At 72.6% G+C, this 57671-nt stretch carries 50 protein-coding genes (2 of these 50 cut by a window edge); 29 read left to right on the forward strand and 21 right to left on the reverse strand.

Annotated elements, in window-relative coordinates; all coding sequences use genetic code 11:
- The 4 genes from ITX44_RS03425 to ITX44_RS03440 all read left to right on the forward strand — a co-directional run.
- On the forward strand, positions 1-23 hold the 3' end of the coding sequence (locus ITX44_RS03425; RefSeq protein ID WP_205355484.1) for an ABC transporter substrate-binding protein. It extends 964 nt beyond the left edge of the window; the window shows 23 of its 987 coding nt (coding positions 965-987); its start codon lies beyond the left edge, outside the window; it ends in the stop codon at positions 21-23.
- A 118-nt stretch (positions 24-141) separates the two neighbouring features.
- Positions 142-1047, forward strand: a complete 906-nt coding sequence (locus tag ITX44_RS03430) for an amino acid ABC transporter permease (RefSeq protein ID WP_372440835.1) — start codon at positions 142-144, stop codon at positions 1045-1047.
- Complete coding sequence (locus ITX44_RS03435) at positions 1047-1832, forward strand: amino acid ABC transporter ATP-binding protein (protein ID WP_307795072.1); 786 nt, start codon at positions 1047-1049, stop codon at positions 1830-1832. The genes ITX44_RS03430 and ITX44_RS03435 overlap by 1 nt, the downstream gene beginning before the upstream one ends.
- 218 nt (positions 1833-2050) lie before the next feature.
- On the forward strand, positions 2051-2677 hold the full coding sequence (locus ITX44_RS03440; RefSeq protein ID WP_205355486.1) for a CGNR zinc finger domain-containing protein: 627 nt from the start codon (positions 2051-2053) through the stop codon (positions 2675-2677).
- Here ITX44_RS03440 and sodX read toward each other — a convergent pair.
- Complete coding sequence (gene sodX / locus ITX44_RS03445; protein WP_205355487.1) at positions 2581-3006, reverse strand: nickel-type superoxide dismutase maturation protease; 426 nt, start codon at positions 3004-3006, stop codon at positions 2581-2583. The genes ITX44_RS03440 and sodX overlap by 97 nt on opposite strands.
- A gap of 141 nt (positions 3007-3147) precedes the next feature.
- On the opposite strand from sodX, the gene sodN reads away from it, so the two are divergent.
- Positions 3148-3543 (forward strand): superoxide dismutase, Ni, encoded by a 396-nt coding sequence (gene sodN / locus ITX44_RS03450; RefSeq protein WP_205355844.1) that lies wholly within the window; start codon positions 3148-3150, stop codon positions 3541-3543.
- A 115-nt stretch (positions 3544-3658) separates the two neighbouring features.
- Positions 3659-4621: a zinc-binding dehydrogenase gene (locus ITX44_RS03455; RefSeq protein ID WP_205355488.1), complete on the forward strand. Its 963-nt coding sequence runs from the start codon at positions 3659-3661 to the stop codon at positions 4619-4621.
- Between the two features lie 6 nt (positions 4622-4627).
- Here the strand turns inward: ITX44_RS03455 and ITX44_RS03460 are convergent, their stop codons facing one another.
- The 5 genes from ITX44_RS03460 to ITX44_RS03480 all read right to left on the reverse strand — a co-directional run bounded on the left by ITX44_RS03460 (position 4628) and on the right by ITX44_RS03480 (position 8960).
- Positions 4628-5671, reverse strand: a complete 1044-nt coding sequence (locus tag ITX44_RS03460) for a CU044_5270 family protein (protein ID WP_205355489.1) — start codon at positions 5669-5671, stop codon at positions 4628-4630.
- Positions 5664-6284 (reverse strand): RNA polymerase sigma factor, encoded by a 621-nt coding sequence (locus tag ITX44_RS03465; RefSeq protein WP_307795073.1) that lies wholly within the window; start codon positions 6282-6284, stop codon positions 5664-5666. Before ITX44_RS03465 ends, ITX44_RS03460 begins: the two co-directional genes overlap by 8 nt.
- 395 nt (positions 6285-6679) lie before the next feature.
- Positions 6680-7660 carry a PadR family transcriptional regulator gene (locus tag ITX44_RS03470; protein ID WP_205355490.1) on the reverse strand — a complete coding sequence of 327 codons (981 nt, stop codon included), beginning with the start codon at positions 7658-7660 and terminating at the stop codon, positions 6680-6682.
- 1 nt (position 7661) lies between these two features.
- Positions 7662-8564 carry a DUF4097 family beta strand repeat-containing protein gene (locus ITX44_RS03475; protein WP_205355846.1) on the reverse strand — a complete coding sequence of 301 codons (903 nt, stop codon included), beginning with the start codon at positions 8562-8564 and terminating at the stop codon, positions 7662-7664.
- Positions 8565-8738: 174 nt separating this feature from the next.
- Positions 8739-8960, reverse strand: a complete 222-nt coding sequence (locus tag ITX44_RS03480; RefSeq protein ID WP_205355491.1) for a DUF6104 family protein — start codon at positions 8958-8960, stop codon at positions 8739-8741.
- Between the two features lie 232 nt (positions 8961-9192).
- Between ITX44_RS03480 and ITX44_RS42040 the strand changes: the two genes are divergently transcribed.
- The 4 genes from ITX44_RS42040 (at position 9193) to ITX44_RS40740 (ending at position 16123) form a co-directional block, all read left to right on the forward strand.
- Positions 9193-11196, forward strand: coding sequence for a VMAP-C domain-containing protein (locus tag ITX44_RS42040; protein ID WP_205355492.1), 2004 nt, complete (start codon positions 9193-9195; stop codon positions 11194-11196).
- A gap of 82 nt (positions 11197-11278) precedes the next feature.
- Positions 11279-12310, forward strand: coding sequence for a MoxR family ATPase (locus tag ITX44_RS03490; RefSeq protein WP_205355493.1), 1032 nt, complete (start codon positions 11279-11281; stop codon positions 12308-12310).
- Positions 12311-12316: 6 nt separating this feature from the next.
- On the forward strand, positions 12317-15691 hold the full coding sequence (locus tag ITX44_RS03495) for an SAV_2336 N-terminal domain-related protein (RefSeq protein WP_236060004.1): 3375 nt from the start codon (positions 12317-12319) through the stop codon (positions 15689-15691).
- A 24-nt stretch (positions 15692-15715) separates the two neighbouring features.
- Entirely contained in the window at positions 15716-16123 is a 408-nt protein-coding gene (locus ITX44_RS40740; RefSeq protein ID WP_236060005.1) for an FxSxx-COOH-like cyclophane-containing RiPP peptide, read from the forward strand.
- Positions 16124-16174: 51 nt separating this feature from the next.
- On the opposite strand, the gene ITX44_RS03505 is transcribed toward ITX44_RS40740, so the two are convergent.
- Entirely contained in the window at positions 16175-17665 is a 1491-nt protein-coding gene (locus ITX44_RS03505) for an FAD-binding protein (protein WP_307795074.1), read from the reverse strand.
- A gap of 201 nt (positions 17666-17866) precedes the next feature.
- Here ITX44_RS03505 and ITX44_RS03510 point away from each other — a divergent pair, with 201 nt between their 5' ends.
- The 3 genes from ITX44_RS03510 to ITX44_RS03520 all read left to right on the forward strand — a co-directional run bounded on the left by ITX44_RS03510 (position 17867) and on the right by ITX44_RS03520 (position 19950).
- Positions 17867-18208: a DUF5713 family protein gene (locus tag ITX44_RS03510; protein WP_205355494.1), complete on the forward strand. Its 342-nt coding sequence runs from the start codon at positions 17867-17869 to the stop codon at positions 18206-18208.
- Positions 18209-18287: 79 nt separating this feature from the next.
- The gene (locus ITX44_RS03515; RefSeq protein WP_205355495.1) at positions 18288-18632 is read left to right on the forward strand and encodes a hypothetical protein; all 345 of its coding nucleotides are present in this window, start codon (positions 18288-18290) and stop codon (positions 18630-18632) included.
- 127 nt (positions 18633-18759) lie between these two features.
- A complete protein-coding gene (locus ITX44_RS03520) occupies positions 18760-19950 on the forward strand; it encodes a helix-turn-helix domain-containing protein (RefSeq protein WP_236060006.1) in 1191 nt (396 codons plus the stop codon).
- A 40-nt stretch (positions 19951-19990) separates the two neighbouring features.
- Here ITX44_RS03520 and ITX44_RS03525 read toward each other — a convergent pair whose 3' ends face one another.
- The gene (locus ITX44_RS03525; RefSeq protein ID WP_205355497.1) at positions 19991-21232 is read right to left on the reverse strand and encodes an NsdA family TPR-like regulatory protein; all 1242 of its coding nucleotides are present in this window, start codon (positions 21230-21232) and stop codon (positions 19991-19993) included.
- Positions 21233-21438: 206 nt separating this feature from the next.
- On the opposite strand from ITX44_RS03525, the gene ITX44_RS03530 reads away from it, so the two are divergent.
- The 5 genes from ITX44_RS03530 to fxsT all read left to right on the forward strand — a co-directional run bounded on the left by ITX44_RS03530 (position 21439) and on the right by fxsT (position 29050).
- Positions 21439-21885, forward strand: coding sequence for an ATP-binding protein (locus tag ITX44_RS03530; protein ID WP_307795075.1), 447 nt, complete (start codon positions 21439-21441; stop codon positions 21883-21885).
- A complete protein-coding gene (locus ITX44_RS40745) occupies positions 21882-22637 on the forward strand; it encodes a helix-turn-helix domain-containing protein (protein ID WP_236060007.1) in 756 nt (251 codons plus the stop codon). Before ITX44_RS03530 ends, ITX44_RS40745 begins: the two co-directional genes overlap by 4 nt.
- 438 nt (positions 22638-23075) lie before the next feature.
- Entirely contained in the window at positions 23076-24290 is a 1215-nt protein-coding gene (locus ITX44_RS03540; RefSeq protein WP_307795107.1) for an FxsB family cyclophane-forming radical SAM/SPASM peptide maturase, read from the forward strand.
- A 2-nt stretch (positions 24291-24292) separates the two neighbouring features.
- A complete protein-coding gene (locus tag ITX44_RS03545; protein ID WP_205355498.1) occupies positions 24293-25732 on the forward strand; it encodes an aKG-HExxH-type peptide beta-hydroxylase in 1440 nt (479 codons plus the stop codon).
- A gap of 294 nt (positions 25733-26026) precedes the next feature.
- Complete coding sequence (gene fxsT, locus ITX44_RS03550) at positions 26027-29050, forward strand: FxSxx-COOH system tetratricopeptide repeat protein (RefSeq protein WP_205355499.1); 3024 nt, start codon at positions 26027-26029, stop codon at positions 29048-29050.
- 155 nt (positions 29051-29205) lie between these two features.
- Here fxsT and ITX44_RS03555 read toward each other — a convergent pair whose 3' ends face one another.
- From ITX44_RS03555 to ITX44_RS03570, 4 genes are all read right to left on the reverse strand, one after another.
- A complete protein-coding gene (locus ITX44_RS03555; protein ID WP_205355500.1) occupies positions 29206-33129 on the reverse strand; it encodes a multifunctional oxoglutarate decarboxylase/oxoglutarate dehydrogenase thiamine pyrophosphate-binding subunit/dihydrolipoyllysine-residue succinyltransferase subunit in 3924 nt (1307 codons plus the stop codon).
- Between the two features lie 158 nt (positions 33130-33287).
- A complete protein-coding gene (locus ITX44_RS03560) occupies positions 33288-34364 on the reverse strand; it encodes a HAMP domain-containing sensor histidine kinase (RefSeq protein ID WP_205355501.1) in 1077 nt (358 codons plus the stop codon).
- A complete protein-coding gene (locus tag ITX44_RS03565; RefSeq protein ID WP_205355502.1) occupies positions 34361-35074 on the reverse strand; it encodes a response regulator transcription factor in 714 nt (237 codons plus the stop codon). The genes ITX44_RS03560 and ITX44_RS03565 overlap by 4 nt, the downstream gene beginning before the upstream one ends.
- Positions 35075-35144: 70 nt before the next feature.
- Complete coding sequence (locus ITX44_RS03570) at positions 35145-35822, reverse strand: spermidine synthase family protein (RefSeq protein ID WP_205355853.1); 678 nt, start codon at positions 35820-35822, stop codon at positions 35145-35147.
- A 310-nt stretch (positions 35823-36132) separates the two neighbouring features.
- Here ITX44_RS03570 and lon point away from each other — a divergent pair, with 310 nt between their 5' ends.
- On the forward strand, positions 36133-38550 hold the full coding sequence (gene lon / locus ITX44_RS03575; protein ID WP_205355503.1) for an endopeptidase La: 2418 nt from the start codon (positions 36133-36135) through the stop codon (positions 38548-38550).
- Positions 38551-38806: 256 nt separating this feature from the next.
- Here lon and ITX44_RS03580 read toward each other — a convergent pair whose 3' ends face one another.
- Positions 38807-39676, reverse strand: a complete 870-nt coding sequence (locus ITX44_RS03580; protein WP_205355504.1) for a lysozyme — start codon at positions 39674-39676, stop codon at positions 38807-38809.
- A gap of 294 nt (positions 39677-39970) precedes the next feature.
- Here ITX44_RS03580 and ITX44_RS03585 point away from each other — a divergent pair, with 294 nt between their 5' ends.
- Complete coding sequence (locus tag ITX44_RS03585) at positions 39971-40438, forward strand: MarR family winged helix-turn-helix transcriptional regulator (protein ID WP_205355854.1); 468 nt, start codon at positions 39971-39973, stop codon at positions 40436-40438.
- A 346-nt stretch (positions 40439-40784) separates the two neighbouring features.
- Here the strand turns inward: ITX44_RS03585 and ITX44_RS03590 are convergent, their stop codons facing one another.
- Positions 40785-41555 (reverse strand): beta/alpha barrel domain-containing protein, encoded by a 771-nt coding sequence (locus ITX44_RS03590; RefSeq protein ID WP_205355505.1) that lies wholly within the window; start codon positions 41553-41555, stop codon positions 40785-40787.
- 363 nt (positions 41556-41918) lie between these two features.
- Between ITX44_RS03590 and ITX44_RS03595 the strand changes: the two genes are divergently transcribed.
- From ITX44_RS03595 to ITX44_RS03615, 5 genes are read left to right on the forward strand one after another with little or no spacing between them, the layout of a single operon-like run.
- The gene (locus tag ITX44_RS03595; RefSeq protein WP_236060009.1) at positions 41919-44744 is read left to right on the forward strand and encodes a sensor histidine kinase; all 2826 of its coding nucleotides are present in this window, start codon (positions 41919-41921) and stop codon (positions 44742-44744) included.
- Complete coding sequence (locus ITX44_RS03600; RefSeq protein ID WP_205355506.1) at positions 44741-45238, forward strand: roadblock/LC7 domain-containing protein; 498 nt, start codon at positions 44741-44743, stop codon at positions 45236-45238. Before ITX44_RS03595 ends, ITX44_RS03600 begins: the two co-directional genes overlap by 4 nt.
- Positions 45238-45654: a DUF742 domain-containing protein gene (locus tag ITX44_RS03605; RefSeq protein WP_205355507.1), complete on the forward strand. Its 417-nt coding sequence runs from the start codon at positions 45238-45240 to the stop codon at positions 45652-45654. Before ITX44_RS03600 ends, ITX44_RS03605 begins: the two co-directional genes overlap by 1 nt.
- Positions 45635-46243 carry a GTP-binding protein gene (locus ITX44_RS03610; RefSeq protein ID WP_205355508.1) on the forward strand — a complete coding sequence of 203 codons (609 nt, stop codon included), beginning with the start codon at positions 45635-45637 and terminating at the stop codon, positions 46241-46243. Before ITX44_RS03605 ends, ITX44_RS03610 begins: the two co-directional genes overlap by 20 nt.
- A gap of 31 nt (positions 46244-46274) precedes the next feature.
- Positions 46275-47513, forward strand: coding sequence for a styrene monooxygenase/indole monooxygenase family protein (locus ITX44_RS03615; RefSeq protein ID WP_205355509.1), 1239 nt, complete (start codon positions 46275-46277; stop codon positions 47511-47513).
- 206 nt (positions 47514-47719) lie between these two features.
- On the opposite strand, the gene ITX44_RS03620 is transcribed toward ITX44_RS03615, so the two are convergent.
- The 5 genes from ITX44_RS03620 to ITX44_RS03640 all read right to left on the reverse strand — a co-directional run bounded on the left by ITX44_RS03620 (position 47720) and on the right by ITX44_RS03640 (position 53168).
- The gene (locus ITX44_RS03620) at positions 47720-49168 is read right to left on the reverse strand and encodes a C40 family peptidase (RefSeq protein WP_236060010.1); all 1449 of its coding nucleotides are present in this window, start codon (positions 49166-49168) and stop codon (positions 47720-47722) included.
- 212 nt (positions 49169-49380) lie between these two features.
- Positions 49381-51039 (reverse strand): chitinase, encoded by a 1659-nt coding sequence (locus ITX44_RS03625; RefSeq protein ID WP_205355510.1) that lies wholly within the window; start codon positions 51037-51039, stop codon positions 49381-49383.
- A gap of 149 nt (positions 51040-51188) precedes the next feature.
- On the reverse strand, positions 51189-51446 hold the full coding sequence (locus ITX44_RS03630) for a DUF8847 domain-containing protein (RefSeq protein ID WP_205355511.1): 258 nt from the start codon (positions 51444-51446) through the stop codon (positions 51189-51191).
- A gap of 7 nt (positions 51447-51453) precedes the next feature.
- Positions 51454-52191, reverse strand: a complete 738-nt coding sequence (locus ITX44_RS03635) for a TetR/AcrR family transcriptional regulator (RefSeq protein ID WP_205355512.1) — start codon at positions 52189-52191, stop codon at positions 51454-51456.
- Between the two features lie 83 nt (positions 52192-52274).
- A complete protein-coding gene (locus ITX44_RS03640; protein WP_205355856.1) occupies positions 52275-53168 on the reverse strand; it encodes an AurF N-oxygenase family protein in 894 nt (297 codons plus the stop codon).
- A gap of 265 nt (positions 53169-53433) precedes the next feature.
- Between ITX44_RS03640 and ITX44_RS03645 the strand changes: the two genes are divergently transcribed.
- From ITX44_RS03645 to ITX44_RS03660, 4 genes are all read left to right on the forward strand, one after another.
- Positions 53434-54282, forward strand: coding sequence for a polysaccharide deacetylase family protein (locus ITX44_RS03645; protein ID WP_205355513.1), 849 nt, complete (start codon positions 53434-53436; stop codon positions 54280-54282).
- A 118-nt stretch (positions 54283-54400) separates the two neighbouring features.
- Positions 54401-55054: a pentapeptide repeat-containing protein gene (locus ITX44_RS03650; protein WP_307795076.1), complete on the forward strand. Its 654-nt coding sequence runs from the start codon at positions 54401-54403 to the stop codon at positions 55052-55054.
- Between the two features lie 71 nt (positions 55055-55125).
- On the forward strand, positions 55126-55617 hold the full coding sequence (locus ITX44_RS03655; RefSeq protein ID WP_205355514.1) for a glutathione peroxidase: 492 nt from the start codon (positions 55126-55128) through the stop codon (positions 55615-55617).
- 109 nt (positions 55618-55726) lie between these two features.
- Entirely contained in the window at positions 55727-56509 is a 783-nt protein-coding gene (locus ITX44_RS03660; protein ID WP_205355515.1) for a hypothetical protein, read from the forward strand.
- Between the two features lie 435 nt (positions 56510-56944).
- Here the strand turns inward: ITX44_RS03660 and ITX44_RS03665 are convergent, their stop codons facing one another.
- Both ITX44_RS03665 and ITX44_RS42535 read right to left on the reverse strand, forming a co-directional pair.
- Positions 56945-57322, reverse strand: coding sequence for a hypothetical protein (locus tag ITX44_RS03665; protein ID WP_205355516.1), 378 nt, complete (start codon positions 57320-57322; stop codon positions 56945-56947).
- 138 nt (positions 57323-57460) lie between these two features.
- Positions 57461-57671, reverse strand: the 3' portion of a protein-coding gene (locus tag ITX44_RS42535; RefSeq protein WP_205355517.1) for a helix-turn-helix transcriptional regulator. The gene runs 794 nt beyond the window's last position; only the last 211 of its 1005 coding nucleotides appear in the window; its start codon lies beyond the right edge, outside the window; its stop codon occupies positions 57461-57463.

Consider the following 57671-nt stretch of genomic DNA (forward strand, 5'->3'; position numbering starts at 1 on the left):
TCAAGATCAACGGCGGCTCGTGACGTGACGGAGAACTTCGAGAAGGAGCCGGTCGACACTCCCGCGACCGGCTCCCCGGAAGCGGAAGTCCCGGCGACCCCGGCGACTGCGGACACTGCGCCGACCTCGGCCGCCCCCGCGGTGGCCGCGGCGCCGGCCGCCGCCCCGTACGAACCCATCCGCGCCATTCCGGTACGCCACTACGGCCGCTGGATCAGCGCGGTGATCGTGGTGGCGCTGCTGGCCGCGCTGGCCTACGGCTTCTCCCAGGGCGACATCATCTGGGGCACGGTCGGCGACAAGCTGTTCGACAAGACCATCGTGCAGGGCGCCTGGCACACCATTCTCATCTCGGTGTGCGCCATGCTGATGGGCGTGGTGCTGGGCCTCGTGCTGGCCGTCATGCGGCTGTCGAACAACCCGGTGACCAGCTCGGTGGCCTGGCTCTACATCTGGTTCTTCCGCGGCACCCCGGTGTACGTGCAGCTGCTGATGTGGTTCAACCTCTCGTTGATCTTCCCCGTGATCAACCTGATGCCGCTGTACAAGAACAACACCGTCGCGATCATGACCCCCTTCGTGGCCGCCCTGCTGGGCCTCGGCCTCAACGAGGGCGCGTACATGGCGGAGATCGTCCGGGCCGGCATCCAGTCGGTCGACCTCGGCCAGACCGAGGCGGCGCACGCGCTGGGCATGACGGGCTCGCGGACCATGCGCCGGATCGTGATGCCGCAGGCCATGCGGCTGATCGTCCCGCCGACCGGCAATGAGTTCATCAACATGCTGAAGACCTCCTCGCTGGTGTCGGTGGTGCAGTACACCGAACTGCTGCGCGCCGCGTCGAACATCGGCAGCGACACGACGGCCATCATGGAGATGTACTTCGTCGCCTGCATCTGGTACCTCGCGATCACCAGCGTGTTCAGCGTCGGCCAGTACTACATGGAGCGCTACTACGCCCGCGGCTCGCAGCGGTCGCTGCCGCCCACCCCGTGGCAGAAGGTCCGGGCGAACCTGACCACCGTGCGCCGACCGAAGGTGGCCTGATGAGCGCGACGAACGCGAAGAGCGCGCAGCCGATGGTGAAGGCCGAGGCCGTCCACAAGTCGTTCGGGCTCGCGCACATCCTCAAGGGCATCGACCTGGAGGTGGCCCCGCGCGAGGTGTTCTGCCTGATCGGCCCGTCCGGCTCGGGCAAGTCCACCTTCCTGCGCTGCATCAACCACCTGGAGAAGATCAACTCCGGGCGGCTGTGGGTGGACGGCGAACTGGTCGGCTACCGGCAGCGCGGGGACCGGCTGTACGAGCTGAAGGACCGTGAGGTCGCCGCCAAGCGGCGGGACATCGGGATGGTCTTCCAGCGGTTCAACCTGTTCCCGCACATGACGGCGCTGGAGAACGTCATGGAGGCGCCGGTCCAGGTCAAGCGGGAGAGCAAGGCGGTGGCCCGGGAGCGGGCCGCCAAGCTGCTGGACCGGGTGGGCCTGGCGGACAAGGCGGAGCACTACCCCGCCCAGCTCTCCGGCGGCCAGCAGCAGCGGGTGGCCATCGCCCGGGCACTGGCCATGGAGCCCAAGCTGATGCTCTTCGACGAGCCCACCTCGGCCCTCGACCCCGAACTCGTCGGCGACGTGCTCGACGTCATGCGGGGCCTGGCCGAGGACGGCATGACCATGGTCGTGGTCACCCACGAGATGGGCTTCGCCCGCGAGGTCGGCGACGCGCTGGTCTTCATGGACGACGGTGTGGTCGTCGAGTCCGGCCACCCCCGGGACGTCCTGACCAACCCGCGGCACGACCGCACCAAGGCCTTCCTGTCCAAGGTGCTGTGACGACCCGCACCACCCGCATGACCTGCACCACGGCGTGACCCGCACGAAGGGCACGGGCCCGCACCCCGTGCCCTCGGCCGTACGACACCTGCCGTCGGCCGGCCCCCGCTCCGTACCACTGTGTAATACCCTGAATGCGAGTCCGTCTGTTACGCCCGCCGCTTTCCCGGGCCGGGCGGGCTCCGGACCGCACCCAGTGCACCGAGTGAGGACCACAAGTGGAACTGGCTTATTACGCGGACTACGCCGTGCGCCTGGTGAACAGCGAGGAACCCGATCGCGGCACCGACGCGCTGACCGGCGTCGACGCCGTACGGGAGCTGTTCGGGCCCGGCGCGCACGCCGCGGCCCGCGCGGTGGAGGCGGACGTGCCCCGGCTGCGCGCGGTGCGCACCCGGCTGCGCGGCGTCTTCGAGGCCGCGGACGAGGGCGACGAGACCCGGGCGGTGAGCCTGCTCAACGCCCTGCTGCTGGAGTTCCCGGTCAGCCCGCAGGTCTCCGGCCACGACCCGGGCGACGGCGGCCGCCCCGCCTGGCACCTGCACCTGGCCGAGCAGGCCGCCAGCGCCACCGCCGGCTGGTCGGCCACCGCCTGCATGGGCCTGGCCGTCCAGCTCACCTCGCTCGGGGTGGACCGGCTCGGCATCTGCCAGGCCACCCCGTGCCGCAACGCCTACGTGGACACCTCGACCAACCGGTCGCGCCGCTACTGCTCCGACCGGTGCGCCACCCGGGCGAATGTCGCCGCCTACCGGGCCCGCAAACGCCTGGAGAGCGAGCGGTCCGGGCGCAACGGCCGTACGCACGAGGTCACCCAGGAGGCCGCCCCGGCCACGGAGCGCTGAAGCTCGCCCGGGGGCCGGAACCGCGCCCGGGCTCTGGCCAGCACCAGCTCGTCGGGGACGGTGCCGAAGTCCCGGCTGTCGTTCTCCACGAACGCGTTGTCACCGAGCACCCACCACCCCCCGTCGCGGCGCTCCACCGCCCGTTTGACGATCAGCAGGTCCTGCTGGAGCGGATGGCGCATCACCACGACGTCCCCCTCCCGCACCTGCTCGGCGCCGCTGCTGATCCGCTGGATCAGCAGCCAGTCCCCGTGCAGCAGCGTGGGTGCCATTGACGGACCGGTGACTTCCACGACCTGCCACGAAAACCGGGCCCCCTGCTCACGCATCCTTGCGCCTCCTGGTTCGCTCGTCCGCCAGCCCCAGGGTGACACCAGACTTTTGCCCTAAGCCACCTGGGGCACCCGAGAAAACGACTCGTCCAGGGAGTAATGTCCCACCTGGAAGACGATCACGAGGAAGGACGGCTGATGTTCACTCGCCTGTTCTCGCCCAGGGTTAAGGTAAGCGCCCACTGCGACCTGCCCTGCGGCGTCTACGACCCGGCCCAGGCCCGCATCGAGGCGGAGTCGGTCAAGGCCGTGCAGGAGAAGTACCAGGCCAACGAGGACGCGGACTTCCGCACCCGGGCCATCGTCATCAAGGAGCAGCGCGCGGAGCTCGCCAAGCACCACGTCTCGGTGCTGTGGAGCGACTACTTCAAGCCGCCGCACTTCGAGAAGTACCCGCAGCTCCACCAGCTCGTCAACGACACCCTCAAGGCGCTCAGCGCGGCCAAGGCCAGCAACGACCCGGCCACCGGCCAGAAGGCGCTGGAGCTGATCGCCGAGATCGACAAGATCTTCTGGGAGACCAAGCAGGCCTGACCCGGCCCTGCTCCGGTCGCCCCGGCCGCACGCTTCACCGTTCCGCCCGCCCCGCGGTGTGACTCACACCGCGGGGCGGTTCCGTCCCCACCCGTACGGCCCATAGGGTTCGGCCATGTTTTCCGTATACGCCGCGCGTTTCGATGCCGAGCACCCGCTGAGCGGACTTGAGCTGGGGGAGCGGCCCGCGCCGGAACGGCGCCAGAACTGGACCACGGTCACCGTCAAGGCGGCCTCCCTCAACCACCACGACCTGTGGACGCTGCGCGGGGTGGGGCTGGGCGAGGAGAGCCTGCCGATGATCCTCGGCTGCGACGCCGCCGGCCTGGACGAGGACGGCAACGAGGTCGTCGTCCACACGGTGATCGGGCAGAGCGGGCACGGGGTGGGCCCGCGCGAGCGGCGGTCCATCCTCACCGAGCGCTACCAGGGCACCTTCGCCGAGCAGGTCACCGTGCCGACCTGGAACGTGCTGCCCAAGCCCAAGGAGCTGTCCTTCGAGGAAGCGGCCTGCCTGCCCACCGCCTGGCTGACCGCCTACCGGATGCTGTTCACCAACGCCGGGGTACGGCCGGGCGACTCGGTGCTGGTGCAGGGCGCCGGCGGCGGGGTGGCCACCGCGGCGATCGTGCTCGGCAAGGCCGGCGGCCTGAAGGTCTACGCCACCAGCCGCGACGCGAGCAAGCGGGAGCGGGCGCTGGCCCTGGGCGCGCACGCCGTCCTCGAGCCCGGCGAGCGGCTGCCCGAGCGGGTGGACGCGGTGATCGAGACCGTGGGCGCGGCCACCTGGTCGCACTCGGTGAAGTCGCTGCGCCCCGGCGGCACCGTGGTGATCTGCGGTGCCACCAGCGGCTACAGCCCCAAGGCGGCCGAACTCAACCGGATCTTCTTCCTGGAGCTCAAGGTGGTCGGCTCGACCCTCGGCTCCAAGGACGAGCTCGCCGACCTGCTGTCCTTCTGCGCCCTGACCGGGGTGCGGCCGGTGATCGACACGGTGCTGCCGCTGGACCGGGCCCGGGAGGGCTTCGAAGTGATGGAGAAGGGCTCGCAGTTCGGCAAGGTCGTCTTCACCGTCTAGGTTTCTTCAGCGTGCGGGCGACGGCGCGGGCGAGCGGCCGGGCAACTGGCCCGGGCGGTCGACGATGCCGGTCGCCTTGCGCGTGTACGTCACGTTGGCGCGCGGGACGAGCGCGTACTGCGTACGCGATCCGAGATAGGCGTACGTCTTCGGGTCCAGGATCAGGAGTTCGCTGACCTGGGGCCCCAGCAGGAACGAGATGCCCACTCCCGGTCGGCCCAGCGCGTCCTTCACCGGACCGCCGGACAGCCGGGCCCCCGGGACCAGGGCCAGCGCGCGGTAGAGGGCGGCGCTGACGTGCGGCGGGATGGCCGGGACCGTCTCCAGGAGGATCAGGATGGTGCGGGCCGGGGGAGTCGGGGGGGTAACGATACCGATTTTGATCACCTTGCCGTCCTTGCCGCGCTTCAACTCGCCCATCGGGATCCGGTTGGCGAAGAACGGATCGGTCTGAAGCTCTTTCAGCAGCGCGTGCGGCTCGGTGGGCAGCGCGGACAGCTTCCGGTACGTCGTGCGGAGATCGCTGGTGAAGTCGACGGGCCGCCCCTCCCGCGAGAGCATGACGGCGTCGACGAAGACCTTGCCGTTGGTGCCGTCCTGGTGCGCGAAGTACTTTCCGTCGCCGCGGAACCACCGCGTCTCGGTCGTACAAGTGGGCTGACAGACGACGTCGCTCTCGTACAACCATTGCCGCGGGCCCGGCACCGGCTGCCGGGTGGCCTGCGCCGTGCGCGCCGCGGCGGCCAGGACCGTCTGGACGGTCTGCGTGCCGGGGCCGCCGTCGGCCGCCCCGCCGGGTCCGGCCCCGCGCGGCAAGAAGGTGAGGACGCCCGCGGCGACCGCGGCGGCGGTCGCCCCTGCGACGAGGCCGCGCCGCAGGGCCCGGCTGCGGGGGAACCAGATACGCGGGAAGCGGTCCGGAGCCGGTGCCGTCTCGGCCCTCGCCGCGGCCATCAGCCGCCAGCGGCCGGCGGCCAGTTGCGAGGTGTCCGCGGCGGGCGCGTCGGCACGCAGTGCGCGCAGCGCGGTCAGTTCGGTCGGCTCAGCCACGGTCGGTCTCCTGCGCGTCGTCGTCGGTCAGGGTGGGGTTGACGCCGCCCAGGGCGGCGCGCATCTTCGTACGGGCCCGGTTCAGCCGGGAGCGGACGGTGCCGAGCGGGATCGCGAGGGCGGCCGCCACCTCCTCGTACGAGAAGTCGGCCCAGGCGATCAGCAGCAGCACGTGCCGGTCGCGGTCGTTGAGGCCGCGCAGCGCGGCGGCCAGCGCGGCCCCCGAGGCTGCCGCGGCGACCTGCGTGTCGACCGTGTCGGACCAGGACTGGGCGACCGGGTCGACGCCCGTCCGCGCCAGCGCCCGGTAGGCCCGCAGCTCGGACCGGCGGTGCCTGCTGATGAGGTTCGCGGCGATGCCGTACAGCCAGGGCCTGGCCTCGGACCGGCTGGTGTCGTACCGGTGACGCTGCTGAAAGGCGATCAGGAAGGTCTCGCCGACCACGTCCTCGGCCAGACCCGCGCCGAGCCGGCGCAGCACATACCGGTGCAGGCCGCCGGCATGCCGGTCGTACAGCTCGGCGAACGCCTCGGGTTCCGCAAGCGACCTGACGATCAGTTCGGCGTCATCGCCTTGCGCCGCCCTCGGTGGGTGCCCGATGGGGACGATCACATGGACTCCGTTTCTCGGGGGGAATCCTCCGAGCGCCCCGTCGGCGCCCACCCCTTGTTGCCCGAAGTCCCGATGGGGGTTCACGGTGTCCTGCGGCGACGTGCGGACGGTACCGGAGTGTGCCGGGCGTGTGCCCGGGCCCGTGAAGGGCGGGTGGCCCGTGCTCGGGGACGACCCCGGCACGGTTCACGGTGCCGTGCGCGGCGCCCGCGCGGTACGGGAAGCACGCCGGACCTGTGCGCGGGGCGCGGACGCCGGCGCGCGCGGGCACGACCCGCCCCGGGCTGCCCCAGTTGCCCGCGGGGGCTGTTCGTGCCGCCTCGTGGCGTCGCCGTTGCCCTGGAGCGCCACGCCGTCGGCCGTGTGCCCAGGCCTCCCGGTGTTGCCGGGCCGAGCTACCCCCGGCCGCTCCCGCCACCCGGGCCGTCCTCACCTCCCGCGCCGCCCCCTTCGCCGTGCAGCGCCGCCGCGATGTGGGCCGCCGTTGCCTTCAGGTGGCGGCGGACCTGGCGGAGTTGGGTGTCGGTCACGCCGCGGTCGCGGGCGGTGTCGCGGATGTCGTCGCGGAAGCGGTCGAGGAGGCGTTCCAGGTCGCGCAGGGGGTTCGTGGAGGGCGGGGTGTCGTCCGGCTCCCGGTCGGCGTCCGAGGTGTCCTTGGCGTTGGGGGGCTGTTCGGCCGTGGCCTGGCCCCATGCGTCGCCGGAGGTGGACGGGGTGTCCGGGCGCATACCGAACTGGCCCAGTTCCCGGGTGAGTTCGGCAAGACCCTCGCGCAGCCCGGTCTGCCAGTCGCCGTTGCGGGCGTGGGTCTGGACCTGGTCCTGGACCTGGCGGGCGATGCGCTGCACCTCGTCGCGGGCGCTGTCCACCGCCTCGCGGGCCGCCCGGGCCTGTTGGCGGGCGTCACGCGCCTCCTCCTTGGCGCGCCGGCTGTCCTCCTTGGCCCGCTGGGCCTGCTCGCGCCACTCCTGGCCGGGCCGGCCGGAGTCCCGGGTCTGCTGCGCCGCGGCCCGCACCTCCCGGCGCAGGTCGCCCGCCGCGCCCCGGACGTCCTCGCGGATCTCCGCGGCCAGCGCCGAGACCGACTCGCGGATCTCCGCCTCCAGGCCGGCCATCTCCTCGGCGCGCGAGGCCAGTTCGGCCCGCCCCGCGTCGGTGAGCGCGTACACCTTCCGGCCGCCCTCGGTGGAGTGGGTGACCAGGCCCTCCTTCTCCAGCTTGGCCAGCCGCGGGTAGACCGTGCCGGCCGAGGGCGCGTACAGCCCCTGGAAGCGCTCCTCCAGCAGCCGGATCACCTCGTACCCGTGGCGCGGCGACTCGTCCAGCAGCTTCAGCAGGTACAGCCGCAGCCGTCCGTGCGCGAAGACCGGGGCCATCTCAGACCTCCTTACGGAATGAGGGCGCCGACGGTTCGGTGCCGGGTCCGCCGTCGTCGTCGCCGCGGCCGTCCCCGTCCCACGCCCCGTCCATGTCCTCCAGCGGCGGGCGGCGCAGCAGCGCGATCGCGCCGGAGACGGTGGTGGCCTTCAGCCGGGCCGCGCCGCTGCCGATCCGGCCGCTGATCCGCCGGGCCCCCCACTGCCCGGTCACGTCCAGCTCGGCGAAGGCGCAGGACGCCTTGCCGCTGGTGGTGGTCGCGTCGACCTCGGCGTTGCCGGGCTCGGGGATGCGGACGGCCACGTCGCCGGAGACGGTGGTCAGGTGCACGTCGGCGCCGGCGCCCGGGTCCAGGTCCAGCACGATCGACCCGCTCACCGAGTCCGCCCGGACCTGCGACCCGCTGCCCTCGACCACGGTGAGGTCACCGGAGACCGTACTGAACCGCAGGTCGCCCGACAGCGACTGGGCCTCGACGTTGCCGCCCACCGTGTTCGCCTGCACCGGGCCGGACAGGGCCACCAGGGTGGTGTCGCCGTTCACGCCCTTGACGCTGGTCGGGCCGGAGATCCCGGAGACCACCGCGGCCGCGCCGACCACGCCCACCTCCACCTGCGTGTGCTGCGGCACCGCGAGCGAGACCACCGCGTGCCGCTGCCAGCCCTTGCGGTCCAGCCACTTCAGGAAGCCCTTCCACGGCAGGTCGTCGTAGCCGACGGTGAGGGTGGACCCGCTGAGCCGGATCTTCAGCGGCTGCCCGGTGACCTCGGTGACCTCCAGCCGGGCCGGGCCGCCGTCGGTGCCCACCACGTTGACCGCGCCGTTGACCAGCCGGACGTTCAGGGTGTCCACCGGCTCGTCGAAGACGAAGGTCTCCGGCTCCGCGACGGTCCGCTCCGACATGCTCATCGTGCCCTCCTGGCCGGCTCCGGCTGCGACGGTGACCGGGCAACGCAACATATCGCGTCTCCCTGAGAGACACGATATATCGCGTACTGCGGAAGTCAAGCGGAGGGGCCACCGAACAGGCCGGAGGGGCCACCGCGCCGGTCGTACGGCGGCGGTGTCACTTCTGGGTCACTCCTCGGTGAAGCCGCTCCCGAACCCCTCGGCCTCCTCGTCGTCGTCCTCGGCCTCGTCGAGCCTGGCCAGCCAGGTGGCCAGTCGTTCCACCGGGATCTCGAACTCGGGATTGAGGTCGACGAACTCCCGCAGGCGGTCGGCGAGCCACTCGAGGGTGACCTCCTCCTCGCCGCGCCGGTCGGCCAGTTCCTCGATGCCGCGGTCGGTGAAGTACAAGATCTGCTCCGGAACAGGGATGGGACGGTCGGGGGACGGGGAAGAACAGCCCAGAAACAGTCCACGAACAGGGACGGGACGAGACGGGACGTACACGGAAAGGATAGGCAGGTCCCCGGGGCGGTCGCGCCCGCCGGGGGCGGCCGGTTAGCCTTCCGGTACGACCTGGCAGCGGGGGGAATGAGGGCGCGATGGCCGCGACCGGAGCAGGGCCGGCGCCGGGGGGCGCACGGTGACTCCCGCGGGCGGACCGGACGAGCCGGTCGACCCCGCCGAGATCCTGGTGCCCCTGGTCGGCGCCGCCACCGTACGCATCCATGGCCCGCAGCCGGGGAATCCTCTGCGCGGCAGCGGTTTCTTCGTCGCCCCGGGCTGGGTGCTCACCTGCGCCCACGTGGCGCTGGCCGGTCAGGAGGAGTCCGTGGGGGCGGCCCGCAGGGTGACCATCGGCTACGGCGACGCACTGCTCGGCGGCGTCGTGGAATGGGCCGACCCCGATGTGCCGCCCGGCGCCGACCCCGGCCACTGGCCCGCCCCCGACCTGGCCCTGGTCCGCCTGCTGGACCACGTCGAGCACCCCTGCGTCTGGCTCACCGAACGCACCGCCAAGGGCTACACCACCAACCAGGTCGCCTTCTTCGGCTGGATCGACATGGACGGCGAGCTGTACGAGTACAACGGCCGCTGCACCATCAGCGGCCAGCTCGGCGCCGGCAGCGGCGGCATATTGAAGCTCGGCAACGAGGACGAGATGCCCCGCGGCGTGTCCGGCGGCCCGGTGGTGGACCTGGTGCGCGGCGAGGTCATCGGCGTGCTCAAGGCCCGCCGCAGCGCCCGGGACGGCGGACTGGCCGTCGGCATCCAGCAATTACGCAAGCTGCCGGTGGCCAAGGACCCGCAGGACGATCTCTACCACCGGGTGATGACCGCCCACGACCTGCACCACGCCGACCGCCACTCCTTCGCCCCGGGCAACGAGATCACTTGGACCGACGCGCACGCCGAGATCGGTGCCTCGGCCGGCCGCGCGCTCACCCCCGGCAGCCGCACCCACCTGCTGGGCCTGCTCGCCCAGCTCCCGCCGCCGGCCGGTGCCCGCGGCGTCCAGGACATCGTCACCGAGGTGCGCGGCAGCCCGGTCCAGGGCATCCCGCTGGCCCCCCGCGCCTGGCGCGACGGCCTCGGCCTGCTCTACGACCTGCGGCGCGGCTCGACCGAACTGGAGGCGGTGCTGCGCTACGCCGTGCACGCCGCCACCGCCGACCGCTCGCACCCCGCCGACGAGGCCGCCGAACGCGCCCTGTGGCGCTGGGCCCAGGACACCGCCGCCGAATCCCCGGACCTGACCCGGATCTTCCGCACCACCTTGATGGAGGAACGCCGCACCCGGCTGCGCTCGCGCGGCGCCGTCACCCTGGAGCGCCTGCCCGCCCACCGGCCCCGTACCGAGGCACTGCTGGAGATCATCCCGCGCGGCTGGGAGCCCGGCCGCTACGACTGGCGGGTGTGCGTGGTGCCGGTCAACGGCGAAGTGGACTGCGTGGACGAGGACTTCCACGGCACCGCTATCACCGACCTGCCCGGGCGGCTGGCCGAACCGCTCGCCGAGGCGTTCCGCCGCTGCGACGAGCCCGGCCACACCGCGACCCTGCAACTCGCCGTCCCCGGCGCCCTGGTGGGCCTGGCCGCCGACACCTGGCAGCTGCGTCCCGGCGCCCGCGTGCTGGGCGCCGACCGGCCCGTCGTCACCCGCCGCACCGACCTGCCGCCGGACGAGGACCCGGCCGTCACCGCCGAGCGCCAGGACCGCTGGCGCGCCCAGCACCAGCGCCGGCTCGCCCCCGAGGTGCTGGACTGCGACGAGGCCGAGAGCGGCCCGCTGCCGGAGGACCCCGAACTGCGCGAGCTGACCCACGAGTGCGTGCCGGTGCTCTGCCGCAGCGCGATCACCGCGCCCCAGGTGCTGCACCGGCTGGTGGCCGGTGGTCACTCCGTCGCGCTGTGGCGCCGCGAACCCGTCCCGCCGCAGGAGCCGTGCGCCGACTACCACCGCGGGATCGAGCGCACCGTCCGCGGGGCCCGTACCGCCGGCGGCCTGCCCGCGGCGCTGGCCGCCCTGCGCTCCGACCTGGCCGACGGCGCCCCCGAGGCGTACTGGTCGGCCGGCCTCATGCTGCTCTACGACGACCCCACCAGGCCCCTACCCGGAACCGACGAACTGCTGGAGACTCCATGAAGGACACGATGGACAGGCAGAGGGACAGGCAGAGGGACAGGGCACGCAGGCCGGCTGCGCGGGGACGCCAGGGGGCGGCGCGATGACCGATCTCAACGGGACCAACGGGACCGACCCGGCCGGCGAGTGGCTGATCTACCGCGGCACCGGCGAGCCGCACACCGGCATCGAGGACCTGCCCGAGCCCCCGCCCTGGCGGGACTTCGACGGCGCCCCGCTGGTCGAGCGGGGCCCCGGCCCGGACAGCTCCTCGGCCCGCCGGCTCGGCGCCTACCGGCACATGGCCGAGATGCACCGCCCCAGCCCCGAGGAGCTGGAGATGGTCAACGCGGCGCTCTACCTGCGCCGCCCGCTGCTGGTCACCGGCAGTCCCGGCACCGGCAAGAGCACCCTCGCGCACGCGGTCGCGTACGAACTGGGCCTGGGCCGCGTGCTGCACTGGCCGATCGTCAGCCGCAGCATGCTCCAGGACGGCCTGTACCGCTACGACGCCATCGCCCGGCTCCAGGACACCCAGATCGCCGCGAACTCCGGCACCCCGGTGCCCGGCGGCATCGGCAGCTACATCCGGCTCGGCCCGCTGGGCACCGCGCTGCTGCCCACCGCCAAGCCGCGCGTGCTGCTCATCGACGAGCTGGACAAGAGCGACATCGACCTCCCCAACGACCTGCTCAACGTGATGGAGGAAGGCGAGTTCGGCATCCCCGAACTGGAACGCCTGGCCGAACGCGAGCCGCACGTCGAGGTCCTCACCGACGACGGCGCCAAGGTCGTGGTCAACGACGGCCGCGTCCGCTGCCGCGCCTTCCCCTTCGTGGTCCTCACCAGCAACGGGGAGCGGGACTTCCCGCCGCCGCTGCTGCGCCGCTGCATCCACCTGGAACTGGGCCGCCCCGATCACAAGCGGCTGTCCACGGTGGTGCGCGCCCACCTCGGCGACGAGGCCGCCACCGTCGGCGACGACCTGGTCAAGCGGTTCCTGGAACGCTCGCGCAGCGAACTGCTGGCCACCGACCAGCTGCTCAACGCGATCTACCTGACCCACCACGCCGCCCCGCCCACCCGCTCCCGGCTGGCCGACATGCTCATCCAGCGGCTCGACCGGCCAAGGTGACGCGCCATGGCCGCCACACCCCCCGTGCCCGAGCCGCCGCCCGAGCAGGGCCGGCCGCCTGAGCCGGACCGGACGCCCGATCCGGCGGACCGGTCGGCGCCGGCCGAGCGGGACCCGCTGGCCCAAGTGGTCTTCGCGCTGACCCAGGCCGGCCTGGACCCGGGCGACGTCGAGCTCGCCGACGCCCTGTGGCTGGCCCGCTGGTCCCGCCCGACCGGCGGTACGGGACCGGCCGGGGCGCACCACGAGCGCGGCCAGGACCCCGGCCACACCCCGCCGCACGGCTTCCAGCGCGGCCTGGAGCACGACACCGAGGGCCAGGGCGTCCCGCTCGCCCCCACCCCGCCGCTGTTCGGCGACGACGCCATGGTCAGCCTCTACCCCGGCGGCGGCGTCCCCGGCCGGGCCCGCACGGCCGGCGGCGCGGGTGCCATCGGCGTCGCCGTACCCGAGGCCGGCACCCTGCCCCGGCTGCTCGAACTCCAGGCCGCCCTGCGGCCGTTGCAGCGCTACCACAGCCCGGCCCTGCCCAGGCGCGAGGAGCTGGACGAGTCCGCCACCGCCGAACGCTCCGCCCGCGCCGCCGGGTTGCTGCTGCCGGTCTTCCGCCCGGTCTCCCGCGGCAACGCCGGCATGCAGCTGCTGATGGACGCCTCCTCCTCGATGTACGTGTGGGAGCGGATGCTGCGCGAACTCGGCGGCGTCTTCGAACGCCTCGGCGCCTTCCACGAGGTGCAGGTCCGCTACCTGCACGAGACCCCGGAGGGCGTGCCCGCGGTCAGCGGCCGCTTCGACCCCGAACCGGCCGCCCTGCGCTCGGCCGAACAGCTCAGCGACCCCACCGGCCGCCGGATCACCCTGCTGGTCAGCGACTGCGCCGGCCCGCTGTGGCGGTCCGGCCAGGCGCACCGGCTGCTGCACCGCCTGGCCCGGCACGGCCCGGTCGCCGTCCTCCAGCCGCTGCCCGCCCGGCTGTGGAACCGTACCCGGCTGCCCGTCTCGTACGGCGTCCTGCACCGCGCCGAGGGCCTGGTGCCCTCCTCACCGCTGCGGTTCTCGGCCGGCACCGCGGGCGCCACCGCCTCGGCCGTCCCCGGCGCCCTCCCCGTACCCGTGCTGCCGCCCACCGCCCAGGCCCTGGGCGCCTGGGCGCGGCTGCTGGCCGGCACCGGCGCCACCGAGGTGCCCGCCGCCGTCGGCTGGGTCCGCCCCGACCAGCCCGCCACCCACACCGCGCCGCGCCGCGCCACCGTCCCCGCGCCCGCCCTGGTCGGCCGGTTCCGCTCGGCCGCCTCGCCCGCCGCCGCCCAGCTCGCCGTCTACCTGGCCGCCGCCCCGCTCTTCCTGCCCGTCATGCAGCTCGTCCAGCGCACCATGCTGCCCGACTCCGGCCCCGCCGAACTCGCCGAAGTCCTGCTGGGCGGGCTGGTGATGCGGGCCAAGAGCGACGACCACCGCTGGTACGAGTTCGCCGACGGCGTCCGCGACGTACTCCTCGGCCCGCTCGGCCGGGACGAGGCGCTGCTGGTGCTCAAGCACTGCTCGGAATACGTCGAGCAGCGCTTCGGCAAGGCCGGTCCCAACTTCCCGGCCCTGGCCATCACCCAGCTCACCGAGGGACCCGGCGACAGCATGGCGGACGCGGCGGTACGTACCGCCGTCCAGGAGGCCGCCCGCGCCACCGCCGCCCGCGAGGCGGCCCGCGCCGAGGAGACCGTCACCTTCGTCGCCGAGTCCCCGCAGCCCTTCGCCGAGGTCGCCGCCCGGGTCCTGGAACGCTTCATGCCGGTGCCGGACAGCGGCCACGACAAGACCACCCACCTGGGCCGGCCCTCCACGGTGGTGCGCCGGGCCCGGGAACTGGCCGCCCGGTTCGTCGCCGAGGGCATGGTGCAGAACCTGCTGGACGCCGTCCAGTTGCTGCGCCTGGCCGCCGCCCGGGAGCGGGTACCCGGCCTGGACCCCGAGCTGTGGAGCGAACTGGCCCAGCAGCTCATCACCTTGTGGCGGCTGCGCGGCGGCGCCGACCTGCTGCGCGAGGCCCAGGAGGCGGCCGAGGCCGCCGCCGCCCACCCCGGCTCGGTGCCCGCCCGTGCCGTACGCGGCCGGGTCTACCAGGCCGCCGCCGAGGACCGCGCCGCCGCCGGTGACACCCGCGGCGCCCTGGAACTGCTGCGCCGCGCCGACCGGGAGTTCACCGCCGTGTGCGCCGCGCCCGGCCTGGACCCCGCCGGACTGCTGGACGCCACCCTGGAACGGGTCCGGGTGCTGGAGGCCCAGTGGCAGCTCAGCGGCGACGCCGGGCTGCTCCAGGAGACCGTCGGCATCCTCGAGGCGTTCGCCGACTCCCTGCCGCCGGGCGAACCGCGCCCCAGCGACCTGTCCCTCACCTTCGGCCGGGCCCTGCTGCGGCTGGCCGGGGCCGCCCGGGACCGCGGGCGCGCCCAGTCCTACGCCGCACAGGCCGCCACCGCCTACGCCGCCGCGCTCGACGCCCTGGAACGCGCCGAGGCCGAGCCCGAGCCGCGCATCGCCGCCACCCTCGCCCTGGTCGACGCCCTGCTGCTGGCCGGCGGCCGGCTGTCCGAGGCCCAGCGGCTGGTCGACCGGGCCCTCGGCGAGACCCGGGACCGGCTGGTGCGGGCCACCATACTGGTCCGGGCCGGCCGGATCCGGGTCGCCCGGCACACCGCCGGCGGCCCGCCCGGCGAACTCGAGGCCGCGGCCGGGCGGTTCGCCGAAGCCTGCCGCCTCACCCCGCGCGACCAGCGGGACTACCCCGACCTGGTGGCCGAGTGGGGCGACACCCTGCTCGGCCGGGCCGCGCTCCCCGGCGGCGAAGCCTTCGTCAACCGGGCGGTGTCCGTACTGCGCGAGTGCCGCACCCAGACCCCGGAGAGTGACCCCCGGCTGCCCGCGCGCCTGTTGATGCTGGGCAGTGCGCTGGTGCTGCGCTACAAGACCGAACAGGACCTGGTGGACCTGCGCGAGGCCGAACACGTCCTCGGCCTTGCCGCCCAGGGCGCGACCGACCCCGCGCAGACCGCCCGCATCTGGTTCGAGCTCGGCGAGTCCCACCGCCTCGGCTACCTGCACGCCCGCCGCCCCGAACGCCTCGACCAGGCCGCCGACGCCTACCGCCGGGCCGCCGAGGCCGCCGCCGCTGCCGCCCCCGACGCCGCCGAACCCGCCCCCCTCCTCCGCCTGTCCGCCCGCGCCCACCACTCGCGCGGCGTCGTCTACGAGGAGGCCCGCCGCCCCCGCGCCGCCGCCGACGCCTACCGCGCCGCCCTCGCCCAATGGCGCAACCTCCCCGACGACGGCGCCCCCGACGCGGCCGCCACCGCCGAACGCCTGGCCCACCTCTCCCGCCCGGACTGACCCTTTCCCCCGGAGGGCCCCCAGATGACGAACCGCCCGACCACCCCCGACCCGGGCTCCGGCCCGGGGCCCGAACACCTCGTAGAAGAACCCGAATCCGTCGGGCCGGAAGCCGAACTCCTTGCGCAGGGAGGGGGCGGCGAGACGGCGCCGGTGGCCGACGGGCGTGTGCTGGACCTGGCCGCAGCCCACCGGCCCGTACCGGACGCCGACCTGGCCGCACCCGAGCCCTCCGTGGCCGAGCCCGCCGCGGCCGACGCGCCCCTGCCCGATCTGCTCGACCTGGACCTGGAGGCGCTGGCCGACGTCTCGCATCCCGTGCTGGCCGAGTTGGTGGGGGACCTGCGCCGGCGGGTCGCCGATCAGGCCAGCCATGGCCTGTGGGGCTTCGACAACGACTCGCCGCCGTCGCCGGGCCGGCCCCCCGCGTAGGCCCCCGCGTAGATCCCCCGCGTATGCCCGCCGCGGGGGGAAAGGGACCGCTCAGGCGGTGAAAACGTGCTGGCCGGGGGCGAGCAGGCGGTGCGGGTCGTAGCGGCGCTTGGCGGCGGCGAATTCCTCCCACGCCTTGCCGTACTGGCCGCGCCAGTCGGCGGCGGTCATGGGCACGGCCCCCACCGGGTACTGGGTGCCGCCGGCCGCGCGGACCGTCTCGTACGTGGTGTGGTTGGCCTCGATCCGGGCGCTCACCGCCGCCCGGTCCGCCGGGTTCAGCGCCCACAGGACGGCCATCAGGTACGGCACCGGGTCGTCGGGGACCCGCAGCAGCGGGGTGCGCAGGTGCCGCCGGACCAGCGGGTAGAGCAGCACGATCCCGCCGGGCCCGAGTTCCTGCCCGGCCAGCCCGTCCAGCAGCGCGCCGGACAGCTCGGCGGCCCGGTCGCCGGGCAGCAGCACGTCCAGCCACGGGTGCGACCAGGTCCAGTAGCCGTCGTGCTTCAGCCCCGCCACGCCCGGCGCCAGGCGGTCGATGAAGTCGAAGTAGCTCAGCGTTTCCGCGGTGACCGGGCCGGACCGGTCGTACCACAGGCCGCGCAGAAGCTCCTCGTCGCTCCGCTGCGGCCCGGCGGGCGGCCCGTACGCGGTGGCCTCCAGCACGTACTTCGTGTACGCGCCCTCCTCGTCCGGCTCGACCATGCCCTCGACGTACCCGAACCGCCCGTCCTCGGCCAGGATCCGCTGGTCGGCGAGGAACGTCTCCAGGTCCGGGTACGGCAGCAGGAAGTGCCGCACGTTCTCGGGCGCGGTCACCAGCCGCAGTGTGGCCGAGACGATCACCGCGCACTGCCCGAGCCCGGCGAGCACCGCCCGGAACAGCTCCGGCTCCCGGGCGGGCGAGCACCTGACCACGTCCCCGGTCCCGGTCACGACCTCCAGCGCTTCCACGTTGTCCACCTGGGCGCCGAACCGGTGCGTCTGGCCGCCGAGCCCGCCGACCGACAGCGTGCCGCCCACCGACAGCTCCAAGTAGTCCGTGAACACCGGCGGCGTCAGCCCGTACTGCAGCGTCTTCCGCGCCACCGCACTCCACAACGCCCCGGCCCCCACGGTGACCAGGCCCGTCGTGGACCGGGCCCCGTTCCTCTTCCGCACCGGTCCGATCCCGTCCAGCAGCCCCGTCTCGACCACCAGCCCGCCGGCCACCTGCATCTGCCCGTACGTCCCGTGCCCCTGCCCGCGGGCGGCCACCTCGATCCGGTACGCGTTGCAGAACCTGATCATCGCCGCGATGTCCTCGACCGACCGCGTGCGCAGCACACCCCCCGGCGTCCGATGCACGTAGTGCCCGAAGTCGTCGGCGTCGTCCCCGCCTTCGTCCGCCACCAGCACCCCCTCCAACGGCGGCACGCTCACCAGGCCCTCCGGCCCTTCCCCCGCCCCCGCCTCGGTCACCCACACCCGCGCCTGCGGGTCGAACCCCACCACCCTCGCCCGGGCGGCCCCCTCACCTAACGCACCCTGCTCCTCCACCACACCAACCCCCTCCCGGCCCCGCCCCTCCCGGGCGGCCCGCCAAAAACACCCGCGATCGTACCCTTTGCCCCCGGCGTATACAGGGCGGTACCTCGCATTCCGGCCACCCATCGGCCTGCGGCCAGGCTGTGCACATGCCGGCCTGTCGGTGCCGTGCTGCATGATCGGCGCGTCGGTTGTTCTTCACGAGGGCGGGGCGCCATGCCGATCACCAACCACCAGGTAGCCGGGCACGCTTTTCTGCGGCACCTGTACGCGGACGAATACTTCCCCGATGAAGTCCTCGACAAAGGCCGAGCGATTCTGCTCCGCCTGTGCGAGCGGATCGAGACCGAGCCCCCGCCGGACCTGGCAGCCCTGTACGCCCTGACCCAGTCCGCGACCGAGGAGTTCAACCTCCTGGAGGCCGAGTTCGAGGCGGTGGGGAGCGAGATAGAGACGGTCGCGCGCGAGGAGATCGCCGAGGACTTCTGGTTCGTCGCCTCCGCCTACGGCTTCGCCGACGCGGACGTGGAGGAACTGATCGCTACGCGCGACTGGTGAGCGACGTCACCTGCGGTACCGGGGGCACCCGGGGCTCCGGGACTTGGCACGTACGAGGTCGCTTCATAGGCTCCGCCGCATGCACAGCACCCTGACGGAGCACGCCCGGTGTCTTTACGGGGACGAGTACCGGCCGACTCCGCAGTGCGATCGGGAGCACCACGAGCACTACTTCGTCGAAGAACTTACCTTCGCCGACGCGGACACGATCCTCGCGATGCTGCACGAGCTGTGCCCGTACGTGGTCGACGGCCTTCTCCCCGTGTGGATCCGCAACCTCGCTTACCGGCTCGCCCTCCTTCAACGCCCGGACGACCCGGCTCTCCTGCGCGAGGCTGCCGAGAACCTGTGGCTGCACGGCCCGGACTGGGACGACATCGCAGCCGAGCTCACGCGCCGGGCCGACGCGCTGGACGCCGGCTGATCTACGGCGGGGCCGGCCTCGGTTCATCGCGTTCACCCTTGTGGGCAACCCTGGCCCCGGGGTGCACGGCGTACCGTGGGGACACCATCCTTCGCCGGGGGTAGCAGTGGGCGTTTTCGAGTCCGGAATGGGCGACCGCATCGCTGAGTTGCGGCTGCGGCGCAACTTCACCCAGGAGCAGCTGGCCGAACTGGCCGGTCTCTCGGTCGATGTCGTACGGAAGCTGGAGCAGGGACGGCGCACGTCGGCACGGCTTACCACTGTCAATGCTCTGGCCAGGGCGTTGGACACCGAGCCTTCGTTCCTCGTCGGCCAGCCCTCGACGTTTGACGGCACACCTGCGGTGGAGACGGAGCCGCCTTCGGTGTTCGCTCTGCGGCAGGCCGTGTCGCCGTTGAGTGACCTGTTGGGCGGAGAGACGGACCCGGAGGACCCACCGACGATCGCTGATCTGCAAGCGTCGCTCGCGTCGACCGAGACCATCCGGCGGGAGGGCCGTATGGGCGAAATCGGCGCCCTGCTACCGCAGTTGATCCGTGACGCCCGTGCCGCAGCGCATGCCTACACGGGTGCTGAGGCCGCCGCCGCCTTTTCCGTATTGGCGGTGGCCTATCAAGTGGCGGCCACGACTCTGACCGCGCTGGGCAAGGAAGACGCGGCGTACACGGCGATGGAGCGCTCCTGGGCCGCGATAAGGCGCTGCGACGACCCGGACCTCGAGACACTGGCCGCCTCCACGCTGTCCTGGGTTTTCACCAAGCAGGGGCGGCTTGAAGACGCCGAACGCGTTGCCCTGGTTCGCGCCGAGCAGATCGAGCCGGGTTTCCGGTCTTCCCCCAAGGACTTGGCCCTGTGGGGCGTGCTCCTTCTGCGCGCCGCCACCGCCGCGGTACGGCAGGAACGCCAGGTGGGCGATCTGCTGAACATGGCGACCGGCGCAGCGGCGAGCATCGGTGCGGATCTGACCGTGTACGCGACCCCCTTCGGCCCGACGAATGCCGGCGTCGCGAAAGTGAACTTCCTTGTCGAGCTGGAACGCAGCGACGAGGCGATCCGGACCGCTCGGACCGTGCCGAACCTCGATTCCCTGCCGCCGACATGGCGGGCCCGCTTCCACGTCGACCGCGCGCTGGCCTACTCCGACCTCGACAATGACCCGGCAGCAGCCCAGGCCTTGCTGTCCGCCGAACGCGATGCCCCGGAATGGATGCGCTACCACTCCACATCGCGCCGACTCGTGGAGGATCTGCGCAGCCGGGCTCGCCGCCGCGACGCCCCAGTGCTGGCGCTGGCCGACCGCCTGGGCCTCAACAGATAGGGCGCTACGTCCTACCTGATCGCGAAAGTGGGGCATCTGGTCAGTCGTGCTCCTTGAGGGCGGCGGTCAGTTGGCGGCCTTCTTTGGTGCCGCGGCGCAGGAGCAGGGCGGCGGTGGTGTGGAGCTCGTTCCAGGAGTGGGGGCGGCCGATTGCCGCGGCGTGGGGGACGATTGCGGTGGCCACTGCCAGGGCTTGGGCCGGTTCGCCGGCGCCGGCCAGGGCGTGGGCGAGGCAGGCGCGGTACCAGGTTTTGTCCCGCAGGTACGTGTCGGGGAGGGCGTCGAGGCCGGCGGTGAGGTGGTCCACTGCGGCAGGCCAGTCGCGTAAGTGCATTTCGGCCATGCCGCGTTGGAGGGTGAACCAGGTCTCGTCGTAGAAGTACATCCAGGCCGGTTCGTCCTCAGGATGTTCGGCGGCCCCGGTCACCAGGGCCTGTGCCTGGTCGAGAAGGCGGTGGGCGTCGTCGGACCCGCCGCCGAGCGCGTATCCGCGAGCCGCCATCTGCGCGGCCATCCCCTGGACGCCGGGCGTTGTGCCGGGGGCCGACCAGCGTGCGGCCTCGGCCAGCTTGACGCACCGAGTGGCCCGGTCCCTGGACCAGGCCATGTGGGCCTTCATGTTGAGCGTGGTCGCGGCCATGTTCGCGTCCCCGGCTTCCAGCGCCCATTCGTGGGAGCGGTCGTACCAGGCCAGCGCGGTCGCCGCGTCGTCCTGGTCCTGCGCCATCCACGCCAGGAACTGGGCGTGTTCGGAGGCCAGCCGTACGACACGGTCGGCGAGCGGTCCGCGCGCACCCGCGTACAGGTCCACCACGGTCCGAAGCTGCTGCCGCATCACGTCCACCAGCGGCCGTGACCCGATGTGGTCCTCGGCCCGCCGGTGTTCGGCCAGCAACCGGTCCAGCCAGTCGAGCGTGGCGGCGTCCACCCGGTGCGTGGTCTCGACCACCCCCGTGACCCGGGCCATCAGGTCCTCGTCCGGCGATGCTCCGGGCAGAGCAAGCCCTGGCACCGCGCCGGCCTTCTCACCCACAGGCCCCGGCCCGATCGGGACACCGAGCCCCGCCACGATCCGCTGCCGCACCTCCGCGGACGTCACCCGCCGACGCCCCCGCTCGATGTCGGACACATCGGACTGCGCAAGACCGACCTGCTCTCCGAGCTTGGTCTGACTCACTCCGGTGAGCTTCCGGTACGCCCGGAAAACGGCGCCCCAGTCCTCATCGGCAACCGCTGCCGCCAACTGCGGGTGCGTCCACAAAGTGTCCGGAGTAACGCCCATAACTCCAATATAGGGCCGGGCTATAGGGCCATCGGATGGGATCGGCGGACGTTCACCGCGACGCTCGGATGCCCAAGACCCCACGACCGTCCGACCGGTTCGGGGGCATGGCCAACACTCACGAGGAACGCTGACATGCACGAGCTCAACCGCCACCCCTTCGGGTGCCTGGGGGTCGCGTGATGATCCCCGGTACGCCCGCGTCTGTGGCCGACGATCCTCCGTTCGTCGTCGAAAGGACGTGGCCGCCCGCTCCCCGCTCGGTGGGAAGGGCGCGCAGATTCCTCGCCCTCCAACTCGACGCCTGGGCCATGCCGCACCTTGCGGATACCGCCGAACTGATTCTGAGCGAGTTGGTCACCAATGCGGTGAAGCACGCGCATTCACCGAACGGGCGGGTGATCGCGACGCGATTGGAGCGGCTGGCGTCCGGGGTGCGGATCGAGGTGCACGATTCCAGCGACTGCAAGCCGGAGCTGCGGGAGGCGTCCGGGGAAGAGGAGTCCGGGCGCGGGCTGCTGCTCGTGGACGCGCTGACCGGCGGGTGCTGGGGCGTGAACGACCGGAGCGGGCCCGGAAAATCAGTCTGGGCTGTGTGCACCCACTCCGCCGCGTGCGGCACCGGCGATGCCACCGTGGGGGCGTTGCGATGACCACCACAACGGCCACAACAACTGAAGCCCGTACGTGGAGCGTCACGACCACCAGCGGGCTGACCGTACGCGACCAGCTGCCGGCCTGGGCGGACAACGACCCCAGCCGCGACGACGTGCGCCCCGAACACCTCCATGCCGCACTCGCCGACGTCGTCCTCGAAGCCGACGCCGGCGGCCTGGTGCTGCCGGTGGTCCACGGCCAGGACCCAGCCGAGCAGGCCGCCGTTTTGGCCGTCACCCTCACCTGCAAACCGTTCGGGCAGCAGGGCGAGCCGCGCGTCCCGGTCGCCGAGGTACAACTCGTGGAGGACTTCTGGCTCAAGGGTCTGGACCCGCAGGGGATAACGGACTTCGGGCACCGCCTCCACGTCCTCGGCCACCTGCTCATCCACCAGGTGGCCCCCGCCCTTCAGGCGGCCCGCGCCGACTGGTCCCGCCACCACCCCACGCACCGACCGGACGCAGCCGGGACGGCGGCGGAGGTCGCGGCCACCGCCCGGGTCCGGTCGGCACCCCGCACGCTGCACCAGGAACCACAGGCCGTGCAGTGGGCCCGCGAGAAAGCAGGGCTCACCAAACGGGCACTCGCCGAAAAGGTGGGTATTTCGGAACAGCTCATGGGCGAGATCGAGTCCGGGTGGAGGAGTGCAACTCCGATAAACCTGGCCAGGATCGCCGAGGCGCTGAACTGCCCCGTGGTGGCGCTGGAACGAAAACGCACCGACACCGCCACAGCACCGCAGAACTGACCAACCCCCGATGGCTGCCGTTTCCGGGCAAGGGCAGCACCGGTAGGACACCCGTACTGGCCCACCGCCTGGTCAGCGCACGGGGCCGGTACGGGAAAGGGCACCCGCCCGCGTACCCCCGTAACACTCACGATCCGCACCGCACCCACCCACCGCACACCGGCCGCTCGCCCTCGAACGCCGGGAGGGGTCGAAGGGGTGGGGGTCCGAAATGCTGCCGTATATTTGTGGCCGCCAGGCCGTAAATATACGATTTCGGACTCCCGCCCCGGAGGCCCCGACCCCTGAGGGAATGAGGTCGAGGGCCGCCCCCGAATTGGCCGCACCCGGAATGGTTACGGCCATATCACAGGGGGCGTGTTTGCCCCGGGTGGGCGGGGGAACAACCGCGGGGCGGCCCGGCACTTCGGGGGAGGTGATGTGGTGCGGCAGCCGACCGTGTCGCGGAAGGACGGGGGAGACGGGGGAGAAGGGGACGTAGAGTCCGCCCCGCTGCGGCAGTTCGTGCTGAAGGCGCACAGCCGGTGCGACCTGGCCTGCACCTATTGCTACGTGTACGCGGGCCCCGACCGGAGCTGGCGCGCACGTCCCCGCACGCCGTCCCCCCGGGTGCGGCGCCGCACGGCGCAAAGGATCGCCGAGCACGCGGAAAAGCACGCCCTGCCCGCCATATCCGTCGTGCTGCACGGCGGCGAACCGCTGCTGGCCGGCGCGGAGCACCTCGCGGAAACCGTCGAGGAGATCCGCACGCTCGTCCCGCCGAACTGCGCGGTCCACCCCAGCGTGCAGACCAACGCCACGCTGCTGAGCCCGGAGCGGCTGCGGGTACTGAGCGCGGCCGGCATCAGGGTCGGGGTGAGCCTCGACGGCGGAAGGCCCGCGCACAACGCCCAAAGAGTCGACCACGCCGGACGCCCCGCATGGCCGGCGACAGCCAAGGGGCTGCGGCTGCTCGCCGAGACGGCGCCCGAGGCGTACGGCGGAGTGCTGTGCGTGGTGGACCTGCGCCACGATCCGGTCGAGGTCTACGAATCGTTGCTGGACTTCCGCCCGCCCGCCATCGATCTGCTGCTGCCGCACGGCAATTGGACCAGCCCGCCGCCGGGACTGCCCGCACGGGCGCGCGCCCAGGCACTGTCCGGTGACCCGGCGCCGCTCGGCGCCCCCGCACCGTACGGCCATTGGCTGACCGCCGTGTTCGACCGCTGGTGGGACGACTCGAAGCGACGTACCAGGATCAGGCTGTTCGAGGAGTGCGTGGCGCTGCTGCTCGGAGTGCCGGCCACCATCGAACGGCTCGGCCTGCAGCCCTTCACCGCGGTCGTGGTGGAGACCGACGGCAGCATCGAGCAGGTGGACTCACTGAAGTCGGCGTACGAGGGGGCCGCCGCGACCGGCCTGGACATATTTCGGCACAGCTTCGACGACGTGCTCGCCCACCCCGCGGTCGCCGCCCGCCAGCAGGGCCTCGCCGCGCTGAGTACCATCTGCCGCGCCTGCGACTTGGTGACGGTCTGCGGCGGCGGCCACTACGCCCACCGCTACCGGGCCGGCCACGCCTTCGCCAACCCCTCCGTGTACTGCGCCGACCTCGCCCACCTGATCCGCCACGTGTCGCGCAGGCTCCACGAAGCGGCGGCGGGGCGGCGGTGAGGGTGGCCGTCGCGGAAACGGAGGTGCTGGGGGCGCTCGGCGGGACCGGGAGCGACACCGAGGCACTGCAAGCCCTCGTCGCCGAGCAGCACCGGCGGCGGCTCCTCACCTTACGGGCCCTGCTGGACGCCGTACGGGAAGCGGGCGGGGCGTTGCCGCAAGGGACGGCCGAAAAGGCGATGGGGGACTGGCGGCTGCTGGTCGCCGCCGACCGGGCCGACCGGGCGGCGGCCCGGAGCGTGGTGCAGTACCCGCTGACCGGTTCGTGGGCCGAACGCTGCCTGCGCGACCTGAGCCGGCCGGGGAAAGCGCACGCCGCGGCCACCGCGCTGCCGCACCTGTCCGCGCTCGCAGCCGCCGCTGCGGCAAGCGCGGGGATACGCTTCAGCACCGACGTACCGGTCCGCGACGGCACCGTGGCGCTGCCCACCCTCGGCGGCTACCGATTGCCGCCCGGCACCGACAGGACGACCGCCCGCGTGGACGGCGACGGCACAGCGGTTCAGCCCGGCCTCGGCGGCTACCGGTTACCGCCCGGCACCGCCCCCGAAAGCACTGCCCGCGTGGACGGCGACGGCGGCCGGCTGTGGCTGCGGGCCGGCGGCGCGACCGCCGAGGTGCGGCGCGGACCGGACGGCGTGTGGCGGTCGGCGGCAGCCGGCTGGCACCCGGTACGGGCGCTGTGGACCGACGACCACCGGCCGGTGCTGATCGACGACACCGACCCGTACCGGGACGAGGAACACCGCGTCGACCCGTACGGGCTCGCGGTGTCCGGCGTGCTGGACGGCGCCGCGCACGCCCGCTGGCGCACCGCCTGGCAGGACGCCCAGCCGTGGCTGCGGCTCGGCGACGGCGGCCGGGCCCGCGAAGTGGCCGCGCTGCTGCGCTGCTTCGTGCCGCTGGCCGACTCCCCGTCGGGCGCGGCGTGCAGCGCCACCCTCGGCGAGGCCTTCGGCGCGCTGCTCACGAGTACGCCGCAGGACGGGCTGAAGCTCGCCGCCGCCCTGGTCCACGAGTTGCAGCACACCAAGCTGCTCGCGCTGTCCCGGCTGACCCCGCTGCACACCGCGGACGGCGCCGCACGCCACTGGGCGCCCTGGCGGCCCGACCCGCGCCCCTTCGACGGCCTGTTCCAGGGCACGTACGCGCACCTGGCACTGGCCGGCTTCCACCTGGACGTGGCCCGCTCGCCCTCGGCCGACTCGGCCCGCAGGGAAGCCGCGTGGGCCGCGCACTGCCGCTACCGGCAGCAGGTGGAGGCCGTCCTCCCGCAGCTCACCGGCTCCAGCCGGCTCACCCCGGCCGGCCGCACCCTGGCCCTGGCCATGACCGCACAGCACACCCGGCTCAAACAGCACACCCCGCCGCGCGGCCACCTGGCCCGCGCCACCGCCTACGTGGAGACCGCGCGCACCATCTGGCGGCGCCGCTGGACCTGACCGTCACCGAACCCACCCGGACCTGACGCCGCGTCGGACACCGGGGCCAATCCCCGTACAACCGGGCGCGAAACGGCACGACGGGGCGCCGACCGGGGCGTGAACCGGTGTAGCTTCGGGCTCGGGCCCACCCCTGGGCGGGCGGCACGCGGCGACGCGAAGAACAAGACGCACAACAGCGCGACGACGAAGAACAGTGCGACGACGAAGAACAAGCGCAACGCAGAAAAGCAGCGCGACGTCGAGAACGGCACGGCGACGAGAAAAGCACGGCACAACGAGGGAGACGGTCGGATGGCCGCAGGGCGCAACACCGTACCGGCGCAGGCCGAGAAAACGGGCGGACTGGTGACCATCAGCTTCGCCGGCCACAACCGGGCCTGGGCGGCGTGGCTGGCCGGCCGGCTGGAACGGCACGGCTGCCAGGTGTCCCTCCAGCGCTGGGACATGAAGCCCGGCGACACCGTACGGCAGGGCCTGTCGGACCTGCTGCTGTCCCGCGGCACCGTACTGATCGTGCTCAGCGAGTGGTACTTCCGGCTCGGCCCGCGCAGCCACGAGGAGTGGAACACGGCGCTGCGCGACCTCGTACCCGCCAACAGCGACCGCTTCGCCGCCGTGTCCGTCACCTCCGCCGCCCTGCCCAGCGCGGTCGCCTCGCTCGGCGCCGCCGACCTGTGGGGCCTGGGCGCCGCCGAGGCCGAGCGGCGGCTGCTGGCCCGGCTCGGCATCACCGCCGACCGTTCCGGGCCCGCCGCCGGCGACACCCTCGGCGGCGCGGCCGGCCCCCGCTTTCCGCTGGAGCAGCCCGAGGTGTGGGGCGGCGTGCCCCGCCGCAACACCCGCTTCACCGGGCGCGAGGACCTGCTCTGGGACGTCCACCAGACGTTCACCCAGGCCGAGCCGGGCGCCGGCGTGCTCACCCTGCTGGGCCTGTCCGGGGTCGGCAAGACGCAGATCGCCGCCGAATACGTCTACCGCTTCGGCGCCGAGAACTACGACGTGGTGTGGTGGGTACGCGCCGCCGAGCGCGGCACCCTGCGCGAGAAGCTGGCCGGCCTCGCCCCGGCGCTCGGCCTGTCCACCGGACGCGAGTACGGCGAGCGGCTGCGCGCGGTACGGGACGCGCTGCGCCGCGGCGAGCCCTCCCCGCGCTGGCTGGTCGTGCTCGACGGCGCGGACCAGCCCGAGGACGTGCACGACCTGGTGCCCGGCGGGCCCGGCCACGTCCTGATCACCTCGCAGAACCGCGAATGGGCCGAGCACAACAGCTCACTGATCGAGGTGCCGGTCTACCGGCGGCACGAGTCGGTGGCCTTCGTACGCCGGCGCGCGCCCCGTCTCGAGGCCGTCGACGCCGACCGGCTCGCCGACGCCCTGGGCGACCTCCCGCTGGCCCTGGACCAGAACGCCGGCGCCCTCCAGGACTCCACCATGCCCGTCGACGACTACCTGGACCTGCTGGGCCGCGGCGCCGACGTCGAGTCCGGCCTGAAGGTCGCGGCCGACTTCCAGATGACGTACTACACGGCCTTCTCGATACTGCTCAACCGGCTGCGCGAGGACAAACCCGAGGCCGTGGACCTGCTGCGGCTGTGCGTCTTCTTCGCCCCCGGGCCGATCCCGGTACGGCTGCTGCGCGACCTGCCGATCCGCGACCTGCCCGAGCAGCTGCGCGCGCTGATGGCCGACCCGCTGCTGTGGAACTCCGCGCTCGCCAAGCTCGCCCAGTGGTCGGTGATCCAGTCCGACCCGCAGGACACCGAGGAGGACGAGCCGGTCGGCTCCACAGAGGTGATCCAGATGCACCGGCTGGTCTACCAGGCGGTACGCGCCGACATGCCGGCCGCCGAGCAGCGGGTCTACTCCCAGGTGGTACGCAAACTGCTCGCCGCCGCCGACCCCGGCCGCCCCACCGACACCCGGCTGTGGCCGCGGTACGCCGAGATCGTCCCGCACCTGGAGGCCTCCGGGGCACTGACCAGCACCAACCCCGACATCCAGCTCACCGTGCTGAACAGCCTGCGCTACCTGTACCTGTCCGGCGAGTACCGGGTGGGCCTGCGGATCGCCGAACTGACCACCGCCAGTTGGTCCGAGGTCTTCCCGCCCGGCCACCCCCGGCTGTGGGACCTGGTGCACAACAAGGGCAACATGCTGCGCGCCCTCGGCGACTTCACCGCCACCGAGGCGCTGGACCGGCAGGCGTACGAGACGCTGCGCGCCGAACGCGGCGACCAGGACCTGCTCGTGCTGCGCGCCGCCAACGGCCTGGCCGCCGACCTGCGCAACCTCGGCCGTTACGACGAGGGCCTGGAACTGGCCCGGCGGGTGGAGGAGGGGTACGAGCAACTCGTCGGTCCCAATGACGCGCTGACGCTGACCGCCCATCACAACACCGGGGTCACCTACCGACTGCTCGGCCGCTACCAGGACGCGCTGACCGTGGACCGCGCCAACCTCGCCGCCCGCCGCGAGCTGCTGCGCGAACGCAACAACGGCACCCTCGCCTCGGAGAGCGCCTACGCCCAGGATCTGCGGCTGCTCGGCCAGTACGACCAGGCGACCTCCGTCCAGGAACGCAACAGCGAGATCCACCGGGTGGTGATGGGCCCGGACAACCCGCAGTCACTGCGCGCCCAGCACAACCTGGTCCAGTGCTACTACCGCAGCGGCGACCGGCAGCGGGCGCTGGAGCTGCTGACCGGGCTGCTGGAGCGGTGCGAGCGGGTGCTCGGGGACCGGCACCCCATCACGGTCCGGGTCTCGGTGACCTATGCCACCTTCGAGCGCGAGCACGGCGATCTGGACCGGGCCCGGGAACGCGCGGAATTCTCCCTGGCCCACTACCGCCGCCAGTTCGGCGACGCCCACCCGTACACCGCCGGCGCCCTGGCCAACCACGGCCTGCTCCTGCGGGCGGCCGGCGAACGCCAGCAGTCCCAGATCGAGGTCGAGGACGCGCTTGCCTCCATGACCCGCGTAGTGGGGCCCGAGCACCCCTGGACCCTCGGCTGCGCCGTCAACGCCAGCGCCGCACGCAACTTTTCCGGTGACCCGGAGAGCGCGGCCGACCTCAGCCGTACGACCAGTCTCCTCGCCGCCGCCGTCCTCGGCCCCCAGCACCCCCTCACCCTCAACGCGCGCATTTCTCTGGCCAGCGATCTCCGTAACCTTCGCAAACGCCAAGAGGCCGACAAGACGGAAGAGGAAGCGCTCGCCGCGCTTGCCGCCACCCTCGGGCCGCAGCACCCTCATACGCTTGCGGCGCGCTCGCGTACCCGCCCGTACTGGGACTTCGAGCCGTTCAGTAGTTGAGTTACGGCAACGAATAAGGGGCGCGGGGAACTGCGCGAGAACCATCCACCTCCGGTGGTCCGGAGACGGCAGCAACTGCCCCTTTGGGTCGGTGACGACCCGCGGTCCGGTGATGGGTTGCTCGCGCAGTTCCCCGCGCCCCTAACTGGTCCTACTTAAATCTCGAAGACCTCAGTAATGAGCTCTTCCTGCTGGGCCGCGTGCCGCTTGGCGGAGCCGACCGCGGGAGAAGAGGACGCCGGACGGGAAACCCGGCGGAGCCGATCCGCGTTGTCGGGGGCCGCGCCCAGCAGCAGGTCGAGGTGGTCGATCAGGTTGAGGGCGATGAACGGCCAGGCACCCTGGTTGGCCGGTTCGGCCTGGGCCCAGACGAACTTCTGGGCCTTGGTGTAGGGGGCCACCGCCTGCTGGATCTCGGCGCCCGGCAGCGGGTACAGCCGCTCGATGCGGATGAACGCGATGTCGGTCGCCCCGCGCCGGTCCCGCTCCTCGATCAGGTCGTAGTAGACCTTGCCGGAGCAGAAGACCACCTTGCGCACCGCCTCCGGGTCGACCGTGTGGTCGCCGATCACCGGCTGGAAGGCGCCGGAGGTGAAGTCCTCGGCCTTGGAGGCCGCGGCCTTCAGCCGGAGCATCGACTTCGGGGTGAAGACGATCAGCGGCTTGTGGTGCGGGTTGTGCACCTGCCAGCGCAGCAGGTGGAAGTAGTTGGCCGGGGTGGTCGGCATGGCCACCGTCATGTTGTTCTGCGCGCAGAGCTGGAGGAACCGCTCGATCCGGGCCGAGGAGTGGTCCGGGCCCTGGCCCTCGTAGCCGTGCGGCAGCAGCAGGGTGACGCCGGAGGTCTGGCCCCACTTCTGCTCGGCCGAGGAGATGAACTCGTCGATGATGGTGGCCGCGCCGTTGGCGAAGTCGCCGAACTGCGCCTCCCACATCACCAGGGCGTCGGGGCGGGCCAGCGAGTAGCCGTACTCGAAGCCCATGGCCGCGTACTCGCTCAGCAGCGAGTCGTACACGGTGTAACGGGCCTGGTCCTCGACCAGGTTCTGCAGCGGGGTGTAGTCCTCGCCGGTCCTGCGGTCGATGAGCACCGCGTGCCGCTGGCCGAAGGTGCCGCGCCGGGAGTCCTGGCCGGCCAGCCGGACCGGGGTGCCGTCCAGCAGCAGCGAGCCGATGGCGAGGGTCTCGCCCATGCCCCAGTCGATGGTGCCGTCCTCGACCATGGTGGCCCGGCGCTGGAGCTGCGGCAGCAGCCGCGGGTGGACGGTGAAGCCCTCGGGGATGTTCACCTGGGAGGCCGCGATGCGCTTGACCACCTCGGCGGAGACCGCGGTGGGCACCGGCACCGGGAACTGCTGCTGCGGCTGCTCCGGGGTGGCCGCGGCCGGCGTGGCCACCGCCTCGCGGACCTCGGTGAAGACCTTCTCCAGCTGGCCCTGGTAGTCCTGGAGCGCCTGCTCGGCCTCTTCCAGGGTGATGTCGCCCCGGCCGATCAGCGACTCGGTGTAGAGCTTGCGCACCGAGCGCTTCTTGTCGATCAGGTCGTACATCAGCGGCTGGGTGAAGGCCGGGTTGTCCGACTCGTTGTGGCCGCGGCGGCGGTAGCAGATCAGGTCGATCACGACGTCCTTGTTGAACGCCTGCCGGTACTCGAAGGCCAGCCGGCCCACCCGGACCACGGCCTCCGGGTCGTCGCCGTTGACGTGGAAGATCGGCGCCTCGATCATGCGGGCCACGTCGGTGGCGTACATCGAGGAGCGCGCGGACTCCGGGGCGGCGGTGAAGCCGACCTGGTTGTTGATCACCACGTGCACGGTGCCGCCGGTGCGGTAGCCGCGCAGCTGCGACATGTTCAGCGTCTCGGCGACCACGCCCTGGCCGGCGAAGGCCGCGTCGCCGTGCAGCGCGATCGGCAGCACGGTGAAGTCGGTGCCGGCCTTGTTGATGATGTCCTGCTTGGCGCGGGCGATGCCCTCCAGGACCGGGTCCACCGCCTCCAGGTGGGAGGGGTTGGCGGCCAGCGAGACCGTGATCTGCTCGCCGTCCAGGCCGGTGAAGTTGCCCTGGGCGCCCAGGTGGTACTTCACGTCGCCGGAGCCGTGCATCGACTTCGGGTCGAGGTTGCCCTCGAACTCGCGGAAGATCTGCGCGTACGACTTGCCGACGATGTTGGCCAGCACGTTGAGCCGGCCGCGGTGGGCCATGCCGATCACGGCCTCGTCCAGCCGGGATTCGGCGGCCGCGTCCAGCACCGCGTCCAGTAGCGGGATCACCGACTCGCCGCCCTCGAGCGAGAACCGCTTCTGGCCGACGTACTTGGTCTGCAGGAAGGTCTCGAACGCCTCGGCCGCGTTGAGCCGGCGCAGGATGCGCAACTGCTCCTCGCGCTCGGGCTTGGCGTGCGGGCGCTCGATGCGGTCCTGGATCCACTTGCGCTGCTTGGGGTCCTGGATGTGCATGTACTCCACGCCGACGGTCCGGCAGTAGGAGTCGCGCAGCACACCGAGGATGTCGCGCAGCTTCATCAGGGTCTTGCCGGCGAAGCCGCCGACCGCGAACTCCCGCTCCAGGTCCCACAGGGTGAGCCCGTGCTCCAGCACGTCCAGGTCGGGGTGCTTGCGCTGGCGGTACTCCAGCGGGTCGGTGTCGGCCATCACGTGGCCGCGCACCCGGTAGGAGTGGATCAGCTCGAAGACCCGGGCGGCCTTGGTGACGTCGTCGTCGTGCGCGGTGTCGATGTCCGTGCGCCAGCGGACCGGCTCGTACGGGATGCGCAGCGCGGCGAAGATGTCGTCGAAGAAGTCGTTCTCGCCCAGCAGCAGCTGGTTCATGATCCGCAGGAACTCGCCGGAGGCGGCGCCCTGGATCACCCGGTGGTCGTAGGTGCTGGTCAGCGTCATGACCTTGGAGATGCCCAGCTTGTTCAGGGTGTCCTGGGAGGTGCCCTGGAACTCGGCCGGGTAGTCCATCGAGCCGACGCCGAGGATCATCGACTGACCGGGCATCAGCCGCGGCACCGAGTGGACGGTGCCCAGGCCACCGGGGTTGGTCAGCGACGCGGTGACCCCGGAGAAGTCGTCCATGGTCAGCTTGCCGTTCCGGGCCCGGCGGACGATGTCCTCGTACGCCTGCCAGAACTCGAAGAAGTTGAGCGTCTCGGCCTTCTTGATGGCCGCGACGACGAGCTGCCGGTCGCCGTTGGGCTTGACCAGGTCGATGGCCAGGCCCAGGTTCACGTGCTCGGGCTTGACCAGCGTGGGCTTGCCGTCCACCACCGCGTAGTGCCAGTTCATCGAGGGCATGGATGCCAGCGCCTGCACCATGGCGTAGCCGATGATGTGGGTGAAGGAGACCTTGCCGCCGCGGGCGCGCTTGAGGTGGTTGTTGATGACGATGCGGTTGTCGAACAGCAGCTTCACCGGGATGGCGCGCACCGAGGTCGCGGTGGGCAGCTCCAGCGAGGCGTTCATGTTCTTGGCGACCGCGGCGGCCGGGCCGCGCAGCACGACGTGCTCCTCGACCGCGGCGGCCGGGGCCGCGCCCTCGGCCGGCTTGGCGGCGGGGCGGGCCGGCGCGGCGGCGGCCGGCTTCGGGGCGGGCGCGGCAGGGGCGGCGGGAGCGGCCGGGGCCGCGGCCTGCGGCTGGGCCGGAGCGGCGGGGGCAGCGGTCGACGCGGCGGGAGCCGCCGCGGTGGGCTTCGGCGCCGGCACGGTGGTGGCCGGACCGGTGGCGGCGGGCGCGGCGGGGGCCGCCGGGGCCGCGGCCTGCTGGGGCGCTGCGGGAGCGGGGGCGACGGGCCGGCCGGCGGTCGCGTCGACAGCGCCGGCCTGCACGGCGCGCTTGGCGGCACCGGATGCGCCGCCCTGGCCCGCCGGGGCGGCCGGTGCGGCGGAGCCGTCCGGCTTGTAGTCGGCGAAGAAGTCCCACCAGGCGCGATCCACCGAGTGCGGATCCTGGAGGTACTGCTGGTAGATCTCGTCGACGAGCCATTCGTTCGGGCCGAAGCCCGCCGCGGGACCATCGCCCGGCGTTTCCTGGTCGGTCGAGACACTGGAGCTATTGGGGGACTGTGGCGACACGGCGGCAACCGCCCTCTTCCGCTTCACAAGGTGGTGGACAGCGGAAATCAAGGCTACGCCTATCGGACCCCTTCTCGCAGGCCCGGGGGCCAGTCGTCGCGTACGTCACACCCCGGATCGGGTTTGCGGGGCGCGCGGGACGGGAAATTGGACCCTCTTCAGGGTTGCGCTCCAGGATCACCCGGAAGAGTGACATGGATGCGGCAGCCCCGCGGGGACTCGGCCACCTCGATCCGGCCGCCGTGCAGATCCACCGCCCACCGGGCGATCGCCAGGCCCAGCCCCGTACCGCCGTCGCGGCCGGGATGGGAGCCGCGGTGGAAGCGTTCGAAGACCCGGGTCCGGTCCGCCTCCGGGATGCCGGGGCCCTCGTCCATCACGTCCAGCTCCAGGCTGCCCGGCGTCGGCCCGCTCCGGGCCCGTACGGTCACCCGGCCACCGGGCGGGCTGTGCTTGACCGCGTTGTCCACCAGATTCGCCACCACCTGGTGCAGCCGCTCGCCGTCCGCGTAGGCGGTCAGGTGCAGCGGGCACACGTCCAGGTGCATCGGCACGTCGGCGCGCGGCCGGCTGCGCGAGCCCTTGCTCGCCGTGCCCAGCCCCAGGCTCGCCGTCTTCAGCACCGCCGACAGGTACGGCCACACCTCGAACCGCTTGGCGTCCAGCCGTACCGCCCCGCTGTCCAGCCGGGACAGGTCCAGCAACTGGCTCACCAGCTTGCCCAGCCGCTCGGTCTGCTGGAGGGCCAGCCGCATCGTCTCCGGGTCGGCCGCGGACACCCCGTCCACCACGTTCTCCAGCACCGCCCGGAGCGCGGCTATGGGGGTGCGCAGTTCGTGTGAGACATTCGCCACCAGCTCTTTTCGGTGCCGGTCGGCGGCGTCCAGGTCGGCGGCCATGCGGTTGAAGGTCTCGGCCAGCTCGCCCACTTCGTCCCGGCGCACCCGGGCCACCCGGCGGCTGTAGTCGCCGGCCGCCATGGCGCGGGCCACCGCCGTCATCTCGCGCAGCGGGGCGGTCAGATTGGTGGCCACTATCTGCGTGATGAGCAGACAGGCGATGATCGAGAAGATCGTGATGATCCGCAGCTCGGTGGCCGAGTGGATGGCGACGGTCACCAGCAGGGTGGTGATCAGCACCGAGACGATCACCAGGAGTTGCAGCGCGGCCTTGATCGAGCGGAAGGGGTCCCAGGGGCGGAGCGCGGCCCACGTCCGCCGCCACCAGATGCTCATTGCGCGGGCGTCTCCAGGGCGTAGCCCACACCGTGCACGGTTCGGATCCGCTCGGCGCCGATCTTGCGGCGCAACGCCTTGACGTGGCTGTCCACGGTCCGGGTGCCCGAGGCGTCGGCCCAGTCCCAGACCTCGGCGAGCAACTGCTCCCGGGAGAGCACCGCCCGCGGCTGCTGCGCCAGGCACACCAGCAGCTCGAATTCGGTCGGCGTCAGATGCACGTCGCTGCCGCGTACCCGCACCCGCCGCTGTGCGTGGTCGATCTCCAGGTCGCCGAGCTGGATGCTGGCGCCGCGCGGGCTGTGCGCGGCCTCCGTGGCCCGCTCCACCCGGCGCAGCAGCACGTGCACCCGGGCGGCCAGCTCGCGCATCGAGAACGGCTTGGTCATGTAGTCGTCGGCGCCGACGCCCAGGCCCACCAGCATGTCGGTCTCGTCGTCCCGGGCGGTGAGCATCAGCACCGGCACCGGCCGGTCGGCCTGCACCCTGCGGCACACCTCCAAGCCGTCGAAGCCCGGCAACATCACGTCGAGCACCAGCAGATCGGGCTGCCAGGCGTGGGCGGCCTCGACCGCGGTCGGTCCGTCACCGGCAGTTCGCACCTGGAATCCCTCGGCCTGCAACCTGGCCGCGATCGCCTGCGTTATGGTCTGGTCGTCCTCAACGACCAGCACCCGGCGCTGAGCGCCCGCTGTCTGCGTGCTGTCCACTTCCGCCCCACAACGTCGTCACAATTATCGGCAGCGTACGGGGCGGCCTCACGCCCTGACTATGACGCTTTCACGCCTTGACGCCTACGTGCACGACGTCCGGAACACCCCGCGCGACGGGAATTTCCAGCGTGCGGACCCCGGCGAACCCCGCTTGCCGCAGCGCCGCCTCGAACTCCGCCGAGGGCTGCGCGGACCACACGGCAAGCACACCGCCGGGTCCGAGCCGCTCCCGGCAGGCGGCGAGGCCGCTGGGAGTGTAGAGACTGCCGTTGTTCTCGGTGACTGTCCAGTCGGGTCCGTTGTCGATGTCCAGGCACAACGCGTCCCACTGCTCATCGCTGCCGCGTACATACGTGACGAGATCGGCTTGAACGACCCGCACCCGGGGGTCCTCCAGCGCCCCCTCCGAGTACGGCGCCAAGTGCCCGGCCCGGTGCCAGTCCACCACCGCTTTCTCCCGCTCCACCACCGCGATCTCCCCCCACCGCGGTTGGCTTGCCGCCCGGGCCAGCGAGAACCCCACCCCCAGCCCGCCGATCAGCACCCTCAGCCCATCCTTTTCGGCCGGTAGTGCCTCCAGCGCGGCATCCACCAGCAGCCGCTCCGACCTGCCGTCGGCCGTATCCATAAGGAACGTCCCGTTGGCAATGATCTCGTAGGTTTCCCCGTTCTTACGGAGTACGACCTCGCCGTACGCCCCCGTCCGGCGCTCCACGGTCACAACTGCGTCCTGGGCTTGGTGCATGTGCTTCACCTTAGTCAGCCCGGGTTCGCCGGGAGCGCCCCGCAGGGGCGCGGGGAACTGCGCGACACGCCCACGACGGGCTGCACATCGCCACCGTCCCGAAGGGGCAGTTGCTGTCGTATCCGGACCACCGGCCGGTGGCCGGTTGCTCGCGCAGTTCCCCGCGCCCCTGGGTATTCCGGGCTGGCCGCCGCAGGCAACCGCACCCTGCAAGGGAGCGATCGCTCAGGGCGAACAGGGGTCCGGGAACACCCGGAGCACCCGAGGGGTTGAGCCGGGTGTACTCAACTTGCTTGCATAGGGAGAGATCATGGCGTTTGAGTCGACCTCCAGCCCCCTCACCCTGCCCGTGCTGCCGCTGGACGACGAGGTCGTGCTGCCGGGCATGGTCGTCCCGCTGGACCTGACCGACTCCGAAGTACGCGCCGCTGTCGAGGCCGCGCAGGCCGCGCAGCCCGGCAGCGGGACGAGCAAGCCGAGGGTGCTGCTGGTCCCGCGCGTGGACGGAAAGTACGCGGCGGTGGGCACGCTGGGCACCGTGGAGCAGGTCGGCCGGCTGTCGGACGGCGACCCGGGGGCCGTGATCCGCGGCCGCGGCCGGGTCCGGATCGGCGCCGGCACCACCGGACCGGGCGGGGCCCTGTGGGTGGAGGGCACCGTGGTGGAGGAGCCCACGCCCGAAGAGGCGTCCGGCACCGTCGCGGAGCTGATGAAGGAATACAAGGCACTGGCCACGAGCTGGCTCCGCAAGCGCGGCGCCTGGCAGGTGGTGGACCGGGTGCAGCAGATCGACGACGTGAGCACGCTCGCCGACAACTCCGGCTACTCCCCGTTCCTGAGCATCGAGCAGCGGATCGAGCTGCTGGAGACCGCCGACCCGGTGGCCCGGCTGCGGCTGGCCGTGCAGCGGCTCAAGGACCACTTGGCCGAGCAGGACGTGGCCGACACGATCCGCAAGGACGTCCAGGAGGGCATGGAGAAGCAGCAGCGCGAGTTCCTGCTCCGCCAGCAGCTCGAGGCGGTCCGCAAGGAGCTGGCCGAGCTGAACGGGGACCCCGAGGACGAGGCCGGTGACTACCGGGCCCGGGTCGAGGCCGCCGACCTGCCGGAGAAGGTCCGCGAGGCGGCCCTGAAGGAGGTCGAGAAGCTGGAGCGCTCCTCGGACGCCTCCCCGGAGGGCAGCTGGATCCGGACCTGGCTGGACACCGTCCTGGAACTGCCGTGGAACACCACCACCGAGGACACGTACGACGTGTCCGGCGCCCGGGCCGTGCTCGACGCGGACCACGCGGGCCTGGACGACGTCAAGGAGCGCATCACCGAATACCTGGCCGTACGCAAGCGCCGGGCCGACCGCGGCCTCGGCGTGGTGGGCGGCCGGCGCGGCGGCGCGGTGCTGGCCCTGGTCGGCCCGCCCGGCGTCGGAAAGACCTCGCTCGGCGAAAGCGTGGCCCGCGCGATGGGCCGCAAGTTCGTCCGGGTCGCCCTCGGCGGCGTCCGCGACGAGGCCGAGATCCGCGGCCACCGCAGGACGTACGTGGGCGCGCTGCCCGGCCGGATCGTGCGGGCCATCAAGGAGGCCGGCTCGATGAACCCGGTCGTGCTGCTCGACGAGGTCGACAAGGTCGGCTCCGACTACCGGGGCGACCCTGCCGCGGCCCTGCTCGAGGTCCTCGACCCGGCGCAGAACCACACCTTCCGGGACCACTACCTGGAGGTCGAGCTCGACCTGTCCGATGTGGTCTTCCTGGCCACCGCCAACGTCCTGGAGGCCATCCCCGAGCCGCTGCTGGACCGGATGGAGCTGGTCCGCCTCGACGGCTACACCGAGGACGAGAAGGTCGTCATCGCCCGGGACCACCTGCTGCCGCGCCAGTTGGAGCGGGCGGGCCTGGCCGCGGACGAGGTGGGCGTCGACGAGGAGGCGCTGCGCAGGCTCGCCGGGGAGTACACCCGGGAGGCCGGCGTCCGTAACCTGGAGCGCACCATCGCCAGGATCCTGCGCAAGGTCGCGGCCCGGGCCGAACTCGGCGAGCAGAAGCTGCCGTTCACCGTCGGCGACGGCGACCTGCGCGCGCTGATCGGCCGGCCGCACCACGTACCGGAGTCCGCCCAGGACCCGGAGGAGCGGCGCACCGCGGTGCCCGGTGTGGCCACCGGCCTGGCGGTCACCGGCGCGGGCGGCGACGTGCTCTACATCGAGGCGTCGCTGGCCGACCCGGAGACCGGCGGCAGCGGACTGGCCCTGACCGGCCAGCTCGGCGACGTGATGAAGGAGTCCGCGCACATCGCGCTGTCCTTCCTGCGCTCGCACGGGGCCGAACTCGAACTCCCGGTCGGCGACCTGAAGGACCGCGGCGTCCACCTGCACGTGCCCGCCGGCGCAGTGCCCAAGGACGGGCCGAGCGCGGGTGTCACCATGACCACCGCCCTCGCGTCCCTGCTGTCCGGCCGCCGGGTCCGTACCGACGTGGCCATGACCGGCGAGGTCTCCCTCACCGGCCGCGTCCTGCCCATCGGCGGCGTCAAGCAGAAGCTTCTCGCTGCCCACCGCGCCGGGATCACCACCATCGTGATTCCCAAGCGCAACGAGCCCGACCTCGACGACGTCCCCGCCGAGATCCTCGAAAAGCTCGACGTCCACCCCGTCTCCGACGTCCGCCAGGTCCTCAAGCTCGCGCTCGAGCCTGCCGGCTCGCTGACCGACGAAGTGCCCGTAGCGGCGTAACGGTCCGCCGTCCCGGCTTGGACCTTGCCGCCCGAACAGCCCCCCACGGCCGTTGCCGGAGCAACGGTTGTGGGGGGCTTGTCGCGCAGTTCCCCGCGCCCCTTGTTGTGGCTGGCCGCCGTGGGCGGCGTGCACCACGGACTACCCAGGGGCGCGGGGAACTGCGCGCTCAGCCGTCCACCGGCAGGTGGACGCAAGTGCACAGTGCGGGGCAGGGCGGGGCGCAACCAGCCCAAGCCGGGAAGACGGAAACCAGTTACCCCAGGGCGAGGGCCTGGAGTCGATCAAGGGCACCGTTGAAGTAGTCCTGGTCGCCCGGGAAGACGCCGGAGTCCGCGTACTGCCAGAACGTGTAGTAGCCGTAGCCGGCGGGCAGCGTGCCGGCCGTCGTGTTGTAGCGGGCGATCCAGAACGGGCTGGTGGCCGCGAAGCCCCCGTTGTTACCGGTGCAGGTGTTCCACCAGTCGAAGGTCGAGTAGATCACCGGGTAGACACCCTCGCGCGCGTGGTACTCGTTGGCGAACGCGTGGATCCAGTTGACCATGGCCGACTGGCTGAGCCCGTAGCAGGTCGCGCCGTAGGGGTTGTACTCGATGTCGAGCGCGCCGGGCAGCGTCTTGCCGTCGGCGGACCAGCCGCCGCCGTGTGCGACGAAGTAGTCGGCCTGCGTGGCCCCGCCGGAGGTGTCCGGCGTCGCGAAGTGGTACGAGCCGCGGATCATCCCGACGTTGTACGACCCGTTGTACTGCTGGGCGAAGTACGGGTTCGTGTACGTGGTGCTCTCGGTGGCCTTGACGTACGCGAACTTGCCGCCGTTGGACCAGGCGGCCGACCAGTTGACGTTGCCCTGGTAGCCGGAGACGTCCATGCCGGGAGTCTGCGCGGTCATGGGGCCGACCGTGCCGGGGGCGGACGAGCCGTTGCCTTCGTGGGCCTTGACGGTCGAGCCCATCCAGTCCAGTTCGGGGTGGGTGACGTGGTTCTTCGCCGCGGTGGGGGCGGCGGTCGCCGCGCCGGGCAGCGCCAGCGCGACGGCGAGCAGGGAAACGAGCAGACCGGCGAGGAGGGTGAGCCGGGTCCGGGCCGAGCCAGTGCCGTGCACGACGGAGAATCCTCCGTGGGACATGCGTGCCTCCAGTGGGGACTCGGCATGACCTTGGGATGGTCATGACAGAAATGACGGTACGGTGGGGCGCTACGCGCGTGGAAGAGGCGCCTGGGACCGCCGATGGTCTACGCCTGCGAAATACTTGACGTGCTGCGGAAACCACCGTGGGTGAAGAAAACTTTCAGCCGTTGAAAGCGGCGAGGAACGGGGAACGGGGGACGTGTGAAGGACACGAGGCAGGTGGACCGCCCCGGCGCGGCCGAGACGAGAGCGGTGCACGCGGCTGCGGAGGGGGCCACTGAAGGGGCCCCTGTGACGGCCCCTGGAGCGGCCGCGGACACGTCCACCGACAGTGCCACCGACGCGCTGGAACGTGAACTGACCGTGCTGTTCCGGCGGGCCCGCGCGTACTCCGGGGAACTGGCCCGGGCCGTGCATCCCGAGCTGGAGCCGGCCGCGTACGGGTTGCTGGTCCGCCTGGAGGAGGCCGAGCCCGAACGGGCCACCGACCTCGCGGCGTACTTCGGGGTCGGCAAGGCCACGATGAGTCGTCAGCTTCGCGCGTTGGAAGAGCTTGGGCTTGTCACGCGTGAACCCGATCCCGGTGACGGCCGCGCTTTCCTCATGCGGCTCACGGACGAGGGGCGCGAACGGTACGCCCGTGTACGGAGGGCTCGCCGCGAACGCTTCGTGCGGCAACTTTCCACGTGGGACCGCCCGGAGGTGGCCGAGCTTTCGCGTCTCCTCCACCGTTTCAATGGCCTCGCCGACGACCAGTAACCCTCCTCCCGGGTGACCGGACGTCGGCCGAGCCTTCTCCCGGGTGACCGGACCGCACGGGCTGCCCCCTTCTGCCGTCTCCGGACCTGCGGTCCGGTGGGTGGCTTGTCGCGCAGTTCCCCGCGCCCCTGGGTATTCCGTGGTGCACGCCGCCCGCAGCGGCCGGCCACGACAACCCAGGGGCGCGGTGCGTTTGCGGAGTGCGGCGACGCCGGAAAACCCAGGGGCGCGGGGAACTGCGCGCGTAACCACCACGGACCGCAGGTCCGGACACAACAGGTGCGGGCACCCCGTGCGGTACTCCGGGTCCGGGCACCCCGTGCGGAACCCCGCTACCGGGCGGAGCCTAGAGCTCGACGAAGATCGCTGTCGCGTCGTCGTGGACCTTGCCGCGGGGGACGGCGACGCCCTCCGGATCGGCTCGCTCGAAGCCGCGTACCCGGGAGATGAGGGCGTCGGGCCCTTCCTTGCGGAGCAAGGCGAAGGCGGAGGCCCACTCGTCGGAACGGAAGACCTCGACGGAACGTGCGGCTCCGTCCGTCAGGGCGGCGAAGGCCCGCACGGCAGTGCGGGGAGTGCGGCCCGAGATGGCGCGGCTGACCACGGAAGGATCGGCCGCGGCCGTGAAGAAGCCGCCTTCACGATTACGCAAGGGGGCGACGCGGAGGCCGGCCGCGCGGAGGCGCTCGATGCGGTCGTCGAGGTGGGGCCGCACCGAGCCGTCGGCACCCTCGACGAGCAGGGCGGAGTCGGAGAGGACGAGGTGGTCGACGGCGTCGTCGGACCATCTGACCAGCACGACTGTGGCCTGCGGGGTGAGCGGGTGAAAAAGATCACACGTGTCGCGGTGGGCGTCGGCGGTGCGGGTGATGGCCGCGGCGAGGCAGTCGGCGAGCGTCAGGTCGGGGCGCGAAACGGACAGTTCGAGCAGGGCGCCGCCGAGGTGAGCGGTGAACCAAGGGACGGAGTGGACGCAGCCGCCGTTGTCCGGGGGCGGGGTGACCCCGTCGAGGAGGACGACGGCGCCGCCGCGTCCGGCGGCGGGCAGGGCCACCGACACGAAGTCCTCGTTGGCCCCGCCGGGGGCGCCGGGCTCGGTCGCCGTCTCGATGCGCATGCGGCCAGTGTGCCGGACCCGTCCGGAGCGCTGTGTTCGAACCCCCTGCGGGGCGGTACGGGTCCGGAGGCCGGCGGGGCGGATGCGGGCGGCCATCCTGCCAAACCTCGGGGGGACGCGCCAACAGCGCGATGACCTGGCGGAGCGTCACGTTCCGGATCCGGGTTGTCCGTTAACTTCCGTGTGAGATTCACTCGTTCGGGTGTCGAGAGCAGGGACACCTGGCCCCCTGACCGGCCGGGATGCCAGGGTCGGGAGGACTGTGCGTTGTCCCGGGGTGGCCCGGGCCCAGGCGACATGCGATTGCGAGCACCGAACGTGCGAGAACGACGTCACCCCCGCGGGCTGCGGGTCAGGCAGCGCATGCTCGCCGCACTCCTGGTGTGCGGGGCGGCCGTGCTCGCGGCGGCCGCGCCCGGCGTGGTGCTGGCCGGGCACGACCTGACCACCGCCCAGCACCGGGTGGACAGCAGCCGGCTGGCATCGAGCGCCGCCGTCCTCGCCCACGACCTGGCCGACGAACGCGACGACCTGGCCGGTCATGTGGCCGGCGGCCGTTCGGGCGCGCTGCCCGACGCGGACCGGGCCCGTACCGACCGGCAGCTCGGCGAGGTCACCGCCGGTGCCCCGGCCGGCCTGAAGACCACCCTCGCGCGGCTCGCCGCGGTGCGGCAGCAGGCGATGGCCGGTTCGGGCGGGCCCGGCGCGGTCGTCGCCGCGTACCAACCGCTGATCGACGCCCTGGACCGGCTCGCGGGCCCGGCCACCGGGCCGCTGAGCCGGGCGGTGACCGCCGCCGGCGTGCAGCGCGGCCTGCTGGTGGCCGCCCTGACCGGCAGCGGCGACCAGGCCGCCCCGGTCTCGGCCGCGCAGACCGCCCGCGTCCAGGAGCAGGCGGCGCTCACCGAGTTCCGCGCCATCGCCGCGGCGAACCTGCGGGACCGCTACGACCGCACGGTCACCGGCCCCGACGCCGCGCGGGCGGACCACGACCTCGGCATCCTGCTGTCCGCCGCCGACCTCACCCCGGCCGGCCGGGCCCTGGGCGCCGGCGAGGCCAGCTCCGCGCTGACCGCGCGGCTGGACCTGATGCGCGGCGTGCAGACCTCCGCGCTGGCCGACGAGGAGCGCGCGGCGCACGCCCACCGCTCCCACGTCGTCACCGTCCTCGAACTACGCGCCGCCCTCGGCCTGTTGTGCCTGGTGCTGCTGACCGGCGTGCTGGTGACGCTGTTCCGTACGCTGACCCGCCCGCTGGCCGCCCTGCACGCCTGGTCCAAGGCCGACCCGGCGAGCGGCACCGGCGCGCGGGTGGTCGGCGCCGACGAGTTCGCCGACGTCGCCCGGCGGGTCAACGCCCTCACCCACGAGACGCAGGCGCTGCGCACCCGGGTGACCGACCTGGCCGCCGAGCGGACCGCGGCGGCCGAGGCCGGCAGCGCCCTGACCGCCGAGCACGAGGCACTGCTGCGGACCCGGGACGAACTCCTGCGGACCCAGGGCGATTTGCTGCGCAGCCGTGAGGAGTTGGCCGGTCGGCTCGCCCGGGCCACCGCCCGCACCGCCGACCGGATCACGTACGTGAACCTCGGCCTGCGCACCCTCGGCCTGATCGAACGGCAACTGGCGCTCATCGAGAGCCTGGAGGACCACGAGCAGGACCCGGACCGGCTGGGCACCCTGTTCAAGCTGGACCACCTGGCCACCCGGATGCGCCGCAACAGTGAGAACCTGCTCGTGCTCACCGGCACCGAGCACAGCCACGGCGCCGCAGCCCGCCCGGTCGAGCTGATCGACGTGGCCCGGGCCGCGCTGTCCGAGATCGAGCCGTACGAACGCGTGCGGGTCCAGTCCGTGCCCGAGGGCCGGGTGACCGGCCGGGGCGCGGACGACGTGAGCCACCTGGTCGCCGAACTCCTCGACAACGCCGCCGCCTTCTCCGACCCCGCGTCCGACATCAACCTGTCGGGCCACCTGCTGCCGGACGGCAAGGTGCTGCTCAGCGTGGAGGACTCCGGCATCGGCATCCCGCCCGAGCGGATGGCCGTGATCAACGTGCTGCTCGCCGACCCCGACCCGGACCCGCCGGGCGCGACCTCCGGTATGGGCCTGTACGTGGTCGCCCGCCTCGCCCACCGGCACGGCGTCCAGGTCCGGCTGGCCCCTCGGACCTCCGGCGGCATCACGGCGACGGTCGTCCTGCCCCTGGCGCTCCTCCCCGACGCGGCGCCCGCCCCGCACCCGGCCCGGGCCGCGGCCCCGGTCACGTACTCGATCGCGCCCGAGGCCACGCCCGAGCACGTCACCCACGAGCCGGCGGCCGCGGACCCGGAGCCCGTTGCCGTACCCCACCGGGCGGGCGCCCGGCACGAGCGGGCCGCGCAGCACGAACCGCACGGACCCGCGCCCGTACCCGCCCAGCGCGCACAGCCGCCGGCGATGCCCGTACCGCCCCTGCCGCCCGTACCGACCGGGCCCGGCGGCGAGCCCCTGGCCCTCACCGCCAAGGGACTGCCGCAGCGGGTGCCGCGGGCCACCGGGCTGAGCGGCGAACCCGCGGCCCGGAACCGGCCGTCCGGCGGCGTGGACGCCGACGCGCTGCGGCGCAAGCTCGCCGGGCTCCAGCAGGGCCTGCGGGACGGCCGCCGCGACGCCGAGCACGAGGCCGAGGCGACCCTCGGCGACCAGGCCCTTCCGGCCCGGCCCGCACCCGGCGCCGAACCGCTCCCGGTCCGCCGCAAGCACGCACGCGCGGCCGTACCCGCGCAGGAGACGGCCGGACCCGGCCCGGTATCCGCCCGGGGTGTGCACGAATCCGGCGCCGTACCCGCCCAGGACGCGGACGGACCCGGCGCCGTAGCCGGCCCGGATCCGCATGCGGCCGGCACCGTATCGGGCGCGGACGGGCACGGATTTGGCACCGTACCGGCCCAGGAGACGGCCGGACCCGGCCCGGTATCCGCCCGGGGCGTGCACGAATCCGGCGCCGTACCCGCCCAGGACGCGGACGGACCCGGCGCCGTAGCCGGCCCGGATCCGCATGCGGCCGGCACCGTACTCGGCCACGACCGGCCCGGAAGAGACGCCGGGGCGGCGGAAGCGGCCGGCCCGGGCGACCGTCCGGCAGGTACGGGGACTCAGGGGGACGCAGCAGGTCAGACAGCAACCGTCGAGGAGGCGACCCGGTGAACGCGGTCGGCACACAGTCCAACGACCTCAGCCACGAGGCGCGCAACCTGCAATGGCTGCTGGGGAACTTCGTCGAGGAGGTGCCCGGCGTCCGTTCCGTCGCCGTGGTCTCCGCCGACGGGCTGCCGCTGCTCGCCTCGCAGCCGCAGGACGAGGCCGCCGGCCGCGCCCCGGCCGCCCGGGTGCCGCGACCGCGTCCCGGCGGGGCCCGGATGGACCTGGCGTCCGTGGTCTCGGGGCTCGCCTCGCTCACCGCGGGCGCGGCCAAGCTGATGGACGGCGGCGGCGTACGGCAGACCACCGTCACCATGGACGAGGGCACTTTGTTCGTGATGTCCATCAGCGACGGCTCGCTGCTGGGCGTGCACGCCGTCGCCGAGTGCGACGTGAGCGTGGTCGCCTACCACATGGCCCTGTTCGTGGGGCGGGCCGGACATGTGCTCACCCCGGCGCTGCGCACCGAACTGCACCAGGCCATGGAGAGTTCCCGCTGATGGAGCCGCCGCCCGACCCGTCGGGGCCCGCCCCCGCCGGGCAGGGGGCCGACAGTCGGACCTCCCGGGTGAGGCCGTACGCTCTGACGGGCGGTCGTACCCGTTCCGGACACGAGCTGCTCGTCGAGACGCTGGTGGCTACGATCGACGGGCCGGGCGACCATCCGGTCGCCGAGGAGAGCGAGCAGTCCGAGCCCGGGACGCCCGAGGCGTGGGCGATCGTCGGACTGTGCCGAAAGACGCGGTCGGTGGCCGAAGTCTCCGCATTGCTGCGGATTCCGCTCGGCGTGGCGCGGGTGCTGCTCAGCGACCTGGCCGACCAGGGAAGGATCCGCGTGTACGGTACCGGGCACGGGCCCGACGGACCGGAGCGCGCGCTGCTGGAAAGGGTGCTCAGTGGACTTCGCAGGCTTTGACCGGCAGGACGGCCTGCAGGGCTGGCAGACGGACCGCCGCGGTTCGCCGACCTCCACGAAGATCGTGGTGGCCGGCGGTTTCGGGGTGGGCAAGACCACCTTCGTCGGCTCGGTGTCCGAGATCACCCCGCTGACCACGGAAGCCGTGATGACCCAGGCCAGCGAGGCGGTGGACGACCTCGCGGCCATCCCGGACAAGACCACCACCACGGTGGCCATGGACTTCGGCCGGATCACCCTCGAACAGGACCTGGTGCTCTACGTGTTCGGCACGCCCGGGCAGCAGCGGTTCTGGTTCATGTGGGACGACCTGGTGCGCGGCGCGATCGGGGCGATCGTGCTCGCCGACACCCGCCGGCTGGCCGACTGCTTCCCGGCACTGGACTACTTCGAGGGCAGCGGCCTGCCCTACACCGTGGCCGTCAACCAGTTCGAGGGCACGACCGAGTACACCGCGGACGACGTCCGCGAGGCACTGGCGGTGCCCCACCACATCCCGGTGCTCATCATCGACGCGCGCCGGCGCTTCTCCGTGATCGAGGCGCTGCTCGCCCTGGTCACCCACGCGATGACCGAGCAGCCCCTGTAGGTCCCGGGACGACGTGAAGAGGCGGGCCGCCGTGCGGAAGATACTCGTCGTGGGAGCCGGCCAGGCCGGACTCCAGCTCGCCCTCGGGCTGCAGGCCCGGGGGCACGACGTGACCGTGATGTCCGAGCGGACCGCCGACGAGATCCGCGGCGGCCCGGTGATGTCCACCCAGTGCCTGTTCGCCACCGCCCTGGGGCACGAGGCCGCGCTCGGCCTGGACTTCTGGGCGGACCAGGCGCCGCGGGCCGAGGGCCTGGGCGTCTCGGTGGCCGGCCCGGACGGCGGCCGCCCGATCGACTGGCTGGGCCGGCTGCGCGGCGCCGCGCAGTCCGTGGACCAGCGGGTGAAGACGGCCGGCTGGATGGAGACCTTCGCCGAGCGCGGCGGCACCCTGGTCATCCACGGGGCGGCCGCCTCCGACCTGGAATGGTTCTCCCGCGCCTACGACCTGGTGCTGGTCGCGGCCGGCCGGGGCGAGATCGGCGCCATGTTCCGCCGGGACGCGGCGCGTTCGCCCTACGCGGCACCGCAGCGCGAACTGGCCGTGGCCTACGTGCACGGGCTCGGCCCCCGCCCGGAGCACCCGGACGTGCGGGCGGTGCGCTGCAATCTGGTGCCGGACGTCGGCGCGCTCTTCGTCATTCCGGCGCTGACCACCTCCGGGCCGTGCGACATCCTGTTCTGGGAGGCGCGCCCGGGCGGTCCGGCCGACGTCTTCCGGGGCGTGCGGGACCCGGCCGAGCGGCTGCGGCTGATCCTGGACCTGATGCGTACGTACGTCCCCTGGGAGTACGACCGGGCGGGCGCGGTCGAGCTGACCGACGCCGGCGGCACGCTGGTCGGCCGGCTCACCCCCACCGTCCGCGAACCGGTGGCCGAACTCCCCGCCGGCGGACTCGCGCTGGGCGTGGCCGATGCAGTGGTGGCCAACGACCCGCTCACCGGCCAGGGGGCCAACATGGCGGCCAAGTGCGCCGCGGTCTACCTGGAGGCGATCACCGGGCACGGCGACCGGCCGTTCGACCGCGCCTGGATGGAGTCCGCCTTCGACCGCTTCTGGGCGCTGGCCGGGCCGGCCACCAAGTGGACCAACACCATGCTCGGCCCACTGCCCGAGCACGTCCTCGGCCTGTTCGGCGCGGCCGGGACCCTCCAGCCGGTGGCCGACCGGTTCGCCAACGGCTTCGACGACCCGGCCGACTTCGAGCACTGGTTCTACGACCCGGAGCGGGCGAGTGCCTTCCTCGCGGCCACCGGGGCGGCGGGGTAACGGGGCAGTGTCCTGGCTCCATCCGGCTTGGGCCGGCGGCGATTCGGTACCGCCGGACCTGGTGCGGGTCGCCACCGACCCGAAGGGTGATTGCTGCCGTCTCCGGACCTCCCCCAGAGCCTTCGCCTGGGGGTATCCCCAGGCGAAGCTCTGGGGGAGCTCGCGCAGTTCCCCGCGCCCCTGGGGGCGGCTTATTGCCCTACGGCCTACGGCGTCGGGCTCGGCGTGCCGCTCGCGGACGGGGTGCCGCTGGGCGTCCCGGACGGGGTGGGTGTCGTGGGTGTCGGGGTGCCGCCGTCCGTCGGGCTCGGGTCCGCCGAGGTGGGGGTGGCCGAGGGCGAGCTGGACGGGGTGGCGGACGGGCTTGCCGGGCTGCCGGGCGTGGCCGGGGCGGTCGGCGGGGTGGTGACCGGGCGGGCCGGGGGCGCGGCCACCGTGCCGGTGCCGCCCGGGGTGGAACCGCCGGGGTGGGAGCCGCCTGCGCCGGGCGGGTTCGTCAGGTTCCCCGAGGTGATCGGGGTCGGCGCCTCGGCCTGCTTGGGGATGGGCGGCACGGTGTAGCGCGGCAGCGGCTGGTCGCCGGGGTCCGGGCGGACCGCGCCGAGGACCGGGTTGGCGGCGATCGGGGAGACCTTGACGAAGGCTCCGGGCCGCGGCGCCTGGATGACCAGGCCGTCGCCGATGTAGATCGCCACGTGCGAGGCGCCGGAGAAGTAGATCACCAGGTCGCCCGGGCGGAGCTGGTCCAGGGGGACGTGCGGCAGCTGTGCCCACTGCTCCTGGCTGGTGCGCGGGATGACCACCCCGGCGTGCAGCCAGGCCTGCGAGGTGAGCCCGGAGCAGTCGAAGGCGTCCGGCCCCTGCGCCCCCCACACGTAGGGCTTGCCGAGCTGCTGGTACGCGTACGCGATCGCCCGGTCGCCGGCCGAGGAGGGGGCCCGGGTCTGCCAGCCGGCGCCCAGCGTCCGGGAGGCGAGGAACTGCTGCTGCGCCTTGTCGGTGCCCTGCTGCTCCAGCGCCTGCAACTGGCCGATCTGGGAGCCGCTGAGCCCGGCGAGCAGCGCCTCGACCTGCTTCAGCTGGTTCTGCACCCGCGTCCGGTTGGCCTGCTGGAGCGCCTGCGCGTGCTCGGCCCGGTCCAGCGCGCGCTGGGCCTGGGTGTTGAGGTCCTTCAGCTTCGCCTCACCGGCGGTCAGCCGGGTGACCACGTCCTTCTGGTGTCCGGCGGCCCGCTGGATGATGTGCTGCTGCCCGAAGAAGTCCTGCGGGGTCTGCCCGGCCAGCATCGACAGATACGGCGACATGCCGCCGTCCTGGTACATCTGCCGGGCGATCAGCCCGGCCTCGGCCCGGCTGCCGGCGACGGCGACCTTCTGGTCGGCGAGCTGCGCGTCGATCGCGTTCGCCCTGGCCCGCAGGGTGGCCGCGTCCCGTGCGGCCCGGTCGTACGCCTCGGTGGCGCTCTCGGCCTGCGAGTAGAGGCTCTGGAGCTGCGCGAGCAACTGCGGCAGCGCCACGGGCGCCGCGGCCGGCGGATCGTAGGGGCGGGCGGCGGCCTGCTGGGCGACCGGCAGGGACAGCGAGGCGGCGGCCAGCAGCGAGCCGCACACCACGGCGGACCGCAACCACGCCTTGCTCCGTCGTACCACGGACATCCCCTCATCTCCCCGTAACCGGCGGGTAACAGATGCTCGGTCAGGCATCCTGTCACGGATTGTCGTATCTTCGACAGAGGGAATGGCCGTTTCCGCCCGTACTGTTCATCACCGTTCACCCGCGCGAGTGATGTTGTTCCGCGGGTGGGCGTACGGCCCGGTCGCCGCCCTCGGCACCGGGCCGTACGCGTATCGGGGGCTCCCCGGCCGGATCAGCCGAAGTAGCCGTGGAAGTTGTTGCTGAACTCCCAGTTGCTGTACTTGTCCCAGTTGATGGACCAGGTCATCAGGCCGCGCAGGGCCGGCCAGCTGCCGTGGACGGGGTACCCGCCGCAGTTGGTCCGCTTGGTCAGGCAGTCCAGCGCCTGGTCGACCGCGGCGGGGGCGACGTAGCCGTTGCCGGCGTTGACGGAGGCCGGCAGGCCGATGGCGACCTGCGAGGGGGCCAGCGCCGGGAACATGTTGGCGGTGTTGCCGGCCACCGGGAAGCCGGTGAGCAGCATGTCCGTCATGGCGATGTTGAAGTCCGCGCCGCCCATCGTGTGGTACTGGTTGTCCAGGCCCATGATCGGCCCGGAGTTGTAGTCCTGGACGTGCAGCAGGGTCAGGTCGTTGCGCAGGGCGTAGATCACCGGCAGGTAGGCGCCGCAGCGCGGGTCCTGCCCGCCCCACTGCCCGGAGCCGTAGTACTGGTAGCCCATCTGCACGAAGAACGTCTCCGGGGCCATGCTCAGCACGAAGTTGCTGCCGTACTTGGCCTTGAGCGTCTTCAGCGCCGAGATCAGGTTGACGATCACCGGAGTGGTGGGGTTCTTGAAGTCGGTGTCGCCGGTGTTCAGCGACAGCGAGTGGCCCTCGAAGTCGATGTCGATGCCGTTCAGGCCCCACTTGTCGACGATGCCGCTGACCGAGGAGACGAAGGCGTCCCGCGCCGCGGTGGTGGTCAGCTGCACCTCGCCGTTGGCCCCGCCGATGGACAGCAGCACCTTCTTGCCCTTGGCCTGCTTGGCGGCGATGGCGGCCTTGAAGTCGGCGTCGGACTCCACGGCCGGGCACTCGCTGACCGAGCAGCGGTTGAAGTGGATGTTCCCCGAGGTGGGCGAGTCGGTCTCGCCGAAGGCCAGGTCGATGACGTCCCAGGAGTCGGGCACGTCGGCCAGCCGGGTGTAGCCCGAGCCGTTGGCGAAGGTCTCGTGCAGGTAGCCGACCAGCGCGTGGGTGGGCAGGCCGCCGCCGGGCGGCGGGCTGGTCGGGGGAGTGGGGGGGGGTGTGGTGGGGGGGGTGTTGGGGGGGGGGTTCGGGGGCGTGGTGGGGGGGGGGGTGGGCGGGGTGGTGGTGCCGCCGCCAGGGCCCTGGAGCGAGACGTCGTCGGCGTAGTAGGCCGGCTGCCCGTACCAGCCGTGCACGTAGACCGAGGCGGTGGTCTGGCTCGCGCCGGTGGTGAAGGAGACGCTGAGCGGCGCGTAGCCGCTGCCGGTGGAGGGCGTCCAGGTGCTGGTCCCGCCGTCCACGCCGATGTACACGTACGCCCCCTTGACCTGGGCGCTCAGCGTGTACGTGGTGTTGGGCGCCACGCTGACGGTCTGCTTGCACTGGCCGTCGACCGAGGAGGAGGGCACGCCCTGGAGGGCGTACGTGCCGGTGTGCGCCTGGCCGGTCACCACCGTGGTGCCCGGGTCGCAGGTCCAGCCGGCCAGGGTGCCGGACTCGAAGCCGCCGTTGGTCAGGAACTCGCCGGCGCTGGCCGAGGGGGCCAGCGCCACCAGGCCGGCGATCGCCACGGCCCCGGCCACCGCGGCGCTCGCGGCGGCGAGGGATCTGCGGCGCAGCGCGGAGGTCGCGCGGGGTGCGCGCGATGCGAAGGTGCGCATGGGGGGATGCTCCTTCTGGGCAGAGGGCGCATGTGCATGTCACCGCGCAGCAAACAGGTCCAGACCAATCGTGTCAATGGTCCGGACCAACAAACGTATACGTCGGGGCGTCAGGGGCCGCTGCCGCGGGCCGGCGCCCCCGGGAGGGCTCAGCGCCTGCGCGACCAGGGCCAGCGCGGGCCCTCCGGCGGCCGGCCCTCGGGGTCGTACACGAAGACCCAGTGGGTGCGGCGCTCCGCGCGCGGACCCTCGGCCGGCCGGCGGTGGTAGACGTACACCCGCTCGCCCTCCGGGCCGGGCACCGGCACCCGGTACACCTTCGGCGGCTGCCCGGTCATCCCGACCAGCACCTCGATCACCCGCCCGTCCAGCGGCCCGCCGACGAACTCGGTCTCCTCGTGTCTCACCGCTCCATCATGGGGCCGCCGGTCCCATGAGGTGATCCGCGGCCGGCAGCAGCGGGGCCAGCCGGGCGACCAGCCTGCCCGCGGGGCTGTCCCCGTCCTCCAGCGGCAGCGCCCGGGCCAGGGCGTCGGCGGTCTGCGGGTCGGTCGCCGCGGTCACCATCAGCAGCCCGGTGAAGTGGTCCACCAGCCAGTCCCGCAGCTCCGGCAGCGGCGGCTGCCGCTCCTGGTCCAGCCAGGTCAGCGAGGCCGTCTCCACACAGGCGATCCACGAGCGGACCATCAGCGCCAGCCGCGGCCCCGGCCGGGTCACCCCCAGGTGGCGCAGCACCTGTTCGGCCGCGCCCCGCCGCACCTCGTCCACGATCGCCTCGGTACGCGAGGTCTCCGCGACCCCGCCGCCGCGCAACAGGGCGCTGTACGCGGGCGCGTGCTCGTCCACGTACGCCAGGTACCGGTCCAGCGCCTGCGTGAGCCGCTGGGTGGGGGCGCCGCGGGCCGGTACGACGAACCCCTCGATCAGCGCGTGGGCCGAGTCGCGCACCGCCGCCTCGTACAACTGCTGCCTGCCGCCGGGGAAGTAGCGGTAGACCAGCGGCCGGGACACCCCGGCGGCCGCCGCCACGTCGTCCACGGAGACCTCCTCCGGCCGGCGGTGCCCGAAGAGGTCCACGGCCGCCGCGAGGATCTGGCCGCGGCGCTGCTCGACGCTCATCCGGCGGTACGCGGGCGCCGCGCTGCTGCTCATGAAGGGGAGGGTAACGCCGGGCGGTCGCGGCCGGTCCGGGAACGGCCCCGCTGCCCGGCTCGCCGCCCGCCTGCGCGACGGGATCAGGCCAGCAGCCCCGAACTGCGCCACAGCGGCACGCTCGCCCCGCGCAGCAGCCCGATCTCCGCCAGGAAGTCCATCAGCCGCTTGGCCGCCTGCCGCATCACGTCCTGCCGGTGCGGGCTGCGGCGGGCCGCCGCGACCGCCTCGCGCGGGTCCAGGCCGACCGAGGCGTAGACGCGCGGGCCGATCAGCGAGCGGGCGATCACCCGCGCCGCCTCCGCCGAGGCCACCCGGGTGAACTCGATCTCCCAGCGCGGCGCGATCTCCATCTGCCGGCGCAACTCCTCGCGCGCGTACCGGATGTGCCGGGACTCCTCCACCACGTGGATCCGGGCGATGCCGCGCACCAGCGGCTGCACCCGCTCGTCGGGGAAGGCCAGCCGCTGCATCCAGTCCAGGATCTCCTCGGCCAGCAGCGTGCCGGTGAACGAACCCGGAGTCGTGGACACCGTCTTGAGCACCCGGCCCAGCGCGTGGTCCAGCCGGCTCGGCCCGTAGACCGGGGTGCCGAAGGTGGTCACCGCGCGGGCGAACATCTTGGAGTGCCGGCACTCGTCGGCGATCTCGGTGAGCGCGTACCGCACGTGCGCGCTGGTCGGCTCCAGGTCGTAGGTGTGCCGCAGCAGCAGTTGCATCAGGATCGTCTCGAACCACACCCCGACCGCGCACAGCGAGGCGACCTCGTGCCGGCTCAGCTCCAGCCGCTGCTCCTCGGGCATCCGGTGCCACAGCGGTGTGTCGTACAGCGACACCAGCTCCGGCGGCCAGAACCACATCCCCTCCACCAGGGGCGCGTCCCAGTCCAGTTCGGTGTCCGGGTCGAAGGAGTGCCGGGTGGAGGCGGCGAGCAGGCGGGCGGCCGTCCTCTCCCGGTCGATCAGGGACGTCCGCATCCGCACGTCGGTCACGGCATCGGTCACGCGCCATCGCCTCCGGAGCACGAGGGTTACCAGCGGTACGCGTCTTATAAGACTGCGCGTCAACAAGGCCGTCAACCCCTCGCGCCCGAACTGCCCTTGGGCCTGCGGCCGATGACGTACGGATTCCGTAACAAGGCCGCTCGCGGCCGTACGGCCAGGAACCGCGCCCGGCGCCCGGGCATCTTTTCGTGCAGGTCACGGGGGCGGAATCGACAACCAGGCGGGGGCGGGGACGGCAATGGCGGTACGGGGAACGGGCGCGGCGCGGCTGAAGGCGGCGCCCACGGCAACGGCGATCGCGGTGGCCGTACTTGTGGTGGTGATCGCGGCCGTCACCTCCGCGCTGGTGGCGCCCGGCCCCGGCCGGCCCGACGCGTCCGCCGCCGTACGGTCCGGGTCGACGGCGTCGCGTCCGGCGTCCGGCCTGCCGCACACCGACGACATATCCGGGCCGACCCGCGCGCTCACCAACGGCCCCGCGGTGCCGGTCTCCATCCAGCACGCCACCGAACTCGGCGGCCGATCCGTCGGCATCACCATCGACGACGGCCCCGACCCGCGCTGGACCCCGCTCGTCCTCGACGTCCTGCGGCGCCACCACGTGCACGCCACCTTCTGCATGATCGGCCCGCAGGCCCGCGCCAACCCCGCCCTGGTCCGCCGGATCGTGGCCGAGGGACACCGGCTGTGCGACCACACGGTGCACCACGACACCGCCATGGACCACAAGTCCTTCGCTTACCGGCGCGGCGAGATCCTGGACGCCCTGACCATGATCAAGGACGCCTCCGGCGGCGCTCGCGTCTTCTACTACCGCGCCCCCGGCGGCGCCTTCACCCCCGCCGACCGCACCCTCGCCGCCCAGCACGGCATGCGCCCGCTCGGCTGGAACATCGACACGAAGGACTTCTCCCGCCCCGGCGCCGCCGCCATCCTGGCCACGCTCGAGCACGAGATCCACAACGGCCCGGTCATCCTCTTCCACGACGGCGGCGGCGACCGCTCCCAAACGGTGACCGCCCTCGACGAGTCCCTGACCTGGCTCCACCAGCAGGGCTACGCGATCTCCTTCCCGGCGGTGGGCTGAGCGGGGTCTGCCGTGGGGGAGCCGCCCGTCACCGCCCGGGAGGCGGTTCCGGCAGGACGCCCGGCAGCAGGCGGGCGGCTCGCCCGGGGCGCCGTACTCGCGGGTACGCTAGGCAAATGTGACCGTGGCCGAGGAACTCGCGGACCTGCCCTATGCCGATGCGCTGCGCCCGTACCGGGAGGCGCTGGAGGCCGAGGGGGACTACGACACGGTGCATGTGGACCGGGTGGCGGCGGAGGGCGGCAGTGCCGCGGGGAGCCGGTTCCTGGAGGCGGCGGTCACCGACTGCTCCTTCGCCGAGGTCTCGCTGCGCGGCTCCCGGTTCAATGACGTGTGGATCAGCGGCACCCGGCTTACGGGGGCCTCGCTGGCCGGGACCGACTGGCTGGACTCGGCGCTGCTGGGCTGCTCGCTGGCCGGCGTGGAGGCGTACGGCGCGACGATGCGCCGGGTGCACCTGCGCCGCTGCAAGCTGGACTCGGTGAACCTGCGCTCCGCCGCGCTGCACGAGGTGGTCTTCGAGGACTGCGTGCTGCGCGACGTCGATTTCCAGGAGGCCGTGCTGGAGAAGGTGTCCTTCCCCGGCAGCCGCCTGGAGCGGGCCCGGCTCGGCCGGGCCACGCTGAAGAAGGCCGATCTGCGCGGCGCCCTGGGCATCGACCTCGCCGACGGCTGGGACGCCCTGCGCGGCGCGCTGATCACTCCCGCGCAACTGCTCGACCTCGCCCCGGCCCTCGCCGCCGCGCTCGGCATCACCGTGAAGGACCGGTGACCCGTAACTCACCCGCACGCCCGCACCCGTACCGCCTTCTTGCGTCCACCCCTATCGAACAGGAGACCGTGATGAGCGCCCTCTACGACATCCCGCTGCGCACCCTCGACGGTGCCGCCGCTTCCCTGGCCGACCACCGCGGCAAGGCCGTCCTGGTGGTGAACGTGGCCTCCAAGTGCGGGCTCACGCCACAGTACGAAGGTTTGGAGCGGCTGCAGAAGCGGTACGCCGACCGCGGCTTCACCGTGCTGGGCGTGCCCTGCAACCAGTTCGGCGGCCAGGAGCCCGGCACCGCCGAGGAGATCCAGACCTTCTGCTCCACCACCTACGGCGTGACCTTCCCGCTGCTGGAGAAGGCCGAGGTCAACGGAGCCGACCGGCACCCGCTGTACACCGAGCTGACCCAGGTGCCGGACGCCGAGGGCGAAGCCGGCGACATCCAGTGGAACTTCGAGAAGTTCCTGATCGGCCCGGACGGCGCTGTCGTGGCCCGGTTCCGGCCCCGCACCGAGCCCGAGTCCGACGAGGTGACCGGCGCCATCGAGGCCCAGCTCCTGGGCTGAGATGCGCGAATGCGCCATGGCAGAATCCGGCCGGTCGGTGGACATTGTCCGGATCACCCCCTTCCTGGAAGGCTGTAAGCACCGCACCGGAGAGGAAGGGACCGGGCAAGTGCAGGACATCGAGTTCCGTACCGGACACCTGTGTGTCGACACGGACCCTGCGCTGTGCGTTCCCTGCCAGGAGCGGCTGGATCGGCAACTCGCCTTGCTTCCCCGGGTATACGGCGAGTTGGAGGTTGCGCTCGTACCGGCGCCGGACTCCGGCGACCGAGTGACCGGCACTGCCCGGCCCGGCATCCCCCTGAACGGGCCGGCTGTCGAGGCGCGCGCCGACATTCGAGGCACTCTCGCCTCCTGGGCCGATCTGTTGGTCGAGGGCCGGACCGTCCGTCTCCCCCTACGGACGGTGCCGGCCCTCGCGGCTTTCCTCCGCCGGCACCTCGCCTGGCTCGCCGTTCACCCGGCAGCCGAGGACGCCGCGACGGAGATCGACACGCTGCTGCGGCGATCCCTCGCGATCGCCCGGCCGCGTCACGACCGGCGGATCCCGGTGGGCCCGTGCATCGCCACGGCCTGCCGGGGCCGGCTCACCGCGGTGGCCCGCGATCCGGGCACCGCGCTGCCGTCCGCGGTCGAGTGCGACACCGACCCCACCCACACCTGGCCCCCCGAGCGCTGGCGGGCCCTGTACCGCAATCAGCCCGCCGTCCCCAGCGGGCTGAGCGCCAAGCAGATCTCGTACGCCTGGCGGATACCCGCCGGCACCGTCCCCGGGCTCGCCGAAGTGCACCGGTGGCGCCGCCACAAGGACGGTCGCCAGGTCTACTACGCCCAGGAGGACGTCCTGGACACCCTCGGCCGCGACCGGCTGGAAAGGCGCACTCACGCCTGACCCGTGGCCCGTCCCCTCGGGCCCGCGCCGCGGCCCGGCCGCCGGCGTCCCCCGCGGGCCCGCCGGCCGGAGCACTTCCCGTCCGACCAGTTCCCAACCGTCACTTCCGACCCCACCCCGACACAATTTCCACTCCGCGCACTCAGCCCACCTCGCCCACTTATTCCCCTCGGTCCACTTATTCCACGCCCACCGCTTCTCCCGCTTCCTCCACTTCTTCCGCCCGAGTCACGCGGATCGACTTCCGCCGCGGAATTCTCCCCACCGACCACAATTCTCCTGGAGCCCAGAATTCACCCGGAACGCGCGACGCACACGGAACGCAGAATTCCGGAAAACGTCCGGACGACGCGGGGCAACACAATGGCCCGCCGTTCGGGGCGGGCCACAGGTTGCTCGTGGGGGAGTAGCGAGCGGAAAACGGAATTCGTGTGCTCAGATGGCGAGTTGGGCCGGCGCGGCGGGGGCTGTCGGCCACCAGTTGGCGGGGGCCACGGTCTGAACGTCGGTGGCGAGACCAGGCCACCAGTTGGCCTGGGAGGCGACCGCGTCGGTGGTGGCGCCCGGCCACCAGTTCGCGGGGGTGGCGAGCTCGGTGCCGGTGGCCCCGTCGGGCCACCAGTTGGCCGGAACAGCGACCGTCGCATCGGAGACGGACCCCGGCCACCAGTTTCCCGGAGCCGTCGTGCCGGGTTCGGCGCCGGCGGCAGGGGCACTGGCCGCGGAGGCGATGGCCGTCCCGGCGGCGGACGACAGAACGAGCACCAGGGCCGCAACAGTGGAGTACTTGGCCGTGTACCGGATGCGCGACATGGTAATCCTTAGCGGGGGCAGGGGGACTCTCGCAGCACGACAATGGCTACGCGTTACAGATCTCAATACTGTCAAAACCAGACAGGCGAGGACCAGGTTCCGGTTGTGCGCACATGCGCACTGGCGCGAACGCGCAGGTCAGATGAGGCCGTGTGTAGAAGCGAGAACGCCCGCCTGGAAACGGCTGTCCGCCTGAAGATACCGCATGATCTCCGACACCAGGCGACTCACGGTGCGCAATGACACCCCGAGTTTCCGCGCGATTCGTTCGTCGGTGAGTCCATTGGCGAGCAACCGCAGGGTTGTGCGGTGCTGTTCGGTGAGTGCGCCTTCGCCGTCGAAACCGCTC

It is taken from the genome of Actinacidiphila acididurans (assembly GCF_016918855.1).
GTDB classification, from domain to species: Bacteria; Actinomycetota; Actinomycetes; order Streptomycetales; family Streptomycetaceae; genus Actinacidiphila; species Actinacidiphila acididurans.

Excerpts from the sequence above, each read along its gene's own strand:
- ITX44_RS03490 (WP_205355493.1), top strand. The coding sequence starts at position 11,279 with ATGACCGATCTCAACGGGACCAACGGGACCGACCCGGCCGGCGAGTGG.
- ITX44_RS40745 (WP_236060007.1), top strand. The coding sequence starts at position 21,882 with ATGACCACCACAACGGCCACAACAACTGAAGCCCGTACGTGGAGCGTC.
- ITX44_RS03635 (WP_205355512.1), bottom strand. The coding sequence starts at position 52,191 with ATGAGCAGCAGCGCGGCGCCCGCGTACCGCCGGATGAGCGTCGAGCAG.
- ITX44_RS03640 (WP_205355856.1), bottom strand. The coding sequence starts at position 53,168 with ATGCGGACGTCCCTGATCGACCGGGAGAGGACGGCCGCCCGCCTGCTC.
- ITX44_RS03620 (WP_236060010.1), bottom strand. The coding sequence starts at position 49,168 with ATGTCCGTGGTACGACGGAGCAAGGCGTGGTTGCGGTCCGCCGTGGTG.
- sodN (WP_205355844.1), top strand. The coding sequence starts at position 3,148 with ATGTTCACTCGCCTGTTCTCGCCCAGGGTTAAGGTAAGCGCCCACTGC.
- ITX44_RS03475 (WP_205355846.1), bottom strand. The coding sequence starts at position 8,564 with ATGTCGGAGCGGACCGTCGCGGAGCCGGAGACCTTCGTCTTCGACGAG.
- ITX44_RS03605 (WP_205355507.1), top strand. The coding sequence starts at position 45,238 with ATGGAGCCGCCGCCCGACCCGTCGGGGCCCGCCCCCGCCGGGCAGGGG.
- ITX44_RS03455 (WP_205355488.1), top strand. The coding sequence starts at position 3,659 with ATGTTTTCCGTATACGCCGCGCGTTTCGATGCCGAGCACCCGCTGAGC.
- ITX44_RS03560 (WP_205355501.1), bottom strand. The coding sequence starts at position 34,364 with ATGAGCATCTGGTGGCGGCGGACGTGGGCCGCGCTCCGCCCCTGGGAC.
- ITX44_RS03515 (WP_205355495.1), top strand. The coding sequence starts at position 18,288 with ATGCACAGCACCCTGACGGAGCACGCCCGGTGTCTTTACGGGGACGAG.
- ITX44_RS03645 (WP_205355513.1), top strand. The coding sequence starts at position 53,434 with ATGGCGGTACGGGGAACGGGCGCGGCGCGGCTGAAGGCGGCGCCCACG.
- ITX44_RS03435 (WP_307795072.1), top strand. The coding sequence starts at position 1,047 with ATGAGCGCGACGAACGCGAAGAGCGCGCAGCCGATGGTGAAGGCCGAG.
- sodX (WP_205355487.1), bottom strand. The coding sequence starts at position 3,006 with ATGCGTGAGCAGGGGGCCCGGTTTTCGTGGCAGGTCGTGGAAGTCACC.
- ITX44_RS03570 (WP_205355853.1), bottom strand. The coding sequence starts at position 35,822 with ATGCACCAAGCCCAGGACGCAGTTGTGACCGTGGAGCGCCGGACGGGG.
- ITX44_RS03665 (WP_205355516.1), bottom strand. The coding sequence starts at position 57,322 with ATGTCGCGCATCCGGTACACGGCCAAGTACTCCACTGTTGCGGCCCTG.
- ITX44_RS03655 (WP_205355514.1), top strand. The coding sequence starts at position 55,126 with ATGAGCGCCCTCTACGACATCCCGCTGCGCACCCTCGACGGTGCCGCC.
- ITX44_RS03590 (WP_205355505.1), bottom strand. The coding sequence starts at position 41,555 with ATGCGCATCGAGACGGCGACCGAGCCCGGCGCCCCCGGCGGGGCCAAC.
- ITX44_RS03470 (WP_205355490.1), bottom strand. The coding sequence starts at position 7,660 with ATGGCCCCGGTCTTCGCGCACGGACGGCTGCGGCTGTACCTGCTGAAG.
- ITX44_RS03495 (WP_236060004.1), top strand. The coding sequence starts at position 12,317 with ATGGCCGCCACACCCCCCGTGCCCGAGCCGCCGCCCGAGCAGGGCCGG.
- ITX44_RS40740 (WP_236060005.1), top strand. The coding sequence starts at position 15,716 with ATGACGAACCGCCCGACCACCCCCGACCCGGGCTCCGGCCCGGGGCCC.
- ITX44_RS03510 (WP_205355494.1), top strand. The coding sequence starts at position 17,867 with ATGCCGATCACCAACCACCAGGTAGCCGGGCACGCTTTTCTGCGGCAC.
- ITX44_RS03525 (WP_205355497.1), bottom strand. The coding sequence starts at position 21,232 with ATGGGCGTTACTCCGGACACTTTGTGGACGCACCCGCAGTTGGCGGCA.
- lon (WP_205355503.1), top strand. The coding sequence starts at position 36,133 with ATGGCGTTTGAGTCGACCTCCAGCCCCCTCACCCTGCCCGTGCTGCCG.
- ITX44_RS03595 (WP_236060009.1), top strand. The coding sequence starts at position 41,919 with ATGCTCGCCGCACTCCTGGTGTGCGGGGCGGCCGTGCTCGCGGCGGCC.
- ITX44_RS03520 (WP_236060006.1), top strand. The coding sequence starts at position 18,760 with ATGGGCGACCGCATCGCTGAGTTGCGGCTGCGGCGCAACTTCACCCAG.
- ITX44_RS03625 (WP_205355510.1), bottom strand. The coding sequence starts at position 51,039 with ATGCGCACCTTCGCATCGCGCGCACCCCGCGCGACCTCCGCGCTGCGC.
- ITX44_RS03580 (WP_205355504.1), bottom strand. The coding sequence starts at position 39,676 with ATGTCCCACGGAGGATTCTCCGTCGTGCACGGCACTGGCTCGGCCCGG.
- fxsT (WP_205355499.1), top strand. The coding sequence starts at position 26,027 with ATGGCCGCAGGGCGCAACACCGTACCGGCGCAGGCCGAGAAAACGGGC.